Raw genomic sequence first — 57,671 nt, forward strand, 5'->3', positions numbered from 1 at the left:
GCCTGCACCGCCGGTGGACCCGCTGACTACCTGCTTCTGTGTCATGCCTCTGCGTTGCGGCGGGAGTAGCCCGCTGGGCGTGAACGATCAACGCGAGGAGATCCGTAGGCAGACCACGACCGTGGACGTCCCGACCGGCGACGGAACGCGGAGGTACATCGTCGGGCCGACGGGGATGGTGAGTCCCCAGCCGTGAGTCTCTTTGGGACCCGTTCGCGCTGCATCGCGCCGTCAGCATGGCACTGGCAGACCCTGCTGGAAGACCCCGAGGAAGAGCCTGAGTACCGCGCCTATACACAGCTCTACGCCGAGACAATCCCCTGGCGACCGCACGCGATTGACGTTCTGTGGCGAGCTGTAGCCGACGACGAGTTGGCAAACGTGATCCTCGCGACGTCTGATCTTCGTTGGCTGTATCACCCCTACGACGGTGGAGCTGACGTCATTCTGTCGACGCGAGAGCAACGGGACGCGCTGAAGGCACAGCACCGGGATTGGCTTTCGCAGCAGCCGTCCGGACTTTAGATGCCGTCAGTCCGTCACCCTTGACCGGCGGTCAAGATGCGCTACCGGCCCGACGCACTTGACCGACGTGGTCCCCAGGAAGCCAGAAAGGCCGGCCCGACGTCTCGGACCAGCCATCTGACCTGCGATAACACCTTGTCGGGACGGCCGGATTCGAACCGACGACCCCTTGTTACCGAACGTAGCCACCGCAACCTTGTCATCGGTTGTCAGATATGAGCGATGAACTGCACAGATGTAATCAGGCAGCGATCGTCGATTCTCACTGATTGTCAACTATGAGCGGGGGTTTTCGGGGGGTAAACGGGGGCCGGCGGGGCATCACCAGGCCCACCGCGTCCCGGCCCCCCATCAGCAGCGCACCCGTCACAGTCTGGGGCGTACACCCGGTCGCCGTGGTCACGGCCGCCGGGAACGGCGCACCCCCACCCATCGCGACACGCTGAACGCAGGCATGGGGTTCGTGCCGGTGGGGCGACGGCATCCGGGCATCCATGGTCGCCATCAGAGATGATCTGCAACTGGCACCCAGGCAACGAGCGGCAACCGGGCTGACGATGTCGTTGGATTCGGTTCGTGTGTCAGGAACGACGGCGCAGTGAGCGCAGCGCGGGAACCGCGTCGGTGGCGGCGAGCGCCCAGAGCACGAGCAGCGGCTGGAAGAGCAGGCGGACCGCCCGTGCCGCGTCGGTGTCCAGGCCGAATCCGTCACGCCCTTCCGTGAACTGAGCGATGTTGCCCGGGAAGACCACGACGAAGAAGGCGGCTACGACCGCTCCGGTGAGGCCGCGTACGGGCTGTCTCCAAGCGACGAGCAGGGCCAGCCCCAGACAGATCTCGACCACTCCGGAGGCGACGACGACGAGGTCGGCATCAAGCGGGAGCCAGGAGGGCACCTGCGCCAGGAACTCCTCGCGCGCGACGGTCAGGTGGGCGGTGCCGGCAACGAGCAGCATCACGCCCAACACGACCTGGCCGACCGCGCCCGTCAACCGTCGGGCAGACGTGGATGTCATGGTGTCTCTCCCGTGGCGTGAACGAGGGACGGACGGCCGGCCCGCTGCGGGGGCGACTCCCACCACCCTACGGACAGAAGAGGGCGGTCCGGCTCCCAGGCCCGGTACCGCCTCGTCTGTCGACTGAGCTGTGGGAAGTCTCCGTCGAGGTGACCGACCCTGCCGCCGGCCCATGGTCAGTTCCAGCGACGGACGGTACGGCCGGTGGGCTCCCCCACCGCTGCCCGTCCAGCTGTTCGGGAGTCGCCAGTCGTGGGTGAGTAGGCTGCCCGCCGCTGGGGTGGGGCTGAGACCACCGTTGGCGCAGGCCATCGTGATGGATCACGCCGAAGCGCAGGCCGCAGCCGTCCCGACGCTCCCCGGAAGCCACTCGTGATGAACAACGCCCCGTGTGACGACCCAGTCATGTGCGAGGAGATCCTCGCCAACGCCTGTTGTGCAAGATGGCGAGGCCATCGGCCGGTCCCGTGGCGGGTTGAGCACGAAGATTCACCTCGCCAGCCAGGGCAGGCTTGCGCACTCGGTGCGCATCAGCTCACGCCCGGAGCGGAACTGCCGCTCCGGCTCCGGCGCTACCCGCAGGATCGCCGGCTCACGATCGGCCAGCTCCAGCCGGTGAGTGTTGTTGTAGAGCCCGCCGCCCAGCTCGACCGTGGAGACCGGCTCAGCGGTTGGCCCGAAGACGCGGTGGCAGATGGCGCGCACGTCCTCGGCGCCGATGGACCGCTGGAATGCGCCGGTGGGTCGCGGCAGGGGGCGAAAATCCATGACTACATCTCCCCCGGATCTGGCGCCGTCGCGGATGCCGGCGGCCGGTGACCTCCTGACTCCCGCACCGTACCGCCCGCCTACGTCCCGCCCGGTCCAGCGCCGTGGACCGCCTGCCAGGCTTACGGAGCGCCGGCGATCAGCCTGCCGATGCGGGTTTCGACCTGATCGAGGCTGACGACTCCGTCCCGGAGGTTGTAGTAGCCCTGCTCGACCACTTCCGGGTCCACCCCGGCGGCGCGTGCCTCGGCGCGAAGCGATTTCAGGTCGATTTCCTCGCGCAAGGCCTGGGCGACCGCGGCCCTGTCTCGCTTCTGGAGCTGGATGGCGGCCTCCTGCTGGCCACGCCGCACGAGGAGCACCCCGGCGGCGATGCCCCCGACGGTGGTGGCGCCGGCTGCGGCGTAGTAGAGGATCGGGATGTGCATGACTGGCCTTTCAGGCGGCGGCCCGCTGACGGGCGGCACGGGCAACGGCGCTCCCACGGCGCGGACCGCACCGTATCGCGCTGGCGCGAGTGTGCGTGAGCCGAACCGCTGGCGCGAGCCAACCGGCCGGGCCGCACGCGGCTCGATCGGCGGATCGAGCCGCGTGCCTGTCGGTGCCTTCCGGTCCGGGCCGCCCCACCTGCAGTCGGCCGTGGCCGACGGCCGGAGGGTGGCCTCGCCGACACCACCAGCCTGGCCACCAGGCCGGCGAGTGCGGTCACGGATGAGCAGCTGATCGCGATGCTGGTCGATCGGGCTCGCGGTGACGGGCTGAAGCTGACCGGTGAGGGTGGACTGTTGCAGCAGCTGACCAAGCGGGTCCTGGAGTCGGCGCTGGACGGTGAGATCACCGATCACGTCGGCTATGACAAGCATGACCCGGCGGGTCGGGGTAGCGGGAACACCCGTAACGGCAGCCGGACCAAGACGGTGCTCACCGATGTGGGGCCGGTCGAGGTTCGGGTGCCACGTGACGCCGCCGGGACGTTCGAGCCGCAGATCGTGCGTAAGCGGCAGCGCAGGGTTGACGGGCGTCGACGACATGGTCCTGTCGTTGTCGGCCAAGGGCCTGACCCACGGCGAGATCGCCGCGCACCTGGCCGAGGTGTACGGGGCTGAGGTGTCGAAGCAGACCCAGGTCAGTGTCGGTGGCCCGCTTGGGCCATCGGTGGGCGGACGGCCGCCCCCACATGATCGCGCCGTCCCTGGCTGGCCGATTTTCCTCGCTTCCGCACCGTCTCGCTCTTCGTGACCGGGGCCGTAAGCACCTATTGTGCGGCGGTCGTCATCTGAGCAAGGTGCTGTGGCATCTGGCGGTGACCGTCAGGGTTCGGACGTGCGGTGGCGTTGAACGGCGGCTGGTTGTGTAGCCACAGCAGGCCAGCGAGGTTGGTCGGCATCGTCCACTGGGTAGGCCGTGCCGGGTTGACCGTCTTGGTGCCGATGTATGTGTCTCCGACGTTGAAATGGAAGCCAATCGTGGAGGCACCGGCGAGTAGGTCGTCGAGATCTGCCAGGTCGACGCTTGTGAAGCGGTGCGATCCGACGGCGATGACCAGGGGCACGTTGTGATGGTTGGCGAGGTCTGCGTACTTGCTGACCTTCTCGTCGACGGCTTTGACTAGCCGGCTGGCGTCGACCGGTCCGGCGACACCGCTTGGTGCGGCGAACTGGGCGCGGATCCCGTTCGCTGACTGTAGGGGTCGTCCGAACCTGTCGGCGAGCACGGCAAGGGTGTAGCCGTGTGCGTGGATCTTCGAGGTGCCGGGTCCGTCCAGCAGTCGGGCGCGTACTTCGCGGGCGATCTTCTTGGCGGTTCCTGCGTCGGGTGGCTTCGGCGCGAGATGCCGGGTGCCCTGGAGTACGAGCACGACGCCTACAGGGATCTCCGCTATGCGCCTTTCGAGCGCTTTCCACGCGCGGATACGCCCGAAGGTTTCCTTGGCAGGCTGGTCGGTGTGGACCTCGATGAGGAAGGCCAGCTCTCCGCTGGGGGCGTGCGCGGTCCAGTCGGGGGTCAGGCCGCCGTGGTCGTGTTCGTACACGGCGGTGTAGCCGGCTGATCGGATCGCGGCGCCGGCCGCCAGCTCGAAGGTGACGGGCCAGAAGTGCTCGTCCAGCCAGAGGCGCCGGGCGAGCGCGTCGGCCTGCGGGATGGGCAGCAACGCCAGTTGCGCGCCGTACCAGCGCCGCCAGTGCTCGAAGCCGGGGTCGACCGCGATGTCGTAGGTCAGCTGCCGCTGCTCCGGTGTGCGCGCGCCGTGCCTCGCCCGATGTGCTGTCACGAAGTCTGGGCCGAACCGGCCGTGGCCTTCCACACCTCCATCCTCCCTGACGCGGCAACCGGATTCCCGGCCGTAGCACGGGGTGTGGCGGTCGAAACTGACTGGTCGAGCATCTGGCCGCCGTCGGATACTCATTGCTCATGTGGTCGCAGCGGCGACCGGATAGCACGGAATAGCAGGGGAGCGATCAGGTTGTCGGTGCTCGACGTTCAGGACGGTAACGGCGCTCGCTCCTTGTCGCCGCGCCAGGCGCGGATCGTGGCACGGCTTTCGCGTCTCGTAGGGTCCGGTGCGGCAGACTTCTTTCGTGACGCGTGCGAGATGTTGGTGGAGTCGCCCTCCCACCGTAGCGCCACGCACCTGATCAGCCACGCCCTGCGGGAGGTTGACAGTTCCCTGCGCTACATCCTTGAACCCCGAACGGTGCCGAACACCCCCAGTCCGGACAAGCGCGGCAAAAAGCGGAAACAGCAAGAGGAGAAACGGGGACATCTGCAAAGCATCACCGCCGTGTGCGCGGCGCTGGACCTGCCGACCGACCATCCCGTTGCGGTGTTCTGGCTTCAACAGGCCGAGCGCGACTCAGCGACGAACCTCGCGGGTCGTGCCCACCGACACGCCCTGGAACGTGCCCGTCCGCTCGACCGCGAGTTCCGGAACTACTTCGCCCGCTTCGAGGACCTGTTCGAACTCGTGCTGGGTCGGTTCGAGGAACAATACGTCCGTGTCTTCGACCGGCTCGACGCGCTGCTCGGCAGCGAGCCAACCATTGAGCTGGCCAAGGAGCTGCGGCAGCGGCTTCCATCGAATCCAGTCACCCGCCAGCGGTTCTTCAGCCGGGCTGCCGCAGCCTGGATCGGCCCGCTGACCGAGGAGGGATTCTTCAAGTTCCCGCCTGAGCCGCGACTCGATCCCACGGACGGCAGCGTGGAAGTCCCGGCCTGGCCGGAGTCGGACTACCTGGCGCGGGTAGCGGCCGACGTGCCCGGCGACGTAGTACGAGCAGTCCTGGAGATGGCACCGACCGAGAACAGCCGTGTCGTGTGGGACTTGACCCGTCTGGCCCTGGCCATCCCGCCGGGCGAGGCCGCGACGCTGGCGCCGAAACTCGTAGCGGCGATTCCCGGACCGTACGGTGTCATCGCCGCAGACCAGATCGGTGAGCTGGCCGTGCGCCTGGTCGAAGGCGGTCACCCAGCCGCAGGAATGGACCTGCTCCGCGCGGTACTCGGCGGATTTTCGGACATGGGCGCGACCAGTGGACGCAGCTACGACCACGTTCAGGTACTGCGAGAGTCCGTGCCGCCGGTGGCCCGTATCGTCGGCCGGCCGGTGCTGGCGCTGCTGGTCGACGAGCTCAACAGGGCTGTCACAAGCCCTGCGAAGGGGCGTTCCCGGATCTGGCGCCCGGCGATCGAACCGCTGCGCGAACGTCGCAGTGACACAAACGTTTCCAACGCCCTCGTCGATGTCCTCATCGAGATCGGCACCGCGTTGCACGACGATGGCATCCTCTCGGTGCGGGACACCGCGCGTGAGCTTGCGGTCGACGGGCCAGACGTGCTGCGCCGAATCCGGCTGCACCTGCTATGCCTTCGTGGTTACGACGCCCCTGACCTGGTCGCGGAGTGTCTGCTGGACCCGGCGCTGGCCGTCGACCACGCCGTCGAGCGGGAGTACCTTCTGCTCGCGGCCGCCGGACAAGCCTGGCTGGAGCCGCCCAAAGTCCGCAGCCTGCTCGACTTCTTCGACGGAAAACCCGACACGACGGTGTGGGAGCAGCGCATCCGCCGCGAAGGCGTAGGCGCCGTCGAGGCCGAGGACCTTCTACGTCAACGAATCGACCAGTGGCGCCGCGACCGGTTCGCCGCTCTTGAGCCGCTGCTGGACGGCGACCGCCGCGCCCGCTACGAGGCGCTGGTCGCAGAGTACGGTCCCGCCCCGGACCGGTCAGTACCTCCACCTGCAGCGTTCACAGTGTGGGGTGGTGAGGGTGTCGTCGGGGCCGCCGAACTGCAGCAGCTAACGGCCGACGCGCTGGCCCAACTGCTGCACGAGTGGCAGCCACCGCAAGACCGGCGGGAGCTCGACCGGTCGGCGATCAGGCCTGCGCTCGCGGCTGCGGTGGCGCGTGAGGCCACCCGGTGGTCGACGGACGCCGCCGCCTTCATCGGGCTACCACCGGAGTACGTTACGTCGATCCTAGATGGGTTCTGGGGAGCAGCCAGGGCCAAGGAACGCCTCGACTGGAAGCCACTGACCACCCTGCTGGCCTGGATCGACGGCGAAGCCACCAGCGAGCTCGCCGCCGATGTGGTACAGCGTCGTGAGCGGCAGTGGCGCGCAGCCCGCTATAGCGTGATGCGCCTGTTTACCGTCGACCCGACAGCCGACCCAGAACGAATCCCCTCGGACGTCGAACCTGCCATCTGGTCCATCATCAGCGCCGCCTGCGCCGACCCCGACCCTCAGCGACAGGACACACCGAACGAGCAGGACGACGGTGAGTTGTCGTCGGCCTCACTCGACGCCGTCCGCCCAGAGGCGCTGCGTGCAGCGATCCTCTGGGGCCGGCGCGCCCAGCAGCGGCCCGGATACACCGGCGTGTCTGACGTGACGCATGTCCTCGACGCGCACGTCACTCCAGCCGCCGACCCAGCATTGGCGGTCCGCGCGATGTTCGGCCAGCATCTGCAAGCGCTGCTGAGACTGGATCCCGACTGGACCTCCCGCCGCCTCTGCGACATCCTGCCGATCGAGCCCGAACACACCCGCGCGTGGCGCGCCGCCTGGAACGGGCACCTTGAGAACCGGGTGCTGACCGACACCGCGTGGGGGCTGCTTCGACCGCACTACCTGCGCGCGGTAGACATTCTCACACCCACCCCGAACAACGAATGGGAACAAGCACGAGCCAACCTGCTGGCGTTTCACCTGGGCAACCGGTTCTGGTTCGGCCATCTCGACCTCGACGACCCGGACCATCTCCTGCAGCGGTTCTACGAGCAGGCACCCGCCGAGGCAGCCAGCATCATCGTCGAATCGGCCGGTCGCAGCTTCAACCGCGACGAGCCCACCGACCCAGAGCGCCGCGAGCGACTCATGCGGCTGTGGGAGTACCGCATCGACGCGGTCCGACGCGATGCCGACCCAGACGAGCTGTCAGCCTTCGACGACTGGTTCGTCAACGGTCGATTCGACGACGCGTGGTCACTGAACCAGTTGTACGAAGTCCTCAGCCTCGCCCCGGATATGGAGCTCAGCGTGCACGTCCTGCGTCGGCTGCGCACCCTCGCGCTCACGCATCCGCACGCGTGTCTCCATGTTCTCGACCGGGTGCCCGGACGTCCCGGACACTATTGGAAAACCTCTCGGCACAGGGCGCTCATCCACGAGATCATCGCGACGACGTGCACGGCGGATGACGCCGCCGCGAGCGCAGCAAGCCGGCTGGTCAGCGCCTTCGCGGTCGACGGTTTCGACTTCCGCTCGGCGCTCGACGGCGACGCCAGTTCCAGCGCCGAGACCGATCGCTGCACTGACTGAGGGACTTGCCCAGGGCTGCGGATGGGCGCATCGGCGAGACGAGTGGCCAGCCGGCCCTTCACGCTCGGCCACTGCGTAACGATGACGAAAGTCGACAACACGGTTACCAAACGTCACGCTGCCGAGCTTGCCATCGCTGGCCATATTTTGTCGTTGACCTGCACAAACGCTGCCCTGCTTCTATCGCTGTTTGTCACTCGTAGTCCGATCCTCCACAAAAGCTCCGGCAGGAAGTGGTCGATCGTTGAATGGCACCAGCACGGGCCGTGGTGGCAGCCGGAACCCCGTGTCGGCTCCGCCTGAAAAACTGGCTCTGGCACACATTCGTGAGTCGTACTCGCTGAGGGTTCGGGTTGGGTGCCCAGGTGGAGATCATTGTGGCGTTGCTTCCGCATCTGGTTGGCCTGCGGCTGGAAGCGGTGGTGGTTCGCGGCGTCGGGGTCAGGATCGACGCGGCGACGAAGACGGTGCGGGCCGCGTGCGTAGCCTGCGTCGCGCGGTCGACCACTGTGCATGGTCGGTATGTGCGGCGGTTGGCCGATGTCAGGTTGGGTGGCCATGAGGTGCTGGTCGCGTTGACGGTCCGCAGGTTCACCTGCCTCAGCGTCGGGTGTCGGCGGCGGACGTTCGTCGAGCAGGTTCCCGGGCTGACCCGCCGGTATGCCCGACTTACGGTCCTGGCGGCGGGTGACCTGGAAGCCGGTCGCGGTGGCGTTGGGCGGTCGACCGGGAGCCCGGTTGGCGCATCGGTTAGCGGTGTCGGTGTCCCGGATGACGTTGATCCGGATGATCCGCAGGATGCCCGACCCGCCGCCAATGACGCCGACGGTGCTGGGCGTCGACGACTTCGCCCGCCGCCGAGGGCACCGATACGCGACCGTTCTGCTCGACATGCACACCCGCCGGCCGATCGATGTCCTGCCCGACCGCACCGCCGACACCCTCGCCGCATGGCTGCGCGAGCACCCCGGCGTCCAGATCATCTGCCGCGACCGCGGTGGCAGCTACGCCGACGGCGCCCGCAAAGGCGCACCCGATGCGGTTTAGGTCGCCGACCGGTGGCACCTGCTGAAGAACCTCAGCGACACCATCGAGAAGGTCGTCCGTGGGCACCGTCGGTGCCTACGCGAGCACACCGATCCGAGACCGGCCCCGGCGACGCGATCCACAGCCGAGCCGGGATCCACCGGACGGCGGGCGGAGAACACCCGCCAACGCCACGTGACCGTGCACGCCCTACGAGCTGAGGGGTTGTCGATCAGCGCGACCGCCCGCCGGCTCGACATGAACGTCAAAACCGCCCGCAAATACGCCCATGCCGCGACCGCCGAAGCGTTGATCGGTCCGAACGCCAGCAGCCGCCCCAGCGTCCCCGCACCGTTCCACCCCTACCTGCGGCAACGCCTCACCGACGGTGTCCACGAGACAGCCGACCTGCACGCCGAAATCCTGGCCCGGGGCTATCAGGGAAGCCTGCGCGTGCTGCGGGATTGGCTTGCCACGAACCGCACCCGACCCACCCCGGCAACCACAGTCCGTGTGCCGTCGGCCCGGCGGATCACCGCCTGGATCATGCGACCCGGCCACAAGCTCACCGACGACGACCGCACCGACCTCGCCGACGCCCGCAGCCGGTGCCCGCACCTCGACACCGTTGCCGATCTGGCCCGAGGGTTCGCCGCACTGGTCCGCCCCAGGGCACCGGACAACACCTCGACGCCTGGATCGACCGCGCCCGCCACGCCGGATACTCCGAAATTCGCGGCTTCGCCGCCGGCCTGGCCAGCGACCGCGACGCCGTCGTCACCGGCCTCGCCCAGCCCTGGAGCTCAGGCCCGGTCGATGAGCACGTCAACCGCATCAAGACGATCAAGCGACAGATGTATGGCCGCGCGAACCTCGACCTCCTACGCAAACGTGTCCTGACCAACCCGTGAGCCGCCACCAAGATCAATCACAGGAAGTCACGGCGTCGACCCGCCTACGCGCCATCCCGTCTCGCCCACGCGCGGCTCCTGCCTTGTCGGAGCAGCCGGTCACCTCCCCGTACACGCCGGATTCCTACGCGACGGCGGCCGGCTCGACCTGCCCGACGACCTGGCGGAACTCGCCGTGAGGGCGCTCGATGGATCATGGCCGCGGGCTCCGAATGGCGCGACCTGTGGCAGGACGCCACCGACATCGGAACCGGAGGGGACGCGGACCGGCAGGCAGGGCAGCAGGAACAAGCGGACAAACAAGCTGTTCACCACTCGGGACAGGAGGTCGTGTCATGGCGGTGGCAACAGGAAGACGATGTCTTGGGTCTCGTCGTTCCCGAGGACCGGGCGCGATCGGCGGTCAACGAGGCCTGGTCAATCGATCGCAGCGTGGTTCCGTCAGATAGTGACGGTAGTGTGCCCGGCGTGCTACAACCTGCTACTGACGTCGGTTTCGCTCAGCGCGTGAAAGCGCTGGCGTGTACGGCACCGCTTCATGATCTCGACAGTCGCAAGTCACAGGTCCAGTCGGCGGACTTCAACGTCTACCAGATGAGTGAGCTGGCGCTGAACGCCATCGACTTGGTCACCCTGTCGATGGACTTTGATACTGGGGCTCCGCCGGAGAGGATTGTCGCCGACCTGGCCGTGTTCGCGGCCCGGCACGCCCCGGACCGTGACGACGCCGAGCACCTGCGGGTGGCGCGGTGGGTGTTGGAAAACCTGCTCAACGTCGGGTCGACCGACCGTGGCTTCCGGGCGGTGTATGGAATCACCGCAGGTGACGGTAGCTACAACCGGTTCGAGTTCGACTTCAAGCTCCTCGAAGAGGTTCCGGCGGCTGACGGCAGCATCTTCCTGCGGGCGACGAACGAGGCGGTCAACGTCTTGGTCGGTGCGCTCGAGCTGGACATCGAGTCGGCGCAGATCGCGGCCGATCTCCGCCTGGAGACCCTGATCCGCCGAGGCCGGCTCTCCGACGCGCAGGCAGCAGCACAATCGGCCCGGTACCGCACGATCCAGTACGGCGAGAAACTGCGTCAGCGTTTGGAAGCCACCGAGCGGGATGTGCGCACGGTGGACTGGCTGACCGAGATGCCGGCGTTCATCGCCGAGGCAGTGGAACACATCGCGGCCCGGTTCAAGGCGGAGAACGCCATCCTGGTCAACATCATCGAAGTCCGGGACACCGCCGACATCGCGTCCCGCAAGCTGCAGGCGGCCGGGCTGGTGGAAGTCGTCCGGGATTGCCTGCGCCGCCACGAGCAGCTGCAAAGCGCGCTGCAGGCCGCTGGCCGCCGATTCCGGGCCCAGCAGGACCGGCAGACGTTCGCCCCAGACAGCCCCGCCGCGGCACTGAACCTGCATGCACAGCTACTCGTCCCGGCACTTGGTCTGCCAGTCGAGCAGGCCGATCAGGTACTGACCGCGTACTTCGCCCGGGGAACCGGCGTGAACGTTCCTTCGGCGGTGCGGCTCATTGACCTGTTCACCGCGCTGGTGACCCCGCCACCGGAACGAGAGCTGCTCGGCGGGATCATCGACGAGCCGCAAATTGACGAGACCGAGGAGGAGCCCGCCTTCCCCGCCGAGTGCTACGACCTGCTCGACAGCCTTCTGGACCTCGACGTTGACGCGCCGCGCCGACTGTCGGGGCTGCTGGAGGAGGCCCGGTCGCTGCACCCGGACCTACCAAGCCTGGTCATCGTGCGGATCGTCGCGCTGGCCGCGCAGGAGATCAACCCGGCGTTGCGGCACAAACTGCCGTCCGTGTTCATCGCCGTCGACGACGGCACCGTGCTTGACGACCCGGAGTTCGCCGGTGCGGATCTGATCGTGGCCCGCGCCGCTATCGAACCGGCCGACGCGCCTGGCGCCGCGTTCGCTACCAGTTCCCGGGAAGGATCTGCTGCATGACCACACCATCGCAGGTGACCGCGGACGCGGCCCGGCTCGTCGCGTTCGGTCTGCGGCCGAAGCTGGTCCCGGCCCGTGATGACGAATACCGCGAGCTTGTGGAACGTGCCCGCACCGACGATGTGTTCGCCGCCGTCGTGCAGGCCGTCGCGACCGGCATGGACCTGATCGTGATGGAGATCAGCGACCGGGCGGGGATCGTGGTCGCGTCGGCCGAAGACAGCGTCTTCGCGGTGAAGATGACCGACTACGCCCGCCGGACCGGCAGCGAAGGCAAGGCCGCGGAACGGGTTCTGCACGCGCTAGCTCACCTGGGCGCGGCAACGCTGGCGTTCCCCCGGCCGGCGGACCTGTCCAACGAAACGTATCTGGGCCGAATCACCGTCGAAGGCGTCGAGGCGTTCGTGCGTGAGGCGGCCTCGCGGCTTGCGGAAGCCGCGACGCAGGACGACGCCGCAGACACCGCCGCCGGCGAACCGGGGTTGGAAGCTGCATGGCGGGTCTACACCCGCCGAGCGCGGACCGGAAGCACCGGCGACGGACGCAAACTCGCATCAAGCACGACCGGCATCATCAACAAGGCGCTGATGTTCCTCGCCGACCAGGGCCTGCTGGTCCGCACCGGCGACGAACGCGGCGGCACGTTCCGGACCACACCGCGCTACCGGACTCAGGTCCGTGAGGCCGGTGTGGTGATGTTCGACGAGCTACTGCGCCTTGGGATCACGCAGATCACCGACGGCTCCGCCACGATCGCGGTCGGCTGGACGCCCCAGTCGCTGACCGAACTGTAGAAAAACCAGGAGAAGAATGTACGAGCTCAACCGCATTCGACTGTTCGGGGTCGGGCCGCGAGGTGCCCGGTACACCGACGTCACCCTGGACTTGTCCGGTGTCGGTGCGACCGTCGGCGGGCAGGGGGCACTGTTCGGGGCGCCGACGCGTCGGCCCAGCCCCTACAGTCTGCTGCTGCTGGAGAACGGCGGCGGTAAGAGTGTGCTTCTCAAGCTGCTGTTCTCGGTCGTGCTGCCGGGCCGGCGTAACACGGTCGGCGGACCCGGGTCGGTGATCGAAAAGTTCGTCGTCGGTGACGACGCCGCGCACGTGGTCCTGGAGTGGATGAACGTGCGCACCGGCGACCGGGTGATCACCGGTAAGACGTTGCAGCGGCGCCGGAGCGGCTCTGCTGCGGAGAAGCTCTCCGAGCAGTGGTGGTCGCTGCGCCCGCACGCGGACGTGGAGATCGACAGTCTGCCATTCACCACTGATGGCCGGCGGCTGCGCGTCGACGGATTCAAAGAGGCGCTGCAGGAGATCGACCGGACCGCTCCGGTGACGCAGTTGACCTGGGTCGGCGCCGAGATCAGCGGCTGGGAAGGTCATCTGCGCTCGATCGGGATCGAGCCGGACCTGTTCCGCATCCAGCGCCGGATGAACGCTGACGAAGGTGACGCGGCGACCGCGTTCAAGTTCAAGTCCAGCCGTGACTTCATCGATTGGCTCCTCAAGGTCGTCCTCGACCCGGCGGACGCGGTCAGCGTTGCCGACAACTTCGAGTCGTACGCCCGGACCGTCGGTGACCGCACCGCGATGCTGCTGGAACGTGACTTCGTCGACGGAGCTGTCGCGTCACTGCGGCCGCTCGCCGACGCGCAGGACCGACACCGGACCGCCTGCACCGCTCGGCAGGCCGCTGAGGATGAAGGTTTGATGCTGCTGCGCCAGATCCGGGCGCGGGAAACCGCTGAGGCGGCCGCGACCAGCCGGCTGCGTGAACTCGCCGCCGGGGCGGCCGAGATCGCCGCCGGTCGGGAGAAGGACCGCGACCGGGCCCGTGACATCGTCAACGAGACCCGACGGCAGACCCTCGCGCTCGAGCATGCCGCCGCGCAGCAGGAACAACGCGATGCGATCGCCGGCCGTGACGGCGCCGATGCGAACCTGCGGGCCTGGGAGCTCGCCGGGCTGATCGAACGCCGTAACACCGCGGTACAGAGCGCCGCCCGATTCACCGAACAGATCGTCACCGCCGAACGTGAGGCCCGTCCCGCCCTGCAAGGCCGTGACGCCGCAGCTGGTGCGCTGCTGAGCAAGCTCGCCGCTGAGGTCTCCGCCGGCCGTGAAGAGCAGGGCCACTTCAACGACACGGAACGTGAACTTCGTACCCGCGCCGCCGAGATCGACGATGACCGGTCACAGACGATGCGCGACGCCGAACGGTGGCGTTCGGAGCAGGCGCAGATCAACGACCGGATCACCGAAAGCCGGCACCTGATCGACGCCGCTGTCGCTGATGGCCTGCTCGCCGTCGGCGAGAATGTCAAGACTGCCGCCGCCGATGCGCAGCAGGCCGCCACAACCGCGGCGGCTCAGCTGCGGACCGCCGAGCATGACGCCAAAGACGCCCAGGCCGCAGTCCGGGAAACCAGCCGCCTGCTGCAAGAAGCTGGCACCGCCCTCAACACGGCCCGCACCGCTCACGGTGACGCCGCCCTGGCGGTGCAGACGATCCTGGACCGGGCGGCACCGCTGATCAGTGACGACCTCGTCCTCACGGCCCTGTCGGCCGACGAGGTCGACGTCGACATGCTCGACGGCGCCGCCGACACGGTAATCGACCGCCTCCACGGCGACGCGAAGATCAAAGAGCAGATCCTCGACGACCTGCGCGCGGAGCAGCGCGACGACCAGCGGCTACTCGAAGCGCTCGGCGACGGCGGATTCCTGCCGCCCCGCGACGCGGTCGAGACGACCCTGACGGTGCTGCACCACGCCGGGATCGGCGCGCACGCCGGATGGCGGTACCTGGCCGAGAACGTACCCGCCGACGAACGCGACGCGGTCATCGCCGATCACCCGCACCTCGCCGATGGTGTCATCATCGTCGACCCCGCCGCACTGGACATGGCCCGGCAGGTGCTGCAGGACGCCCGGCTGCTGCCGGCTGCTGCGGTAGCGGTCGGTACCGGCCTGCTGATGCTAACCACCAGCGGGTCGGAACCCGCCGCCGCCGGGCAGTTCGTCATCGCACCGAACCCGGCGCTGTTCGATCCGGAAGCCGCCGAGTTGCGGCGCGAGCAGCTGCGCACCGCGATGATCACCCGCGGCAGCGAGATCAGCGCCAGCGGCGACGACCTTGCGCACCTGCGTGACGTGCACATCGACCTGGTCCGGTGGCGACGAGACTACCCGCCGGGCCGGCTCGCCGAGCTCCGCGAGTCGCTCGGCCAGCGCGAAACCGAACTCGGCGACGCTGTCGAAGCCGAACGTGAAGCGCGCACGGCCGCCGACGCCGCCGAAGCGGCCCACGACCGGATCACCGGGCAGGTCGACAAGCTGCGCCCCGCCGAGCGGGCGGCCGCGGACCGGTCTGGTGCCCTGGCCCGGTTGGAGCAGACGACCGCGGCTGCCGAACAGCTGCGGGCCAAGCTGCCGGAACTGGCGCAGCAGATCAGCGATGCGGACCGGACCGTGCGGGAAATGACCGCCGACCGGGAGCAGAAGCTACGGGAGGCCACCGAGGCGGCCCGTACCGCGCAGGACGCGGCCGCGCGTGTCGAGCGGCACCGCGCCGACATGCGCGACGTGGTCACCTCCACCGGAGAGCATGCCGCCGCCGTCCCGCAAACCTCAGTGTCCGACCTGCGTTCGGCGTACCTGGCCGCCGCCGCAGCGTACGCCGCCGTCGAAGTCGGCCAGGACATGCGCGCAGCAGCCACCACCGCCGACCGCGAAGCCGCCCGACTGCGGGAGGAAGTCGGCCGCCACGAGCCGGCCGACGTCGACCGCGCCCAGCAGCTGCTGGCGACACCGGAAGGTGCCGACGAAGCGGGCCGGCAGACCGCGATTGCCCGAACCCGCCGGGAACGTGAGCGGTTCGCCGACGCCGTCAGCGCCGCCGACACGAAGGTCGGCGGGCTTGCCAGTGACCTGAAAGCTGCCACCCCGGCCGGTGGTGCAGCCTGGATTCAGCTGCCCGAGTTCCGGCGGCCGACCAATGTCGAGCACGGCCGGCGACTCACCACGACGGCTACCGCCGAGCACCGCGACGCCCAGCACGAGTACGAGACTGCTGTCAGCGACGTCGAGGACCTGAACCGCAAGGTCGAGGTGGCGAAGGAAGCCGCCCGGGCGTTTCGGGAGATCCACGGCCCGCTCGCGGTTCTGCTGGCCGACCCGCCCGCCGACCCGGACGACCCGATCGAGGCGTATGACGGCGACTCCGACGGAGCTCGGGCGGCGACCAGCCGGGTCCAACAGATGCTGAGCGCCGCGGTGATCGAGGAGAGCAGCACCGGCCGTGAAGTGAACCGCCTCGTCGATCACACTGTCCGGCACGCGAATCAGGCGAAGTTCGAGAAAATGAGCAACGTGTCGCGCCGGGCGATCGTCGGCCTCGACCGTGACCAGCTCGCCGCTCGTGCGGCAGAGTTCACCACGCAGCTCGAGCAGCGCTTGGCGACGCTAACCACCGACCTCGACTCCGCCGGCCGGCATCGCAAGATGATCGTCGACCGACTGTCCGCCCTCGTCGTCGGCGCGCTCAAGACGCTGCGCACCGCGTCGCGACTGTCGAAACTACCCGCCGGCCTCGGCGAGTGGGAGGGCAAGGAGTTCCTCCGAATCCGGTTCAGTGAACCCGACCCGGCGCTGCTGCACGCCCACGTCGGTGAAGTCGTCGACGACATGTCGGCGGCAGCGACCGCCCGGGCCAGCAGCGGAACCGCACCAAAACGTGACGGAATGGTGCTGCTACTACGCAGCATCGAAGCAGCGGTCCCGAAGGGTTTCACCGTCGACCTGCTCAAACCCGACGCGGTCCTGCGTGACGAACGGGTACCGATCGAGAACATGAACGAGGTGTTCTCCGGTGGGCAGGAGCTCACCGCCGCCATCGTGCTGTACTGCACTATGGCGGCGCTGCGGGCCAACGAACGCGGCCAGATGCGCACCAAACACTCCGGCGTATTGTTCCTCGACAACCCAATCGGCAAGGCCAGCGCCGAGTACCTGCTCGAACTGCAGCAGGGCGTCGCTGCGGCCCTTGGCGTTCAGCTCGTGTACACCACCGGCCTATCCGACGACCGGGCCCTGGCCGCCTTCCCGCTGTGGGTCAGGATGCGTAACGATGCGGACTTGCGTGCCGGCCTGAAACACATCCGCGTGGCCGAAGTCGTCCGGCGTCAGCTACCGGACCCGTTCACCGACGCCGACGCCGCCCCGGGTGAGATCGCTCCGGGCACGATCACCGCCACCCGCATTTACCGCAGGCCGGCATGGCCGGGACCGTAACTGGCGGCCCGCTGACCCCGCGCGCTACCCGGCTCGCTGCCGAGTTGGAGGCGTGGGGCCGGCGGACCGTCACCCTGGACGAGCTGTGGACGCTGTATGCCCGCGCCGACCCGGCATCGGCAACCCGGGCGTCACGGCGCACGGACCTGGCAGCAGCAGTCGCTGCTCTGACCGCAGCGGGGGTGCTCACACCGTCGAAGGCGACCGACCGGAACGCAGCCCCGCCGTTACCGGTCCGGTTGACGTTGCCGCCCCCGGCCGCCTCGGTTTCCGCGTCGCAACTGGCACGGCGGGTGCCGTGGCGCCCGGAGTTGGCATGGGCGGCCAGCGCCAGACTGACGGTCGGGCAGGTCGGCCTGCTGCAGGCCGTGAACGGCTGGCTGCGTGACAGAGGACGAGGCACCGATATCGTTCCCACTCGGGAGCGTTCGCTGGAACTGTTCGGTTACGAGAAGACCCTGGACGCGGTTCTGGGCACGACGCTTTTTGGTGCCGGCCGGCTCAGCCTCGACCTGCTGCGAACGTTCCGCGCGCACCCGCCGCTACCGGTGCGGACCATCAGCGATGGACACGTCCTGCTGGTCGTCGAGAACGCGGACACGTTCGACACGCTGCGCCGCGTCCTCAGCAGTACCGCAGGGCACGCGGTCGGCCAAATCGCATGGGGTGCCGGCGGCGCGTTCGAAGCCTCCGTGCTCGGCATCGCCGAGTTGACGGCGGTCCGCGATATCGCCTACTTCGGTGACCTGGACGCTGACGGCCTGCGTATCCCCGCGTCGGCGGCCCGGACCGCTGCCGAGGAGCGCCTGCCTGCGGTACGGCCAGCACACGGGTTGTATCGCCTCTTGCTGTCTCATGGGGTACCGCAGAGCGGGCAGCCGGCGGTGGGTGCCAAGGCGGTTAGCCCCTTGGTCGCATGGCTCGGCACGGCGGCCGCTGCGCCTGCCGAGGCGTTGCTGACCGCCGGCATGCGAATCCCGCAGGAGGCACTCACCGGCACCGTCCTCGACACCGACCGGACCTGGCTGCGGGATCTAGCCTGATCCGCACTCATTGCTCTGGACTCCGGCTGCCACCGGGGCCGCCGAGGTGTGCTGCGGTCAGCTGCGATGTAGTCGGTGAGTCGGCTCGCTTAAAGCAACCTCCACGAGAGACGCAGCTTCTGCTTCGGTCGGTCCGTCGCGCCCCTCGGCCGGCGGCTCGACCTCAGGCCAGTTGATGTGCACAGCCTGCCAGCAAGCGGTTGACCGCAGCGCGGGCCGGCATGTCCTCCATGGACAGCAGGCAGGGGAGCTTAGTGATCTGCCGGTGCATCGCATCGTCGGCCTGGTCGCGGAAGGCTACGAGACGCTTGACGTACCGGCTATCGGTTCGGCCCCACTGGTGGTTGTTAGCGACCTGGGTGAACGTCGCTTGTCCGAACAGCGGTGGCACGTGGTCCAGAAGGGCGCGTAACAGTGCATGTGCCGCGTACGCATTGCCGGCACGGTAGTTGTCATCGAGCTCTCGCAGGAGTTCGAGGAGCTTCGTCGTGTCCCATCGCGTTCCTTGCGCTTCCTTGACGAGGCCGAAGACCCGCTCATCGATGTAGCTGCCCGGCTCGTTCGGGGTGACGTTGGGCTTCTCGGAGGGGAGCTCAACGGCCAGGGGCGAGAGAGGCTCGAGCCAGCCTGCCGTCGCCTTGGCGAAGCCCTCGACGCTCTTCACCCGTGCGAAGTGCCTGACGTCCCGACCGACCTTGACGCTCCAATCGTCGCCGTCGGGTGCTCGCCAGCTACCCTCTCCACCCCATCGCTCCCAGTAGAGCATCTCGGAGAGCCGACGAAGTCGGCCGGTGTCACGAAGAGGCACGCGGAGAGCTTTGGAAACCATGCTCCGGTTGACGGTCACCGTCGTCTCACCAGGCTCAGGGTCGTGCGTGTCCTCGTAGCGCGCCAACCAGCGGAGAGTACGGAGGAACAGTTCGACGTCGTCCTGACCTCCGTCACAGCGTTCGATGCCGGCTAGCGTCAACCGCATCACGTCGCGGCCTCTGGGTGCGACGCCCCGGGGCGCGTTAGTCATGAGCAAGGTCGGGGGAATGTCGCCGACCACCTGGGCTACATCAATCTTCATGGCTCGCCACAGCTGGCGGTCTACCCGGTCGAACTCCGGCCAGACGCCGTTGCTACGAAAGTGGTCATACAGTGCTTGGAGAACCGCATGCTGCGGCTCTCTTGCCGGCGTGAGCGCGGAAGCCACTCCTTGCTTCCTTCCTGTAATCGATTCAGAGAGCTGTCGACGGCGTGGGGCGACAGTGCGCTCCGCTTGCCGACTGTCGCCCAAGACCGCCACCCGGCCAGGCACTGGGTGCCAGGAGGGAGCCGCACGAGTCATCGACGTCTGCCGGCGGGATGGACAGACGGACGACCGATACCGCAACTCAGTGGCCTCCGCGGCCGCTTCCGCCGCTCTTCGCGCGCAACTGTCGAAGCGACTGCTTCGTTGTGTCATGAACCCAGTACGCCCAGCCGTCGATCGATGTACCCGTCAGCTTGCCCAACGCCGGCGAGGGCTCCTTATATCTACCGAGGTCCGTCCTGATCCAACCGTCCGCCTCAATGATCGCGGCGAAGCGCCGTCCCTTCCGCACCTGGACGTGGCTCAGGGTGTCCCCCGCCTGCACGAGTCCCTTCTCGATGAGGGCCGTGAGGGCTCCTGGGATAGACGGAGCGGCTGCGTTGGGCATCCCCAATGCCTCTGCTGTCGACTGGCCTTTCTCCAAGAGCAGTCGCCGGAGGACGTCGTTCGGCTGCTCAAAGCCCTTGACGTTCCGTTCTAGCTCGGCGTACACCTCATCATCAATCTCGATCCGTCGCACAAACTCTCCAGTTCTCTCAATCTCCAGCGTTGGAGATTCTGCCAGATCTAGAGAGGAACGGCAAACGCTATCTGGGCTGCATCGGGGCAGGGCCACCTGCTGGAGGGCATCCTGCAGGACCTGGCTGCCGCACCGGCACGGCGAACGCGTCAGTTGCACTCGTGGCACCTCTTGGTGATCGAGACACTACTCAAAGTGTCAGCCTTACGACAGCGCCGACCCCTTTTTGTCGGATCGACAAGAAGCTATGGTCGAGCGGTGCCCGATGACACCTGGGAACCACCCCTGATCCTGCTCGCTGTCGATCTCGTGATCCTCACCCTGCGCGGTGGTCGTCTAAACCTGCTTCTCGTGCGGCGCGGTGTTGAGCCGTTCGTCGGGCGGGCAGCGCTGCCTGGTGGGTTCCTCGCCGATGAGCGCGAGGACATTCTCAGCGCCGCCCGCCGGGAGCTGCGGGAGGAGGCGGGGCTCACCGACATCCCGCACCTGGAGCAGCTCGGTACATACGGCGACCCCGACCGTGACCCCCGTGGACGCGTCGTCTCCGTCGCCCACCTCGCCGTCGTGCCGCGCCTTCCCGAGCCCGTCTCTGGGACCGACGCCGCGGCCGCTGAGTGGACGCCAGTCGACGACGTACTGGCCGCGCGGGTACCGCTCGCCTTCGACCACTTGCGCATCGTCGTCGACGGGGTGGAGCGTGCTCGCTCCAAACTGGAGCACACGGACTTGGCGACGGCTTTCTGCCCGGAGGTCTTCACCCTCACAGAGCTGCAGCAGGTCTATGAGGCCGTCTGGGGCACCCCGCTCGATCCCCGCAACTTCTACCGCAAGGTCCAAGGCACGAAGGGCTTCGTAGTCCCCGCCGGTCCGCCCCGCGCCACGGGCACCGGCCGCCCGGCCCGCGTCTACCGCGCTGGTCCGCGCCGGAACCTCTACCCGCCCATGATCCGCACGGTTCCGACCGTCGCAGCCGGAGGAGACGAGAGATGACCAGACCCGTGGTCGTGCTCACCGCACTGGACCTCGAGTACAACGCAGTCCGCGAACGTCTCACGAAAGTCGAACCGCACATGCATCCGATGGGCACGCGCTTCGAGCGTGGCACCGTGACCGGAGGCTCCTGTGAGATCATTCTCGGCCTTGTCGGCAAGGGCAACCACCCCTCCGCCGTCATCGCCGAGCGCGCCATGACCGAGTTCGACCCGGAAGCGGTCATCTTCGCCGGCGTGGCCGGGGCGCTCTGGCCCTCCGTCGGCCTCGGCGATGTCGTCGTGGCCACCCACGTGTACGCCTATCACGGCGGCACCAGCGAGAGCGACGCTTTCCGCACCCGGCCTCGCGTGTGGGAGATCCCCCATGCCTGTGATCAGCTCGCCCGGCATCTTGAGCGGGAGCGAGGCTGGGCGCGGGGCCTCGCCGGAGGAGTGCCCAAGGTGCGGTTCGGCCCAATCGCCGCCGGAGAGGTCGTCCTCGACTCGGCGTCCTCGCCCGAGGCCGCGCGCATCCGTGATCACTACAACGACGCGTTGGCGGTGGAGATGGAGTCGGCCGGGGTCGCCCAGGCCGCCCACCTGAACCGCTCCCTGCCGGCCGTCGTCGTCCGCGGCATCAGCGACCGCGCCGACGGGACCAAGGTCCACACCGACGGCGAGAACTGGCAGCCGCGTGCCGCCGCCAACGCTGCGGCCTTCGCCCTCGCGCTCGCCCAGGAACTCGGGGCGCAGCATGGCTCCTCCCCTCGCCGTCCCCGGAAAGAAGCAGGTGATGCGTCGATGTCCGGCTCTGTCAGAAACGTCGCCAAGGGCAACGCTCACGTTGGATTTCAAGCACACACCGTTCACCACGCGACCGTCTACGGCGCGCCGGGCGGTGCGGGCGGGGAGACATTCCACGACCAGCTCGCGGACTTGCGCGCCTCGCTTCGTAAGTGCCATGAGGCGGGTGACGTGGACGCGGTCACCTACCGCGCGGCGGAGCAGGAGATGGACGCAGCCGCCGCCGACGTACCTCCGGCCGACGACGAGGCACGGAGCCGCGCGACCACGGCCCTGCGAAAGCTGCGCGGCCTGCTGCTGGACTGGACGGACCTCGCCACCCGGGTCGCGGGGCTCATGGCGGCTCTGCGGGACCTGCCATGAGCGCCGGACCGCAGGAGAGGACGTTCACCAACGTCGCGGACGGCAATGCCCGGGTGGGTTTCCAGGCCCAGGAGGTCCACATTGAGGGCGGATACCACGTCAGCGACGACGACCCGCCGGAGCGGCAGTTCGAGGTCGGCCTCCGCTACCTGGAGATCAGCGCCCCACCCGAGGCGAGAGAGCTGATCATGAAAGCCATCACCCGGGGCTATAGGAACTCCCGCGCCTACTTCTATCTGGCGCTTGCACTGTTGAGCGGCCGTACCCTGCAGAGCTTGCCGGACCAGGAACTCGCGCAGCTGGCACACGTCCGCCGCTGGGCGGCGCAGCGCTCCGAAGATCCCTGGGCCCGGGGCATCAACGCCGTCGGCTCGCTGCTGGACTCGCTGCCGCAGACTACGGCGGAAACTCCAGACCCAGCCGCGATCGGTGTAGTGGTCAAGGAGTTCGAATCGCTTAACCCGCCACTGCAGGAAAGCATCCTCAACCACCTCGAGGTTTTCCTGGCCGGCCCGCACCAGGACTGGACCTGGCAGAAGACGTTCGCGGCCGCCCGGCGGGACAGGACGGCCAACGACCGGGTGGAACGGGTCTGGAAGTTCTTCCAGCCCAAGCCGATCCCTCCCAGGCCGGTTCCGCCGCGCCCGATCCGCACCGACGCGGCGGACTATCTACGCGCCCTCGGCGGCTCGGCACTGCTCCTCATCACGGGTTTCGCGGTGGTCCAGTACGCCTGGGCCCACTCATGGCTTCGCTCAGCCGGCTACCTGATGGTGGTTCTTGCAGCCGTCGTCGTCGCGGTCCGGGCCGGATTCACGATCAGGCTGGCTCGGCATCGACGCCAGGCAGCCCGCCAGCGCCTCACCTTCACACCCCGGCGTGCTCCCACACAGTCCGACCGGTTCGCCTCAGCGATGGACTCCTTGTTCGACCGCTACTTCGGGCGGTACCTGCCGCCGGACATAGCCCGGGAGATGTGGCTGGCTGAGACGGCCGGCATCCGGCAGACCCTCCGTAACGAGCTGGTCGAGCTGTACCGGGAGCAACCGGTCGACGCCAAGCGTGTCGCCTGGCTAGTGAGATTCCTCGCCAGCGACGTCAAGCGGCAGTGGCTCAGCGGTGAGCTGACCGCAGATCCCGAGGACTCCCGAGTGCCATCCTCGACGCGGACCGCCTTCGGCACCGCAGTGTTCGCCCTGGTGGTTACCGGGCCGCTGCTGCTGTGGCAGGCCCTCGTCGAGGCGCCGTTCACGACGGTGATCGCGACGGCCGGAATCGTGGCCGGGGCCCGGCTCGCCATCCAGGGCTGGCTCGCGATCCTCCTCGAGGGCCACCGCTACCGGGACGACATAGACCGGGTCCGGCGCGACTACGAGGACCGGCGCGCGGCGTACGACAGGTGGGTGCGCAAGTTGGAATCGAAGCCGACCGACGCTGAGATGGCGCACTGGCTCGACTGCGACCGCAAGATCCTGGTCGAGGACACGCTGCGGCACTACCGCGTGGCCGCGCAGGACGTGATAGCGCACGCCTTCATCGAGGCGCCCGTGCCCGGGTGCAAGCGGGCCCGGGTCAGCAAGGGACCCTGGCGCTACTCGCGATACAAACTTCTCCTCTTCCTGCTCACCAAGGACGGGGTCCGCCAGGTCACGGTCACCCTCGACTTCGAAACCATGGAATTCGGCGATCGGCAGCGTCTCACCTACCAGTACAACTCGGTCGTGGCGGCGCACGTCGTGGATGCCCGCAACGGCGAGAAAAAGCTCTCCCTTACCCTGACGAACAATCCCCGGGACGAGCTGACGATCACCGGTGAGTGGCCAGGCATGCCGGAACTCGGCGACGACGACCGCATCGCCTCCAAGGTCTCGCTCGACGCCTCGGGCCTCGAACGCACCCTGCACGTGCTAGAGGGCATCGCTGCCGAAGGCAAGGAATGGATCACCCACGAGAACCGCCGAGAACGCGCCGGCCTCCGGCGGCTCGTCGCCGCGATGGAGGGCTGACAAATGCGATGCTGCTCGGCGCGGGGGTCAGAGTCGGGCAGCACTGCGGTTCGGGATGCTGCGGGGTGGTGCTCGGTGACACGGACGTCATCGATCCAGCCTCGCTCAGGGGTCAGCCGGCTGGTCCTGCGGACCTGCTACGGACGTTAGTGCCGACACCTGCCGAAGGGTTGGTGATGTCGGCTAGCTGTCGGCCCGGCACCTAGCGCTGACCCAGGGTCCGGGCGCGAAGAGGCCGCCACACCACTGCCCCAACCGGATTGCCCTCAGAACAGTAGAAGCGCGTCGAACTCCGGTTCTTCGTCCCTGCTGGCCATGACACCGCGGCTGCCGCTCAGACGGCGGCGGCCCGCAGGACCATCGCCCACCACCTCCTCCCCCCGCCACTCGTGCACGCCGGGGGAGTGCTTCATCCTTGACGGATCGACAAGTAGGACCGTCACAAGCAGGGAGGACATACGGGGTTGTCGCGATGCTGTCGCAGCCGAGCGGGGCAATGGTAGAGGTGGCAGAAGTTCACCTCTACCGAGGAGGACATCATGAGACAGAACCCGAACCGGGGCCGCGTCTACCGCTGCTGCGCCTGTCGTGATAGCACCGGCCGACTACTCGGCCCCCGGTGCCCCAAGCTGTCCAAGGCGCGGCACGGCGGCTGGGCGTTCGCCGTCGACCTGCCGAGCCTGAACAAGCGCAGCACCATGCGCCGTACCGGTTTCGCCACCAAGGCGGCGGCCTCGGCGGCCCACTCCCATGTGCTTGAGTGCGAGCGCGCCGGTGTCAGCCTCGACGACAGCGAGACGATCGCCAGCTACCTCACCTGCTGGCTTGAGACCAAGTCCCCGAGCCTCAAGACGAACACCGTGAACCGCTACACCGCCTACATCCACAACGACCTCATCCCCGCGCTCGGCGCCGTGCCCTTGGAGCGGCTCACTCACGACCACGTCACCCAGTTCATCCAGCGTGAGCTCGCCGCCGGCCGCGGCCCGGTCACCCTGCGCCGCTGCGTGACGACCCTGTCGAGCGCGCTCAACGACGCCCGCCGCAACCACCGGCTGCCCCACAACGCCGCCCGTTTCGCCATGATCCCCCGACCACCGGAACCCGAGCTCACCTGCTGGAGCACCAGCCAGACAAGCGCGTTCCTGCGGCACTGCCACGCCGTTGAGGATCCGCTCGCTGACCTGTTCGAGTTGATGGTCTGCACCGGGATGCGCAAAGGCGAGACTCTGGGCCTGCACTGGGCCGATGTGGACCTCGATGCGCGGGCACTGTTCGTGCGCTGGACGTTGGTCAGCGTCAACAACAGCCGCAGCATGTTGAACGCGCCCAAGACCCACGGCAGCCGGGCCTGGGTCGCCCTGTCCACCCGCGCCGTCGACGCATTGCAGCGGCAACGCCGCCGCCAATGCCGGCAACAGGTGACCGCCCGCCATCACGACAATCTCGACCTCGTGTTCGCCAGACCCGATGGACAACCCCTACGGCCGCAGTACGTGCTCGACCACCTGCGCCGCCTCACCGCCGACGCCGGGCTTCCGGCAATTCGGGTGCACGACCTGCGACACATCGCCGCCACGATCATGATCAACCAAGGGGTGCCGATCGCCGTGGTATCCAAGACGCTGCGCCACAGGAACGTGGCCACCACCGTCGACATCTACGGCCACCTCACCCGCGACGCCGCCGCCAACGGCGTGAGCGCCACCTGCGCGGCCCTCGACGCGGCCGACGCCCGGGCCGCCTGAGCTGCACTGCAAGATCCGTGCGTAGATGCGACAGCAACGCGACAACACAGCCCTGAAACAACCACCGGGGATATGCCTCTGTCGGCATATCCCCTGGTCAGATGCGTCGGGACGGCCGGATTCGAACCGACGACCCCTTGACCCCCAGACGCTTCGGTAAGCGTTCCCGCACGTCACACACGCTATCCGCAAGATCAGACCGTGCAGCCGACGACGTGCCGCGCAGCATCGCGCACGCCGTGTGGTCCCCATCTGGTCCCCGGGACGCTGACACGCTCGACGACCGCAGCAGTTCCGGAAGCTCTTCCCGCCGGACGCCTTCCAGCCGTCAGCTAACGACTCGCCTTCATGACGGGCAGCTGTTCCACAGAATGCCCTCCTGCCTGCCCCCGCGCTGCGAGGACTGGCTTCCGAACCCCCGCGACGGTGCATCGCACCGTTACCCTACTGCTATGCAGCCGGGACCTCCCCCTATCGAAGTTACCGTTCAGAGTGCTAGCCCGTTCTCTTGGGTTACGGTCCTAACCTTATTCATCGCCCTTAGCGCACTATTGGTCAGCCTCATGCAATATCGCGCGAACCTCAGAGAACACATGAGGAATCAACCGAACGTCTCTGCAAAAGTCATGTATGTCAGCAACCTGGTGACCGGAGAATCCCGGGATGGACATAAGGCGGTCTTGGTTAGCCTCTCCAACTCTGGTCGAGCAGCGACGCAGGTGAGATCGATCATAATCGAATCCCGCAGCCCAGACGGCACGCTTCAAGTCATGTTGAACGGGATGCATCACCTGTTAGAGTCGAGGGACCCGCTACCCTTTAAGCTGGAAAGCAACCACTCCGGCTCTTGGATGATTGATGGCCGAAACCTGCGCGGCGATTCCGTGAACGTGATGATCGAATTAGGCGCCGGCGCACCGATTTCCGTAACTGCTAAGCTGAATGATCTCGCACCTTCGAGAGGTGGCCGGAAGGCAAAAAGAAATGTATTTCGTGCAGCGAAAAGCCTATCAACTGTCACCAGTCGCACAATTTCAGCAGTTACTAAGGCATTAAGATCACTTCCACGTGTTGTGCGTGGAAAAGTTAGACGGGACCGGAGTTGAATCATCACGTCGCCGCCACCTAAACGTCGACATCCCACGCCTACAAAAGCGGTGAAAAGAACGTTGCGCACCTCATGTATAATGACCGTCCATGACCGACACTCCCTTTAATATAGCAACTATTGTATTGTCAGTCTTGGCGCTAGTTGTGGCGACTCTCGCGGCTCGATACGGCCGAGCCGCACTCTTTCCAGGCAAGCGCGAACTCCGAATCTACTGGATTCCCCCAACGCCACTAGTTGCAAGCAGCGGAACCAAGCCGGTGTCAATGCTATTTGAGATCGAGAACAGGGTTCTACAGAACCCCTACCTGACTCACATTGAATTGCACGTTGGCGGTCGACATGACATTAAGTCGAGTGACTTCGATCAAAATAAGCCAATTACCCTGAACTTCGACACCACTGCCACCCTAGTTACATCATCTTCGGAGCTGGCAAGCGCCATTTCTTCGGAGGGTGCCCACGTCAACATTAACCCCTCCCTTCTCAGAAGAGGGACACAGCTCAGCTTCGACGTCGTGACTGAAAGCGCTCCCGCTACGATAACTTCCTCAGACCATCTAATTGACACTCAAGTTACCATCACTCGGCAGCCAACCATTGCGCAAGCCCACAAAAAACTCCTTCGGGAGTGGAGAAACCTCACCCTAGGGTCGACCGCTGTTGCACTACTTGCACTCGCGATGAATGCAGTCACCCTCAGAGAGTGGAACAAATCAACTGACCGCTGGCTAGAAATCACTAACAATTGGCATAAACTCGCCGAAATTTGCGGCTTGTAGGACTTGCAGCATTACCCATCGACGCTTGATGCCTAGACACTCGCCTAATGCCGAACACCCCCGACGAAATCTCGTTTACGGGCTGGTAAGCTCATCGGGAATGTCGGCCAGCCCGATAACCTGCCCAGGTCCGATGAACCGTCGCGCGACTAGAAGACCCGCCTCGTGCGCCTCAGCACCAGCGTGACTTGCCGAGGCATCCGCAATAAGCCAAGGCGTGAAGTCGTGTTCGAATGCGTCTACGGCCCCCTTCAGGACACAGCTTTCAGTGGCAATCCCACAGAAGTAGAACTCTTCCCATCCGTGCCGTTTGAATAGCGCCAGACCTTCAGAGGTGAATGGGCTGTAGATTCTCTTGTCAAGAACCACACCCTGATCCGCATACGAACACAACTCAGACACAAAATCAATATCGGGGGATGACTGAAGCCGTTGCCAGTTGAAGAAGCGCTCGAAAGGACTGCCCGGATAGTTCAGGTACCGGGTGAAAAGCGTGTCGCCGCCGGCTACCTGCCAACGGCGCACCAGGTCAACAACAACAGGAACGATGTGCGCTGATTGCTCTCGCACGAAGCCGTTTTGCATGTCGGTCACGACAAGCACAGGGCGACCCGATGTCATTGGATTAACCTCGATCCGTCTCACGGAGAGTTTCGATGGCTTGGTCTAGGGCTGGCATTAGGTCACACGTCCGCAGAATCGCCCGACGCATCGCCTGATGCTGCCCGGGCTCACGCAGGCGGGAAATAGTGAGGCGGGAGCGCACTCCCCGAAGGTAGCGCCATCCATACTCGGACGGTACCCGTGGGTCCCGCCCCTGCTCTACCTGACGGGCGATCGCGTCGCTATATGCCCACATGGATTGGATCGCTAGCTCGCAGGAGATTACCTCAGCCTCCGTCAAGGAACGCTCGGCTGAGATCGGGTGGTAGACGACGCCGGACCATGAGGCGTAACCCACTGAAATGCCCTGCAAGCCGAACGACTCGATGCCTACGTGGTCGTACGCCTCGGATAGCAACGACTGCTCGATCAGTTCGGCGTGCGCCAGGTGTTCGTCATCCATAGGGCGGTCCCGGTGCAGCAACACCTTCGGCGTCGACATGATACGTAGCGCGGTTCCTAGCAGGTCTGCCGGCCACGCTGGCTCAACAACCCAGTGAGCACCAAGGACATACACCGCAGACTCATCTTCGACTGGCGCAATGGGCGCGAGGTACTCGATAGCCCAATTGATGTTGTCGCCATACGAGGCGACCCGCCACGCGGCCAGCGCCGCAATCGTGGACAACTGTACAGGCTCGACAAGGTGGAAGACCACGGAACCGCACGGCCAAACGTAGAGGGTGCAGTCGCCTTCCGGGTGCTCGACGGGTGCTGAGTAGCAGGTGTGCCACTCCCCCACGGCTGGCGCGCAGCCTGCGGCCTCCCGCAGCCGGGCAGCGCCATCAGCGCCGACGAACGCCGTCACGAACTTGTGGGATCGCGCCGAGAAGTGCGGCCGGTCCTGAGCGCCACTGGTCAGCTCACCGAAAAGATCGTGGGGCTTCGCTCCGTACGCCAGGCAGTAGAGCTGCCGGTAGATCGGGTCGGTGACCGCAACGCGCCCGGTCTCGTGGCGGTACATCGCCTTCTCGATGGCCTCGACGGTGGGCGTCTCCCGGATGCCGCGCTGCTGGCCGACGCGGTGCAGCTCTCGCGCCGCTCGCTTGCGCGACTCCCAGCCGGCCGCCTTTCGACGGTTGACCAGCACAAGGTTTGGCTTGAACTGCCGAGGGACCTCAGTGGACATACCCCATGTCCTTACGTGTCCGTGCGTAGGAGATGCCCGAAACGACGCCGGCCAGGCAGTCTCATTGGCAGGCGAGCAAGGTGCCGCCGCAGACGGGAGCCGAGGAGGGGAGGCACCAGATGATCCGACCTAGCCGGTGGTACCTCTGCGTGGCCTCTCGGCCTGCCACTTTCGGATGGTCTCGGGTTGCCAGGCCGGGGACCGGCCGAACATCCGATCGGGTGCGGGTGCCTGCCCCCGCGAGACGTAAGAAGCCCAGGTTGCACGACTGATCGGGGCACCTACCGAAGCGAGGTAGGTGCGTACGTGGTCCGTCGTCCACCAGTCGGCGGGCAGGTCTGCGTCAGTCATCAGTACAAGCCTACGCGGTATGGGTGCTTGCTCGAATACAACTTGACGCTGTAGCGTCACGAATACAACGCCACGTTGTATCGGCCGGATGGCTCGGGGGACGACGGCACACGTTGCCGCACGCCCATGAGACGCCGGATCAGGCCGTTCATTGACAACTCCACAGCGACAGGAATGAGCACGCGTGAAGCCGCCGAGCGGCACTCCCTGCCTTGAACCACCTGGTGGTCGACCCCGGTATGTCCCGGGCGAGCGGGGCGAGCGAAGCGGATAGCGCGTGCTGCACAACCTCGGTTTCCGGGCTGGTGGCGCGGCTGCTACTCGGTCGCGCACCGGCTCGGCTCCGAGGGACCCCCGCTGTTTTGACCTGTACCGGAGGTTCCCCGTGCGAACGAAGCTCACCCCCGTCACCGCCGAGCCGACCGCCGCCGACCTGGCCGCGATCGACGCGGAGTGGCCGCTGATCGCGGCCGAACTGGACGTGCTCGACGCCGAAATCACGATGTTCTACGCCGAGGACCACGGCGGCCCGACCGTCCTGGACTGGCGGCGGCTGCGCCGGGCCGAGGCGCGCGTCACCCGTGCTGCCGCCGAGCTGGCCGCCGACATCGCCGGTCCGCACCGCGCGGCCTGATGTCGCGCATCCGCGCCGCCTACCACGACCCGGACGGGGCGCGGTACGGCATCCCTACCTACTGGTGGCGCGGTGCTCCCGCCGGCTACGCCACCCGCCGCCAACTACGCGCCGCCGGCCTACGGCCCGGTGGTCAGCCGATCGCCGCTCAGGTGCTCTGGCAAGGGGTCGGCGGTACCCGCGCCGCCTACCTGTACCGGGTCGACCTGGCCCGTCCCAAGCGCACCGCGACCCCCGCCCAGCTGCGAGCGGTCCGCGCCGCGCTGACCGCCCGCCGCACCTGCCGCATCTGCCGCCAGGTGCGGCCGTACTACATCCCGCGCTCGCTCGGCGAGTGCCTCGAATGCGCCCACCCCATGGAGGCCGCCGCATGACCCGCACCTACACCCACCCGAGCGTTCTGGACGGCATCGCCGCCGGAGCCGAGTGGGCCGACCCGACCATGGACCCCACCGCCATCGACTGGACCGCCCGCCGTGCCGCCGCCGCGATCCCGTTCCCGCTGGTCGACGGGCGCCCGGTCAACCCGTACGCGCCGACCGGCATCCGCTACGGCCGCAACCAGCTCGGCCACTGGGGCGAGCAGGTCTGCGCCGACGCCCTGGTATCGCTCTACGACACCAACCGGCACCGCTGGATCGTCATGGTGGAGCGCGGCGACGGCCACGGCTGGGCGCTGCCCGGCGGCTACGTCGACCCCGGCGAGACGCCGGCCGACGCCGCCGTGCGGGAACTGGCCGAGGAAACCGGCCTGCCCCTTCCCGATGCCCCCTGGCACCTGTCGGCCCCGCGCTACGTGCCCGACCCCCGCGCCTCGGACGAGGCATGGATGGTCACCGTCCTTGCCCGCACCTGGATCGGCCACCACCGCCGCGGCGACTTCCCGCCGGTCACCGGCGCGGACGACGCCCGCCGGGCGCTGTGGCTGCCCGCCGACGACTACGACGTGCTCGCCGACTACCTGGCCGACGCCTACGACGGTCAGGTGTTCCCCGCCCACCGTGACCTGCTCGCCGACGAATTGGACGAGGTGACCCGGTGACCGCGCGGGAGCCGCAGCGGACCCGCAAGCCGGTGTCCGGCAGCGGCGACGTGTTCAAGTCCGCCGGCCGTGGTGGCTTCACCGGCTCCGCGAAGGCGGGCCGCACATGGGGCGTCAGTGAACACCGCCCCTACTCCACCCCTCGACCCGCTACCCGAAAGGACACCACCCGATGACCGCCCCCACGATCAACGGCACCCGCTACCCGCAGCCGGTAGACGCCCTCCTGCCGGCCGCCCGCGCCCTGGACCTGCCCGACGGTCAGCAGTTCCCGTCGCGTAACCGGCTGATGCGGGAGTTCCACATCGGTGCGCCGAAGGCTGACGACCTGCTCGCCCGGCTCAAGGCCGAGCACGCCCAGCGCACCCGCACCGAGCAGATCCGTACGGCGATGATCGTCCGGGGTGCTCTGCTGCCCCTCGACGCCTCCCGGACCGACCTCGCCGAGGCGGCCCCGGTGCCGCTGGACTACGCCGAGCCGATCGGCCCGCACCCGGCCCCCGCCCCGGTCGCACCCGAGCACACCCCGCCGACCGACCCGGCACCGGCCGCCTGGGCGAAGATCACGCCCGCCGAGCAGGTCGAGCAGGTCACGGTGGTCGGTCACCCGGACACGCCCACCCCGCCCGCATCGTCCGAGCCGGTCCGACCGGCGGTGGTGTGGCCCGTGATCCTGCTGGCGCTGCCCGCGTTCGTGGCGATCTGGTCCGGCTGGGTCGGACTCGGCGGACTCACCGGGTTCGGCGTGGTGCACCCGCTGCCCGGCATCGCGGACGGGTTCAGCATCAACACCGCGATCACCCTGCCGATCGGTGTCGAGACCTACGGCGCGTACGCCCTGTACGTGTGGCTGTCCGGTCGGGTGCCGGATGCGGCGCGACGGTTCGCCAAGTGGTCCGCCCTCGGCTCACTCGCCGTCGGCGCGCTCGGCCAGGTCGCCTATCACCTGCTCGTCGCTGCCGGCATCGAATCGGCCCCGTGGTGGATCACCACCGCCGTCGCGTGCCTCCCCGTCGCGGTGCTCGGCATGGGCGCCGCCCTCGCGCACCTCGTGCGCACCCACGACTAGCTATGCCCGGCGGCACGGCCCCTGGCTCGCAACCTGCGCCGTGCCGCCGGCCCTCACCCCTCAGCCCAAACGACCTCAGGAGAGACCACCCATGTTCGCAGACCCCACCGGCCGCCACGCCGCCGCGTTCGCCGCCGTGTTCGTCGCCCTCTACGTCGCCCACCAGGTCGCCGACCACTGGGTGCAAACCCAGCACCAAGCCGACTGCAAGGGCCAGCCCGGCTGGACCGGCCGCATCGCCTGCGCCACCCACGTCACCACCTACACCCTCACCGCCCTACTGGCCCTCGTCTTCCTGGTGGCCAGTACCGGCCTGCGGCTCGACCCGTCCGCCGTGGCGGTCGGGCTGACCATCTCGGCCGTCTCCCACTACGTCGCCGACCGACGCACCCCGCTCCAGCGCATCGCCGCTGCCCTTGGCTCGGCCCGCTTCTACGCCCTCGGCGCACCCCGACCCGGCCGCGACGACAACCCGTCACTTGGCACCGGCGCCTACGCCCTCGACCAGTCCTGGCACATCGGCTGGCTGTTCATCGCCGCCCTCTTCTGCGCCGCCTAACCCACCCCACACGAAGGAGAAAGCCCTGATGGCAAGCATCTCGATCGGATCCAGCGGCGGGCGCATCACCACCGGCAACTCCCAGTTGTGGTGCCCAGCCTGCGGCAACGAAAGCAACTGGCGCGACATCACCGCCGACAACCAGCGCACTCACGCGACCTGCGGCGACTGCGGCAACCGCATCTCCGTCAAGAGCTGACCGCTCCCGTCGTCACCGGCTCATCACCCAGTGACGCGCGGAAGCCGCCAGACCCCCTGGACGGCCCAACCGAAGGAGCACCCCGCCATGGGCAAGCGCACCAACGTCGCCTCCGGCAGCGACCGCGTCGCCGTGCAGGCCGGTGAGGTCACCGGCCGCCGCGACACCAGCAAGACCCCCAAGGACACCGGCACCAAGCCGGGCCGGACCGAGAACACCGTCACCGGTAACGCCCGCGTCGGCATCCAGGCCGACACCGTGACCGGCCCCATCCGCATCCGCTTCTGACCCGGCCCGGCGGCGCGGCCCCTGGCGACCAACCTGCGCCGCGCCGCCGGCCCTCAACCCCCGACCCTGACGGATCAGTTGGAGGAACACCCATCATGACGTCCCCCCACGATGACGACCGATTCGACTGGCAGGCTGCCGAAGCCGACATCACCGGCCCGGATGCGGAGGTGGTCGACCTGGACGCCGCCCGCGCCGCCCGCACCACCGACCCCGACCACGACGGCGACGGCGACGGCGACGGCGACGGCGACGGCGGGCCGGTGCTGGTCGACTCGCCCGCCGCGCAGAAGTCCCCGCGGTTCACCCTCTCGGGTGTGCGCGCCGGGCAGCGCCGGCCGATCCTGCCCGCGTGGCTGCGGTCGCGCGCCGAGCTGCGCGACGTGATGCGGTGGGCGGTGGGACACCTGCTGCACACCACCGCCTACCACGCCACCCGCCTACCGAAGTATGGCGGCAAGTTGCTGCTGCGCGCCCCGGCCGGCATGGTCCGCCTGGCGTCCGGCGCGACCCGGTGGCTGTTCGACTGGGAAGGCGAGCAACTGCGGCAGTCGACCTCCCAGACCCGCGACGGAGAGCTGTACCTAAAGCTGTCGCGCCAGCGTGACCGGCGGGTGCGGTGGCGCGGCATCGTCGCCACCTTCACCCTCGCCATCACCCTTGCCGGTGGCGTCGCGGTGGCGTTCGCGCCGCCCTGGTCCCGGTGGGCAGTCCTCGCCATGCTGGTCACCCTGTGTGGGATGTTCGGTCAGCCGGCCGACAAGCCGCTGCTCGACACCGCCGTGGTCATCCCCCGCGTCGCCCGCCTCACCTCCGATGTGGTGGTGCGCGCCCTGGCCGTGCTCGGCATCTCCGGCATCACCCAAGCCATCGCCAAGCAGGGCAACCGGGCAATCGCCTTCACCGCACCGATCGTCCGCGACGGCCCCGGCTGGCGAGCCGACATCGACCTACCCCCGGGCGTCACGGCCGGGGACGTGATCGAGCGCCGTGACCGGCTCGCCGCCGGCCTCACCCGCCCCCTCGGCTGCGTGTGGCCGGAGGGACAGCCGGAGGTGCACCCGGGCCGGCTGCTGCTGTGGGTGGGCGACCAGGACATGGCCGCCACCCCGCCGAAGCCGTGGCCGCTGCTCAAGACCACGGGCGGGTTTGACCTGGGGCGGCCGGTGCCGTTCGGCACCGACCCGCGCGGCCGGGTCATCTCCTTCGAACTGCCGTACACGAACGTGCTGATCGGATCGATCCCCGGCTATGGCAAGACGGCCGCCACGCAGGTGCCGATGCTCGCCGCCGCTCTCGACCCGTACGCGGAACTGTGGTGCTTCGACTTCAAGGGCACCGGCGGCCTCGACCCGTTGGAGAAGGTGTCGGCGCGGTATGCGTCGGGGCAGGACGACGACACCGCCGAAGAGGGCCTGTTGGCGTTGCGGGAGCTGCGCAAGGAGTGCCAGCGTCGCGCCGCCGTCATCAAGGGACTCCCGAAGGCGGTGTGCCCGGACAACAAGGTCACCCCGGAGTTGGCCCGCCGCAAGAAGCTGGGTCTTCACTGGCTGGTGGTGGCCCTGGACGAGGTGCAGGAGCTGTTCTCGCACCCGGAGTTCGGCAAGGAAGCCGGCGAGCTGGCCGAGAAAATCATCAAGCTCGGCCGTGCCCTGGGCGTCATCCTCGTCGTGGCCACCCAGCGGCCGGACGCGAAGAGCCTGCCCACCGGCGTCAGCGCGAACGCCGGTACGCGATTCTGCCTGCGCGTGATGGGTCAGATCGAGAACGACATGATCCTCGGCACCTCGGCCTACAAGAACGGCATCCGGGCAACCATGTTCGCCAAGAAGGACAAGGGCGTCGGCTACCTCGTCGGCGCGGCCGACGACGCGCAAATCGTGCGCACCTTCTACGTCGACGGCCCCACCGCCGAGAAGATCACCGACCGGGCACGCGCCCTACGCGAGGCAGCCGGCACCCTGACCGGCCACGCCATCGGACAGGCGACGCCGACCCCGGCGACCCGCCGGGACACCCTGCTCGACGACATCCTCACCGTCGTCCCGGCGACCGAGGGCAAGGTGTGGGCCGAGACGCTCACCGAACGCCTGGCCGACCTCAACGCCGACGCGTACGGCGACCTGACCCGCGATCAGCTCACGGCAGCGCTCAAGCCGTACGGCATCACCACCGGGCAGGTGTGGGGCACCGACCCCGCGACCGGCAAGGGCGCCAACCGGCGTGGCATCGAACGGCAGCACATCGCCGATGCGGTCGCGGAGCGTCACAAGCGGCGCGGCGACAAAGCCGCCTAACCCGGACAGCCGCAGGTTGCTAGGTCTAGCGGCACCCCCCGCTAGACCTAGCACCCCCGCTAGCAACCCACACCAACCCTGGCCAGCGCCCTAGTTCCTAGCGGCGTCGACCTCCCGCACCCCTGAAACGGCCTGTGGAGGCATTTCGTGACCACCATCCTGCCGCTCGCTAGCCTCGCCGCCCTCGGTTACGCATCGTGGTACCTGCTCCTGTGCGCGGCGTCGCCGTGGGGACGCTGCCGCCGCTGCCGTGGTGCGCGTTTTCACCGCACGAGCATCGGCACCCGCCGTGAATGCACCCGCTGCGACGGCACCGGCATCCGCGTCCGTGTGGGCCGCCGGCTGCTCGACTACATCCGCGCCGAGTACCGCGACGGCCACCAATGACCGCCCGCCGCGCCGGCCGCGCCGGTCACACCGACTGGTGCGGACGCGACCACCGCTGCAACCTCGGCGAGCACCGCTCCGACGAAATCGTGGTCGACGTCACCGGCCATGCCCGCGCCGTCCTCGTCAGGGTGCGTACCGCCGCCGGCCGCGAGCACGCCGAGGTGCGCGTTCGCGTGGCCCTCGCCCCTGGTGAGATCGCGGCCCGTCGTCAGTTGGTGGGGCTGCTCGGTGACGTGCGCCAGGCCGTGACCCGCGCCGCCGTCGCGGCCCGGCCTCGACCCGGGCGGGCCGGGCGGTGACCGGCGGGCGGTGCGGTCACTGGATCGGCACCGCCGGCCGCTACTGCCACACCACCCATGGCGTCCGGCCCTACCTGCAAGGCCCTCGCTGCCCCGCCCACACGCCCTCAGCGCTCGCCGGGCGGCCGGAGCCGCCCTCCACGCCCCTGTGTCCGCCATCGACCGAAGGAAGGGACCTCATGCCCGATCCTGGCCTGTTGGCCGCTGCTCTTGCCCACGCCGCGCGCGGATGGCACGTCTTCCCGCTGCGCCCCGACGACAAGCGGCCCGCGTTCCCCGACCACACCGCCGACACCTGCACCCAGCTCGACCCGCGTTGCCGCGTCGCTGGCCGACACCTCGGCTGGGAGCCCCGCGCCACGACCGACCCGCAGCGCATCCGGCGCGCGTGGTCGACGCGCCCCTACGGCGTCGGCATCGCGTGCGGCCCGTCCGGGCTGGCGGTGGTCGACCTCGACGTGCCGAAGACCGCCGACGACACCCCGCCCGCCGAATGGGCCGGGGCGCGTGACGGCCTGGACGTGCTCACCGCCCTAGCCGCCCGCCACGGCGGCAGCATCGACACCACGTACACCGTGACCACCGGTCGGGGCGGAAGCCACCTGTACTACCGCCACCCGACCGGCGGCCCGCAGATGCGCAACACCACCGGCGACCGAGGTGGACTCGGGTGGAAGGTCGACACCCGCGCGCACGGCGGCTACGTCGTCGCCGCCGGCAGCACCGCCGCCGGCCGCCCGTACACGGTGGCGCTCGACTGCGACCCGGCGCCGCTGCCCGCCTGGCTGGCAGGGCTACTCAACCCCGCACCGCGACCGGCGTACCGGCCCGCCCCGGTGGCGCTGCCGGCCGACCGGCGCGGCCCCTACGTGGCGGCGGCTATCCGCCGTCAGGTCGCCCACCTCACCGCCGCCCCGGACGGGCAACGCAATCACGCCCTGTTCGCCAGCGCGGTTGCCCTCGGCCAGCTCGCCGCCGGAGGGGCGCTCACCGACGACGACGTCACCGCCGTCCTCGAACCCGCCGCGCTGTCGATCGGCCTGCGGCCCGCCGAGGTCGCCCGCACGATCGCCTCCGGCCTGCGCGCGGGGGCACGCAACCCGCGAAGTCTCGCCACCGTCGGAAGGGCAGCGGCATGACCACCCGCCTACAGATCGGCTCCGGGCCGGAAACGATCCGCGTGCTCAAGGCCGCGCTCGTCGACGGGCTGTTGCCCGACACGTACGTGTCGGCCGGGTCGCTGGTGCACATGGAAGCCGTCTCCGGTGGGCTGGCCACCGCTGCCGACGAAGACTCGCCGCTGCCGGTGTCGGCGAGCATGGTCAACCCCGCCGGCCTGGCTGGGCTGCTCGCCGAGCACGCCTACGTGTACCGGCTCAAGACCCGCAAGAGCGACACCGGCGACCCGGAGATGTTCGAAGACGAGGTGACCCCGCCCCGCGACATCCTGTCGTCGGTGCTGGCCGGCAAGACGTGGCCGGGCGTGCCGCCGCTGCGCGGGATCATCGGTGCCCCGGTGCTGCGCCGCGACGGCACCCTCTTGCAGCGGCCCGGCTACGACCCGGCGACCGGCCTCTACCTCGCCTCCAAGGTGGCGCTGCCGCCCGTGCCCGACGAACCCACCGCCGAGCAGGTAGACGAGGCACGGACGTTCCTGCTCGGCCGGTTCCTGCGTGACTTTCCCTGGGCGTCCGCTGCTGACCGGGCGAACTATGTTGCGCTGCTGGCCACGCCGATCCTGCGGCACTTCACCCGCAGCCTGACGCCGTTCGCACTGATCGACGCGACCATGCCGTCATCCGGCAAGACGATCCTCACCGCCGGGCCGGGAATGCTCTACGGGCAGCGCGTCATGACCTGGGCCTACTCGGATGAAGAACTCCGCAAGAGCATCACCGCGGTTCTCGCCGAGCAGGTCGGGGTGGTCATCTGGGACAACCTCGCCGAGGGCACCGTCATCGACTCCGCCGTGCTCGCCCAGCTCGTCACCAGCGGTGTGTGGTCGGACCGGCAGCTAGGGGCGTCGCGCAACGTCGCCACCGTCAACGACCGGCTGTGGATGGCCACCGGCAACAACCTGCAAGTCGGCGGAGACATGGCCTCCCGCACGGTCCGGGTACACCTCGACCCGAACATGCCCCGCCCCGAACTGCGCGACCAACGCGGCTTCGGCATCCCCCACCTCGACCAATGGATCACCGACCCCGCCAACCAACTCACCGTCCTGTGGCACCTCCTGGTCCTCGTCCTCGACTGGACGCGACGGGGAGCGCCACGGGTCACGGGGTTGTCGATGCGGCAGTTCACCCCGTGGGCGCAAGCCCTCGGCGGGTTCCTCGCCCACCACGGCATCGACGGGTTCCTCACCAACGCCGCCGACGTGCGGGAGATCGATGAAGACGAAACGCGCTGGCGCGCGTTCCTCACCTGCTGGCACGACCGCCACGGCGGCCGTGCCATGACCGCCGCCGAGCTACGTCAGGACGCCGAGCCGATGCACCTCGGCAGCGACGCCCATGACCCGTGGGACGGGCAGTTCATCACCACGCACAACGGCCGCCTACCCAACCCCCTGCAACTCGGCCGGCTCCTCACCGGGCAAGCCGGACGCTGGCGCGGCGATCACGTCATCCGGGCCGGCAAGAACGACCGGGGCGACCGGTCCGTGTTCTGGGTCGAACGCCACCAGGGGTGAAACCCGCTGAACCATCTCCGCATCTCCGCAACGCCGCAGCAACGGCGCTCTACCAGGGGAAACACTCTGAGGAGATCAGAACCTAGAGGATCATCGATCTCCGCATCTCCGCAACCTACTGCGGAGATGACGGCCTCTTGCGGAGATGCCCTGTCAACGGCACTCCGCATCTCCGCAAGCATTCGCCCAGCTCACAGCCATGTTTGCGGAGATGCGGAGATGCGGAGATGGTTCAGCCCTCCCGCGCCGCAACCCACCAACCACCCGCCGCCCGCCGACGTAGGGCGGCCCGCTGAGAGCCACACAGACACTCTGGCGCATCCCTTCACCCCCGCCCGCCGCAGATCTTGGCTTCATGGCGCTCCCAGGGGGCCGCCCAGCGCGTCCCTACGGCGCGGCCTTCCCAACCCTCCTTCGACAGCACCTCTCGCCCGAAAGGCGCTCACCGTGCGACTCGTGACGCAGAATTTCCCGCCAGAAACGCCCGCCGCACCGGAGGTAGAGAACGTCATCCGGCTCTCGCCGAAGCCGTTCATGTCCACCGAGGAGCTTGCCGGGCTGCTCGACGTCGACCCCTCGACCATCCGGCGGTGGCGTACCGTCCCGCCCTTGCAGGGCCCGCCGTTCATTCAGATCTCCGACCGCGTGGTGAAGTACGCGACGGCCGACGTAGAGCGGTGGCTCTCCGCTCGCCGGGTCTACCCGAAGGCGGCATGATGGCCTCTCCCCAGCAGGCACCGATTGGCGTACACCTCGCCTCCGATGTGGAGTTCCGTCCAGGCCGAGATCGCCCCTACCGGGCGCGCGTCCGATGGGTCGACCCGACGACGAAGCGCCGGCTGTCAAAGTCCACGACGGTCGCCACCTCCGAGGAAGCCCAAGCGTGGATCGATGGGATGGCCAGTGCGGCGCAAGGTGGCGTCGACCCGGTCGCCGCGACAAAGCGACTGGCCGAGTACGGCGACAGCGTGATGACGCTGGCGCTACGTGGCCTGGAGCGGAAGACGCTGGATCCATACCTCGCGGGCTGGCGGAAGCGGGTGGTGCCCGCCCTCGGTCACATCCCCGTACGAATGATCACGAACGGTGCCGTTGACCGGGCCGTGCACGGCTGGATTGCCGACGAGTGCAGCCGTTCCACGGTCAAGAACAGTCTTGCCGTGCTGGTCCGCGTTATGGAGCAGGCCGTACGAGACGGCATCATCCCGCGCAATCCCGCACAGGTGACCGGATGGCAGCGCGAATACCGGCGGGCAGAAGACGAGTTGGACGACCCACGCACGCTCGCCCTGCCCAACTGGGAATCGCTGATCACGCTCGCCGCCGCGCTGGTGGAACGGTCCGCGAACGCCTTTCCCGGATGGGGAGACGTGGTCATCTTTGCCGCCTGCACAGCGGCCAGAATCGGCGAGGTTTCCGGCGTCCGCGCCGAGGACATCGACCGGAAGTCTTGGATGTGGACGGTACGCCGACAGACCACGCCCAGCCCCGGCGGCCTGGTTGACAAGGGCACCAAGGGAAAGCGCGCACGCGTGGTTCCGCTGATCGAGGAAGTGCGACCGATCGTCGCTCGCCGCCTGGACTCGGTCGCCGAGCCGCACTCTCGACTGTTCACCGGGCCGCGTGGTGGACGGATCAGCACTGCCGTACTGCGGGACGCGACGCACTGGGACGAGGTGGTAACGAAGCTGGGCTATGAACATTTGCGCCGGCACGACCTGCGGCACACCGGGCTGACCTGGATGGCCGATGCGGGGGTTCCGGTGCACGTGCTGCGGAAGATCGCCGGGCATGGGTCGCTCAGCACGACACAGCGGTACCTGCACCCTGACCGGCAGTCGATCACCGATGCGGGAACGGCGCTCAGCGCACACTTGAAGGCTCGCCGGTCCCCAAATGGTCCCCAGCTACGCGCCGTCTAGATCAGCAATCCCCTACTAGGGGAGAATGAATTAGAACCCGTTGACCAGGAAAAATGCCCTGGTCAACGGGTTCCTTAGCAAGTGTCGGGACGGCCGGATTCGAACCGACGACCCCTTGACCCCCAGTCAAGTGCGCTACCAAGCTGCGCCACGTCCCGATGCTCCCGCGCGGATCTCCCCGCGACAGCCGGTACAGCTTAGCGCAGGATCTTCGCACCGTCCGCACTGCCCCCTCCCGTGCCGGAACGCGTCATCCCGCGCACGCCCTCTAAAGCATCCTAGGAGGATGGGAAGTGGGGGGTAGCGAAAAGCCGGGTGGGAGGGCGCTCCCACCCGGCTTTACATCGAGCGGGTCAGCCGTGCGCCTTGCCCCGGCCGCCGGGGCCGAGCTTCTTGCGAGGACGTACGGAGATCTCGATCGGGCTGCCCTCGAAGCCGAACTCCTCGCGCAGCTTGCGCTCGACGAACCGCTGGTAGCCCGCGTCCAGCGGGGCGGTGGTGAACAGCACGAAGCGCGGCGGCGCCACGCCCGCCTGGGTGGCGAAGAGGATCTTCGGCGCCCGTCCGCCCCGCACCGGGTGCGGGGTGGCCTGCACCAGCGCGGTCAGCCACGCGTTGAGCTGCGCGGTCGGTACGCGGGTCTCCCAGCTCGCCAGGGCCTTGCGCAGCGCCGGGGCGAGCTTGTCGACCGCCCGGCCGGTCTGCGCCGACAGGTTGAGCCGGATCGCCCATGGGATGCGGCGCAGCTCGCGCTCGATCTCCTTGTCCAGGTAGTACCGGCGGTCGGCGTCGACCAGGTCCCACTTGTTGAAGGCGATCACCAGCGCCCGGCCGGACTCGGTGACCATGGACAGGATCCGCTGGTCCTGCTCGCTGATCGGCTCGCTGGAGTCCAGCAGCACCACGGCGACCTCGGCGGCCTCGATCGCCCCGGCGGTCCGCAGGCTGGCGTAGTACTCGGTGCCGCTGGCCTTGCCGACCCGCTTGCGCAGGCCCGCCGTGTCGACCAGCTGCCAGGTCTCCCCGCCGATCTCGACCAGGCTGTCGACCGGGTCGACGGTGGTGCCGGCGACGGAGTCGACGACCGCCCGCTCCTCGCCCGAGAAGCGGTTGAGCAGGCTGGACTTGCCGACGTTCGGCCGGCCGACTAGGGCCACCCGACGCGGGCCGCGCGGGCGGTTCTCGACGATCTTCGGCGCCTCCGGCAGCGCGTCCATGATGGCGTCGAGCAGTTCGCCCGAACCGCGCCCGTGCAGCGCCGACACCGGGTACGGCTCACCGAGGCCCAGCGACCACAGCGAGGTCGCCTCCATCTCGATGGCGGTGTTGTCGGCCTTGTTCGCGACCAGGATCACCGGCTTGGCGCTGCGGCGCAGCATGCGTACGGCGGCCTCGTCCACGTCGGTCGAGCCGACCATCGCGTCGACCACGAACAGCACCACGTCGGCGGTGGCGACCGCCGTCTCGGCCTGCGCCGCGATCGCGGCCGCCCGGTCCTTGGCGTCGGGCTCCCAGCCGCCGGTGTCCACCACGGTGAACTGCCGGCCGGCCCACTGCGCGTCGTACGGCACGCGGTCCCGGGTGACCCCGGGGACGTCCTCGACGACCGCCTGGCGGCGGCCGATGAGGCGGTTGACCAGGGTCGACTTGCCCACGTTGGGGCGGCCGACCACGGCCACGACCGGCTGCGGGCCGGTGGGCTCCTCGGTGTCGGCGTCCGGCTCCCGCAGCTCGATCCACCCGTCGGTGTCGGTCATGCCACTCCCCGATCGGTCAGCAGGTCACGCAGCCGCCCGACGACCTGGTCGATGCCCAGCTCGGTGGTGTCCAGCACCACGGCGTCGGCGGCCTGGGTCAGCGGGTCGGCCTTGCGGGTCGAGTCGAGCCGGTCCCGCCGGGCCAGGTCAGCGGCGGTCGCCGCCACGTCGGTGGCGTCCTCGGCGCTACGCCGGGCGGCCCGGGCCGCCTCGGAGGCGGTCAGGTAGACCTTCAGGTCGGCGTCCGGCGCCACCACGGAGCCGATGTCGCGGCCCTCGACCACGATCCGGCCGGCGTTGGCGATCATCTCGCGCTGCCGGTTGACCAGCAGCGCGCGCACCGCCGGCACGGCGGCCACCGCGGAGACCGCCCCGGTCACCTCCGGGCCGCGGATCTGTGCGTCGACGTTCACGCCGTCGGCGGTCACGCCGTACCCCTGGGGGTCGGTGCCGATGCGCAGGTCCACCTCGCCGGCGACCTTGGCCACCGACTCGGCGTCGGTCAGGTCGACCCCGGAGCGCAGCACCGCCCAGGTGATGGCGCGGTACATGGCGCCGGTGTCGAGATAGCGGGCACCGATGCCGACGGCGAGCCGCCGCGAGACGGTGGACTTACCCGAACCGGACGGCCCGTCCACAGCGACCACGCATCGCCCGGCCCGTTCGTTTTCCTCCACCGTCGTCCTCCTCAGCCCGTACCTCACGAAACACCGGATGTGTCGCGAGCGGTTGTCCAAACGTTCTCAATGATGCCCGGCGTCGCGGTCGCCCGGTGGGCGCCGCCGGCACCGGGCCGCCAGGGAGCCTACCGGCAGCCGTACCCCGAACCCGGGGGTCAGTCACCCACGGCCTTGAACAGGGCGGCGACCTCCGCGTTGGTCAGCCGCCGCGTCCGCCCCGCGCGCAGGTCGCCCAGCCGGATCGGCCCGATCGCGGTACGCACCAGCCGGCTCACCGGGTGGCCCACCTCGCCGAGCAGCCGGCGGACGATGTGCTTGCGCCCCTCGTGCAGGCTCAGCTCGACCTGGGCGCTGCGTCCCAGCGTGTCCACCACCCGGAAGGAGTCGACCTTCGCCGGCCCGTCCTCCAGCTCCACGCCGGCCATCAGCCGCTTGCCGAGGTTGCGCGGGATCGGTCCGGAAACCTCGCACAGGTACGTCTTCTGCACCCCGTACGACGGGTGCATCAGCTTGTGCGCGAGGGTGCCGTCGTTGGTGAGCAGCAGCAGGCCCTCGCTGTCGGCGTCGAGGCGCCCCACGTGGTAGACCCGCTGCTCCACCCGGTTGCCGAGGAAGTCGGCGAGCGCGGTGCGCCCCTTCTCGTCGGCCATGGTCGAGACGACCCCGCGGGGCTTGTTCATGGCCAGGTAGACCAGTCGGGTGTCGGCGACGAGGCGCTCGCCGTCGACGTGGATCACGGCGGTGGCGGGGTCGACCTTGTCGCCGAGCTGGGCGACCCGGCCGTCGACGGTGACCCGGCGGCGGAAGATCAGGTCCTCGCAGGCGCGCCGGGAGCCGACGCCGGCGGCGGCCAGCACCTTCTGCAGGCGCTCGGCCCCCTCGAAGGCGGGCGCGTCGGGGCGGGGCGTGCGGTCATCGCGTGGCATCGGCAAGCTCTTCTACGTCGTCGGGAAGGAACGGGGCCAGCGGCGGGAGGTCGTCGACGCTGTTCAGCCCGAGCTTCTCCAGGAACATCGTGGTGGTCCGGTAGAGGAACGCCCCGCTGTCCGGTTCGGTGCCGCACTCCTCGACCAACCCGCGGGAGACCAGGGTACGGATCACCCCGTCGCAGTTGACACCCCGGATGGCAGAGATCCGCGAGCGGGTGACGGGCTGCTTGTACGCGATCACGGCCAGTGTCTCCAGCGCGGCCTGGGTCAGCCGCACGGACTGCCCGTCCAGTACGAACCGTTCCACGTAGGTGGCGTATTCCGGCCGGGTGTAGAGACGCCAGCCACCCGCGGCCCGGCGCAGCTCGAAGCCGTGCCCGGCGGCCGTGTAGCCGGCGGCGATCTCGTCCAGCGTCGGCCCGATCCGCTCGGCGGGCTGCTCCAGCACCTGGGCGAGGATCAGCTCGCTGACCGGCTCGTCCACCACCAGCAGGATCGCCTCCAGGGCCCCGCGCAGCTCCGCGTCGTCGAGTTCCGGAGGCGGCTCGGGCGCCGCCGCCCCCCTCCGCCGCCCCGCAGCACCCTTCGCCGATGAGCCCCGACCGCCCTTACCCTCCCCGCCGCCAGTCTCCACAGGCGGCACGTCCGCCGCCGCGGACTCCGCCGCGCGCTCAGGATCTCCGGAGATCTTGGTAGGTTCAGGCCCCTCTGGGGGCGCGGAGCTACCAAGATCTCCGGTTTCGGGAGCTGGGGAGGGGGCCGTGGGGCGCTGCCAGGGCGGCACCCAGGCGGCGGCCTGGTCGGCCAGGGAGTCCCGACGCTCGTCGCTGCTCATCCCGCTCGCTCCTCCGTCGTCGCCGTCCCGTTCCCGTCCGCCGCCACACCCGGCGCCGTCCCGCTGCCCTCCGCCGCCACATCTGCCACCGCAGCTGAGTCGGTCTCGTCCGGCACCGGCCGCCGCTCGGCCGACGCCGCCGGCAGCGGGCCGGAGCCCGCCGACTCGGGCACCGTCGGGACCGGCTCGGCCGGGGTGCCCGCGTACTCGTCGACGTGCAGGTCGGGGCCACCCTCGGCGGGGCCGGTCCAGCGTACGGTCAGCTCCTCCAGCGCCTGCTCCTGGACGAACGCGACCAGGCCCTCCCGGTAGAGCTCCAGCAGGGCCAGGAACCGGGCCACCATCTCCAGGGTGGCCTCGCAGTCGGCGCAGAGCAGCGAGAAGGTGGCCGTGCCGGCCCGGCGCAGCCGCTCGGTGAGGATCCCCGCGTGCTCCCGGACACTGACCCGCACCATGTGCACGTGGGCGACGGACACCTCCGGCACCGGCTTCGGCGTCATCGCCCTGACCGCCAGCTTCAGCAGCCGCTGCGGGCCGATGCCGAGGACCAGGTCGGGCAGCGCCTCGGCGTAGCGGGGCTCCAGGGTCACCGCGCGGGGGTAGCGCCGGCCGCCGACCTCCTCCAGCGCGGCGATGTGCGCCGCCGCCTCCTTGTACGCCTTGTACTGCAACAGCCGGGCGAAGAGCAGGTCCCGGGCCTCCAGCAGCGCGAGGTCCTCCTCGTCCTCGACCTCGGCGGCGGGCAGCAGCCGGGCCGCCTTCAGGTCGAGCAGCGTGGCGGCGATGAGCAGGAACTCGCTGGCCTCGTCCAGGTCCCACTGGTCGCCCATCGCGCGGATGTAGGCGATGAACTCGTCGGTGACCCGGTGCAGGGCCACCTCGGTCACGTCGAGCTTGTGCTTGCCGATCAGCTGGAGCAGCAGGTCGAACGGGCCGGTGAAGTTCGCCAGCCGGACGGTGAACCCGCCGCTCTCCGTCGCCGTCCCGGGCGCGCCGGCCGGGTCCGTCGGCACCTCGGCGAGGGCCTCGGCGGCCCGTACCGGGGGCTGCTCCGGCGTCGTCGGAGGGTCGAGGGGCGGCGCGGTCACCGGAAGACCGTAGTCCACGCCCCGGGCGACCCGGCGCGAAGGTGCATCCCGGCCTACCGTTCGGCCTGGGCGGCGATCACCTCGCGGGCCAGCTGGCGGTAGTTGCGGGCACCGGACGAGGCCGGGTCGAGCGTGGTGATCGGGGCACCGGCGACGGTGGACTCGGGGAACTTGACGGTCTTGGTGATCACCGTCTGGTAGACCTTGTCGCCGAACGCCTCCACCACCCGCTGGAGCACCTGGCGGCAGTGGGTGGTGCGGCTGTCGTACATGGTCGCGAGGATGCCCTCGAGTTCCAGGTCGAAGTTGAGCCGCTCGCGCACCTTGTCGATGGTGTCCAGCAGCAGCGCCACGCCGCGCAGGCTGAAGAACTCGCACTCCAGCGGGATGAGCACGCCGTGCGCCACGGTCAGCGCGTTGATCGCCAGCAGGCCCAGCGAGGGCTGGCAGTCGATCAGGATGTAGTCGTACTCCTTGCGGATCGTGCGGAGCACCCGGGCCAGGGCCATCTCCCGGGCGACCTCGTTGACGAGCTGGATCTCGGCCGCGGAGAGGTCGATGTTGGCCGGCAGCAGGTGCAGCCCCGCCACGTCGGTCTTGATCAGGACGTCCTCGGCGGTGACGTCGTCCTGCATGAGCAGGTTGTAGACCGACAGGTCGAGGTTGTGCGGGTTGACCCCCAGCCCGACCGAGAGGGCGCCCTGCGGGTCGAAGTCGACGAGCAGCACCTTGCGGCCGTACTCGGCCAGCGCGGCGCCCAGGTTGATGGTCGTGGTGGTCTTGCCCACGCCACCCTTCTGGTTGGCCATCGCGATGATCCGGGCCGGGCCGTGCCGGTCGGTCGGCATCGGCTCGGGAATCGGCTTGCGCATCGTGTACGCCGCCGGATCCGCCGGACCCAGATCCGCCCCGAGCGTGGCCTGCTGCTCGCGGAGCTCCGACGTCCAGGTCTCGGCACGGTCACCGTTGCCAGCCATGTGCTCGTTGCCCCCTCCCGACGACCACCCGGCGTCGGAGCCGTCCGACGTCCTTCGCGGCGCCGCTGCGCACCCCGGTCTGCATCACCATCGCCCCAGGAGGTCCGCGCCGATGCCGACTGTACGCCACCGCCCGGCGGGCCGGTCGCACCCGCTCGGCGTGTCGCCGCCCCGCCGACCAGGCCAGCCACCGGCGACGTCCTCCGCGCACCGCCCCGTACACCGTCGCGCCACCCCTGCCGGCCGGCGGCGGCCATCCCTGGTGGGCCGCCCGGCGGTCGGTCCCGCGCCCGGGCCGGGGCCGGGCGGGGTCAACCCCGCGCCCGGGGGTGGGCGGTGGCGTACACCTCGCGCAGCCGCTCGACGGTGACCAGGGTGTAGACCTGGGTGGTGGTGACCGAGGCGTGACCGAGCAGTTCCTGCACCACCCGCACGTCCGCGCCACCGTCGAGCAGGTGGGTGGCGTAGGAGTGGCGCAGGGTGTGCGGGGAGACCGCCTCCGGGCCGTCCACCGGCAGCCCGGCCCGCTCGGCGGAGCGGCGCAGGATGGTCCAGGCGCCCTGCCGGGTCAGCGCGCCGCCGCGGGCGTTGAGGAAGACCGCCGGGGTGCCCCGGCCCGCGGCGGCCAGAGCGGGCCGGGCCCGCACCAGCCAGGCCCGCACCGCCTCGACCGCGTACCCGCCGATCGGGACGAGCCGGGTGCGGCCGCCCTTGCCGCGCAGCAGCACGGTGCCCTCGTCGACGTCCAGGTCGTCCACGGCGGCGCCGACCGCCTCGGAGATCCGCGCCCCGGTGCCGTACAGGAACTCCAGCAGCGCCCGGTCGCGCAGCGCGACCGGCGCACCGTCGCCGGCGGCGGTCACCGGGCCGGCGGTCTCCAGCAGCCGCACCACGGCGTCGACCGGCAGCGCGCGGGGCAACCGGCGCGGCGGCGTGGGCGGGCGGACGTCCCGGCTCGGGTCGGCGCCGGCCAGCCCCTCGCGCAGCGCGAAACGGTGCAGGCCGCGCACCGCGCTGGCCGCCCGCGCGGCGGAGGAGACCGCGAGCGGCGGATGCTCCTCGTCGCCGGCGCGCAGCCGGGCCAGGTGCGCCTCGACCTGCCCCGGGCCGACGGCGGCCAGGTCCGGCACGCCGGCCGCCGCCAGGGTGCCCAGGTAGCGCTCCAGGTCGCGCCGGTACGACGAGAGGGTGTTCGCCGACAGTCCCCGCTCGACGGTGAGGTGGTCGAGGTAGCCGCGCACGGCACGGCGCAGGGCCGGCGCTGGCTCCCCGCCCGCGCCGGCCCCGTCCGCTGTGCCGGTCAGTCCGCCACCCCTCAGGCCAGCGCGTCGGCCAGCGCGAGGCTCGGCATGCCGTGCGCCTCGGCGACGGGGCCGTAGGTGACCTGGCCGTCGTGGGTGTTCAGGCCCAGCGCCAGCGCCGGGTCGCGGCGCAGCGCCTCACGCCAGCCGTGGTTGGCCAGCTCCAGGGCGTACGGCAGGGTGACGTTGGTCAGCGCGTAGGTGCTGGTGTGCGGCACCGCGCCCGGCATGTTCGCCACGCAGTAGAAGATCGAGTCGTGCACCTGGTAGGTCGGCTCGGCGTGCGTGGTGGGACGCGAGTCCTCGAAGCAGCCGCCCTGGTCGATGGAGATGTCGACCAGCACGCTGCCCGGCTTCATCCGGGAGACCAGCTCGTTGGAGATCAGGGTCGGGGCCTTCGCCCCGGGCACCAGCACCGCGCCGATGACCAGGTCCGCGTCCAGCACGGCCCGCTCGATCTCGTACGCGTTGGAGGCCACCGTCTGGAGGTGGCCCCGGTAGATGGCGTCGGCCTGGCGCAGGCGGGCCACGTTCTTGTCCAGCAGCAGCACCTCGGCCTGGAGGCCCAGCGCGATCGCGGCGGCGTTCATGCCGGAGACGCCGGCGCCGATGACCACGGTCTTCGCGGCGTAGACGCCGGAGACGCCACCCATCAGGATGCCGCGCCCGCCGCCCTGCCGCTGGAGGTGGTAGGCGCCCACCTGCGGGGCGAGCCGGCCGGCCACCTCGGACATCGGGGCGAGCAGCGGCAGCGACCGGTCGGGCAGCTCGACGGTCTCGTACGCGATGCCGGTGACCTTGCGGTCGACGAGCGCGTCGGTGCACGCCTTCGAGGCGGCCAGGTGCAGGTAGGTGAAGAGCACCTGCCCCTCGCGCATCCGGTGGTACTCCTCGGCGATGGGCTCCTTGACCTTGAGCACCAGCTCGGCGGTCTCCCACACCTCGTCGGCGGTGGCCAGGATCTTGGCCCCGGCGGCGGCGAACTCGTCGTCGCCGATGCTGGATCCGACGCCGGCGCCGGACTCGACGAAGACCTGGTGGCCGCTGCGGACGAACTCGTTCACGCCCGCCGGCGTGATCGCCACGCGGTACTCGTGGTTCTTGACCTCGCGGGGGATTCCGACCTTCACGATGCAGACACCTCTCTTCGGGGCTGCGCTCCCCCGACTGCGCGGTGCCACGGCGGCCCCTTTGCCGCCGCGGTCCACCGGTCCCGCCGGCGGCAGTCTAGGCGCGTCGGCACCGCCGCCGAGGCAGCACAGTGACATCCGGTGCCGGCACACGCTGACGATGTGTCAGGCGTGAACGGGGCCGGCGGTGCGACCCGCACCTCAGCCGTCAGGACAGTGTTCATCCATTATCGTCCCACTCTTCGGGTGCCGCTGCGGACAGGAGACCAGTGGATCACTAGGGTGTCGCCTCATGACCACACCTCCTTACCAGCCCGGCTACCCCAACCAGCCCGGGTACCCGTCGGGTGTCTCCGACAAGAGCAAGGTCGTCGCGGGCGTCCTGCAGATCGTGCTCGGCACCTTCGGCATCGGCCGCTTCTACATGGGCGACACCAAGACCGGCGTCATCCAGCTCATCGTGTCCCTCGTGACGTGCGGCATCGGCGGCATCTGGGGCTTCGTCGACGGCATCCTGATCCTGATCAACGGTGGCGTCGACGGGCAGGGCCGGCCGCTGCGCGACTGACCGACCCGGAACGACGAAAGGGGCCGTGCGGCGTACCGCACGGCCCCTTCACGTTCTCCGCCCCCGGCTCAGCCCGGTAGGGGCGCGTCGGCCCGGCGCAGCGCCGACCAGCCGGTGTCGCGGGCCCGGGCGGCGGCGAGCAGCCCGGCCACGCAGGAGGCGTTGGTGATCTCGCCCGCGAGGACCATGCCGACGGCCTCGTCCAGGTCGACGCGGACGACCTGGAGGTCGGCCTCCTCGTCGTGGCGCTCGTGCCGCTGCGGCGCCGGCACGTCGGCCAGGTCCCGGGCCAGGAAGACCCGGACCAACTCGTTGGTGAAGCCCGGCGAGCTGTGCAGGTCCACCAGGACGTCGATCCGCCCGGCGGTCAGGTCCACCTCCTCGGCCAGCTCCCGGACCGCGGCGGCGGCCAGGTCCTCGCCGGAGACGTCGGTCAGCCCGGCCGGCAGCTCCCACAGATGCCGCCCGACCGGGTGCCGGTACTGGCGGATCAGCACCACCTGACCGGCCGCGTCGAGCGCCACCACGGCGACCGCGCCGACGTGCCGGACGAAGTCGCGCACGCCCGTCCCGCCGCCGGGCATCGCCACCTCCTCGCTGACCACGTCGAAGATCCGGCCCCGGTAGCGCTCGGTGCGCGAGCGCACCTCGTAGCGGTGCCCGACGGCGCTCGTGTCGCCGTCGGAGCCGACGGTGCGCCCGCTCACGAGGCCGACGTCGCCTTCGCGGCGGCGCCCCCGTTGCGGGCGGCGTTGGTCGCCGCCGCGTCCGGGTTCGTCGCGCTGTCGGCCGCGTCGAGGTCGACCGGGAGCTGGTCGGCCTCCGAATACGCCACCGCCGCCTTGACGAAGGAGGCGAACAGCGGGTGCGGGCGGGTCGGCCGGCTCTTCAGCTCCGGGTGCGCCTGGGTGGCGACGAAGAACGGGTGCAGGCCCCGGTCCAGCTCGATGAACTCGACCAGCCGCCCGTCGGGCGAGGTGCCGGAGACGTGCAGGCCCGCCTTGGTCAGCGCGTCGCGGTAGGCGTTGTTCACCTCGTAGCGGTGCCGGTGCCGCTCGCTGACCTCGGTGCTGCCGTACGCCTCGGCGACGAGCGAGCCCTCGGCGAGCGCCGCCGGGTACGCGCCCAGCCGCATGGTGCCGCCCAGGTCGCCCCTGCCGGCGACGATGTCCTCCTGGTCGGCCATCGTGGCGATGACCGGGTGCGCCGCCTCCTCGTCGAACTCCAGCGAGTTGGCGCCCTCCAGGCCCGCCAGGTGCCGGGCCACCTCGATGGTCATGCACTGCAGACCGAGGCAGAGGCCGAGCAGCGGGATGCCGTTCTCCCGGGCGTAGCGGGCGGTGCCGATCTTGCCCTCGATGCCGCGTACCCCGAAGCCGCCCGGGATGACGATGCCGTCCACGCCGGCCAGGGCGGCCGCGGCGCCGGACGGGGTGACGCACTCGTCGCTGGGCACCCAGCGCAGCTGCACCCGGGCCCGGTGGCCGAAGCCGGCGGCCCGGATCGCCTCGCTGACCGACAGGTACGCGTCGGGCAGGTCGACGTACTTGCCGACCACGGCGACGGTGACGGTGTGCCGGGGCTGGTGCACCCGGTCCAGCAGGTCGTCCCAGCTGGCCCAGTCGACGTCGCGGAAGGAGAGGCCGAGCCGGCGCACCACGTACGCGTCGAGACCCTCGCGGTGCAGCACCTTGGGGATGTCGTAGATGCTCGGCGCGTCCGGGGCGGCGGTGACGGCCTCGCGGTCGACGTCGCAGTAGAGCGACAGCTTCTGCTTGACCTTGTCGGGGATCTCCCGGTCGCAGCGCAGCACCAGCGCGTCGGGCTGGATGCCGATGCTGCGCAGCTGGGCCACCGAGTGCTGGGTCGGCTTCGTCTTCAGCTCGCCCGACGGCGCCAGGTAGGGCACCAGGGAGACGTGCAGGTAGAAGCAGTTGTCCCGGCCCAGGTCGTGGCGGACCTGGCGGATCGCCTCCAGGAACGGCAGCGACTCGATGTCGCCGACGGTGCCGCCGACCTCGGTGATCACCACGTCCGGCACCTGGCCGTCGTCGTCGGGGTCGGCCATCGCCAGGATCCGCGACTTGATCTCGTTGGTGATGTGCGGGATGACCTGGACGGTGTCGCCCAGGTACTCGCCGCGCCGCTCCTTGGCGATCACCTCGGAGTAGATCTGGCCGGTGGTGACGTTCGCCTTGCCGGACAGCGCCCGGTCCAGGAACCGCTCGTAGTGCCCGACGTCGAGGTCGGTCTCGGCGCCGTCCTCGGTGACGAAGACCTCGCCGTGCTGGAACGGGTTCATCGTCCCCGGGTCGACGTTGAGGTAGGGGTCGAGCTTCTGCATCACCACGCGCAGGCCGCGCGCGGTGAGCAGGTTGCCGAGGCTGGAGGCGGTGAGGCCCTTACCCAGCGAGGAGGCGACTCCCCCGGTGACGAAAATGTGCCTGGTCGTCCGTGCTGATGGGGCCAAGGCCTGCTCCCGTGTCGTCCGTCGCGGTCGTGCAGACCGCCGTGCCGATCAGCCAAGTGATCACGCGATCCACGGGATTCCACGGTAACACCTCTCCCGGCCCGCCCGCCGGGCGCACCCGCAGCGGGCCGTGGCACGTCCCCATCCGGGTCAGGAGGCGGTGACCTCGGTCGATGACCGTCCGGCCGGCGCGCGTTTCCCGGCGGCGGCGCCGGCCGTCGGCTCCTGCGCCCCGGTGTCCGGGCCCGGCGACCGCGGGGCCGGGGGCGTCGGCGCCGCGGCCGGTTCCGCGCCCCGATCCGGGGTACGGGCGGTGCCCGCCCCCGCGCCGGTCGGGGTCGGGCGGTCCGGGCCGTCGCCGTCCGGTCCCCCGCCGGTGTCGCCGCCCGTCCCGCCGGGCCCCTCGTCGCGCTGCCGGCCCGCGTCGGGCAGCGTGCGGTCGGTGGAGTGGTCGAGCACCCGCAGCGCGGCCAGCGCCGCCATCGGCACCACCACGGCCGCGGCCGCGCCGGCGACGTCCAGGGCGTCGCCGCCCAGCACCCCGCCGGTCACCGCGGCGACGGCGGTGCCGGCCATCGCCGCCCGTATCGCCGGGTAAATGCCGAACAGCCGCATCAGCCCGCCCCACGGCTGGAGCAGGGCGAACCAGACCAGCAGGGCGCCTGCCAGGGCCAGCACGGTCAGCGGGCTGTTGACCAGCGTCTCGAAGTTCGCCGTGCTGGAACGGTGCACGGTGAGCCCGCCGGTGCCGTCGCCCACGGCGGCCAGGAAACGGCCGAGGCTGCCCCGCTCGGCGGCGGGCCGGCGCAGGTCGAGCACCGCGAAGCCGATGGTCAACGCCAGCCCCGCCATGGTGGCCCAGGCCAGCCGGCTGATGGTCAGCCACCCGCCGGCGCTGATCGCGGCGGCGACGCTCAGCCCGGCGGTCAGCGCGATCGCGCCGATCGGATCGGCCCCCAGGTACGGGCTGCCGACGACCAGTACGGCGGCCCCGCCGACGGCCACCATCACGGGCGGCCGCCACGACCGGCGGACCCGCTGGGCCAGCCACCCCGCGCTGAGCAGGGCGCCGGCCAGGAACACGCCGAGCCCGACGGTGCCCAGCCCGGCGTACCGGCCGCCCTCCAGGGCCGAGTAGCCGACCACCCCGTTGAGCTGGAGGCGGGCGCCGGTGAGCACGTCCATGCCGACGGTCAGCGTGGTCAGGCCGGCCACCGCACCGAGCGGGCCGAGGGTCGCCGCGTGCCCCGGCGCGAGCCGGACCACGGCGGTCGCGGCGACCAGCAGCAGCACGGTCACCCCGGCGAAGTACACGCCCGCGTGGTCCCCGCGCCACCAGGGCACGGCGTCGGCGAGCAGGGCGGCCGGCACGGCGAGGGCCGCCGCGATCAGCAGCAGCTCCACGACCGCCACCACGCGTGGCGACACCGGCTCCGGGCCGTACGGGCCGGCGTGCCGGCGGGCCCGGCGCAGCAGCGGCAGCACCGCCACGGCCAGCAGCACCTGGGCGCCGGCGAGCAGGGTGAAGAACCAGTCCGCCACCCGACGCTGGGCGGCGGCCTCCCGGTCGGCGTCGGCGGGCGCGGCGATCGCGGCGGCGAGGTCCGCCGGTCGCCCGCCGACCGACTCTGCCGGCCGGCCGAGGAAGAGCCGCTCCGGCATCGGCCGGCCCAGCGCGGTGAGCGCGGTCGGCGCGAGGTCGACCAGTTGCAGGTAGCCCTCGCGGCCGGTGCTGGCGGAGGTGAGCCACCCGCGTTCCCAGCCCGGCCCGTCGGCGACGGCCACGTGCAGCCGGGACGGCGCCTCGGTGTCGGACACCCCGGCGACGAGCACCAGCGAGCGGGGCGGCCGGGCGGCCAGCACCCGGGCCAGGCGGGCGTCGGCCGCGCGCGCTGCCGTGGCCCGGGCCACCGGGTCCTCGCCGGCCACCGTGCCCAGGTCGACGATGCTCAGCACGCAGGAGCCGAGCAGGCCCGCCGGGTCGGCGGGCAGCGCCGGCACGTACCGGTCGACGCGGCCGAACGGCCGGGCCGCCGCGACGGCCGCGCCGGGCCCGACCGCCACCGAGCAGCGCACCGACTCCGACAACGCGCCGGGCACCGTGCCCCAGGGCAGTCGCTCCTGGTTGTGCAGGACGACGCTCTCCTGGTCGGGCAGGTTCGCGCCGATGCCGTCGGGTTGCTCGATCGCCACCTGCGCCGGCGGGCAGCCGCCCGACTGGCGGCTGCCGTTCCAGGCGGCGTAGCTGCCCGCGCCGAGCGTCAGCCAGCCGTCCACGGGGCAGGTCGGCCGGTGCGCTGAGCGGACCGACAGGGAGCCGATCGAGCCGTCCTGGGCCATCCGCCACAGCGTCGGCGTGGTCTGCGGGTCGACGTCCTCCCAGCGCAGTCCCGCCACCCCGGCGAGCACGACGAAGTCGGCGGTGCGCCCCGGTGCCTCCCGGTCGGGGCGGACGGTCAGCGCGGTGATGCCCAGCGCCACGACCACGAGGGTCAGCAGGATCGGGGCGATTCTGCGCCGCATCAGCGGCGTCCCGTCGACGGGGCGTCGGCGCCCGGGGCCGCCGGTCCGGCGCCGTCCGGGGCCAGTTCGGCGTAGAGCGCCGCCAGTTGGGCGAGGGTGTCGGCCTCGGTGGGCCAGGTGGCGGCCCGCTCGGCGCCGCGCCGCCCCAGCCCGGCCCGCGCGGCCTCGTCGTCGAGCAGGTCGCGCACGGCCGCGTCGACGGCGTCCACGTCCCCGGGCGGCACCAGCACCGCGGCGTCGCCGACCAGCTCCGGCAGGCCGCCGACGCCGGTCGCCACCAGCGGTACGCCGGCCCGCATCGCCTCCTGCGCGAAGAGCTGACGGGCCTCCCAGTCGCTGGTCACCACCGCCAGGTCGGCCCCGGCGAGCAGGTCGCCCACGTCGGTGCGGTGCCCGAGCAGGGTCACCGGGGCCCGGGCGGCGGAGATCCGGGCGGCCAGCGGCAGGTAGGCGGGGCCGCTGCCGGCGATCACCACCACCGGCGCCGGTGTGCGCGTACGCCATCTCGCGGCGGCGTCGATGAGCACGTCGTAGCGCTTCTGGGGGTGCAGCCGCCCGACGGACAGGATCAGCGGCTGTTCCGCCGCGACGCCGAACTCTGCGCGGACGGCGGCCCGGCGGCGGCGCGGTGCGGGCAGTGCCGGCGCGGCGACGGGGGCGAGCCGGGCGTCCGTCGCGCCCAGCGCGGCGGCCCGCTCGACCAGGTCCGTGGAGGCGCCGAGCGCCACCCGGGCGCCCCGGGCCACGACCCGCTCGACGAGACGGGACACGCCGCCGCGCAGGCCACCGGCGAGCACCGCGTTGTGCCAGGTCACCACGAGCGGGGCGGCCGGGCGGGCGAGTACGGCGACGAGCCCGGCCCGCAGCCCGTGGGCGTGCAGCACGTCGACCTCCTCGGCGGCGAGCGCCCGGCGCAGCGCGCCGACCGCCCGGACGTCGGCCGGGGTCGGGCTGGCCGGGATCTCCACCGGCAGGAAGCGGGCACCGACGCCCGTGAAGTCGAACTGCTCCTGCGTCGCGGCGGGCCCGCAGACCAGCACGCGGGCGCCCCCGGCGGTCAGGCCCCCGGCCAGCGAGCGGACGTGCTGCCCGACACCGCCGGTGCTGGAGGCGAGCAGCAGGGCCACGGTGCCGTGCCAGCCGGGAACCGGTGCCGTCACCACGACCACCCCCGCCCGTCGGTCGCCGTCGGCCGGTCACCCGTCCTGCACCCGCTCACCGGGACACCGTCTCCTTCCCGTCACCCCGTTCCGGGGGGATGTCGCCCTCGCCCGTTCCCTCGGCGGGGGCCGCCGGCCCGCGCCGGCCCGCCCTGCCCAGTCGCCGGAGCACCCCGGCGAGCAGCGGCGTCACGTCCCGCCGGTCGGCCAGCCAGACGACGGCGAGGAACACGACACCGACCAGGACTCCGGACAGCATGCCCTGCACGAGTGCGCCCGGTGTCGTCGGGGTGCCGCCGCCGGCCGCGTCGAGCCAGCGCGCCAGGGCCGTCCCGGCGAGCGCGGCCAGGGTGCCGGCGAGCAGTCCGGCGGCGCCGGCACGGGCGGCGCCGGCGAGCGCGGGAGGCCCGGCAGCGCGGCGTACCGCGACGAGGAGCAGCCCGCCGAGAAGCACCATCCCGACCGAGTTGGCCAGGGCGACCGCGAGCACCCGGTCCCGCAGCGGCAGCACCGCGCCCAGCAGCAGGGCGGTGGCGGGTACCGCCAGGAAGCCGGCGGCGATGGCGACGGTCGCAGCCCGGGTCTCCCCCCGGGCGTAGAGGGCCCGGCTCAGCAGCGCGTAGAGCCCGTAGCCGAGCAGGCCCGGCGCGAACCCGGCGATCGCCGCGGCGGCCGAGGCCGCCGGGCCCGGCGCGAAGAAGAGGTGGCCGACGGGGCCGGCCGTCCCGACCAGCGCGGCGGCGCCCAGGCAGCTGAACA

The 57,671-nt window shown here is 70.0% G+C and carries 49 protein-coding genes, 1 tRNA gene and 3 pseudogenes (1 of these 53 only partly in view); 31 read left to right on the forward strand and 22 right to left on the reverse strand.

Annotated features, from left to right (window positions below; all coding sequences use genetic code 11):
* Positions 1-192 precede the first annotated feature (192 nt).
* Complete coding sequence (locus tag ACTMS2_RS20000; protein ID WP_441176769.1) at positions 193-525, forward strand: DUF3885 domain-containing protein; 333 nt, start codon at positions 193-195, stop codon at positions 523-525.
* Positions 526-1,106: 581 nt separating this feature from the next.
* Here the strand turns inward: ACTMS2_RS20000 and ACTMS2_RS20005 are convergent.
* Positions 1,107-1,541 (reverse strand): DoxX family protein, encoded by a 435-nt coding sequence (locus ACTMS2_RS20005; protein ID WP_441176771.1) that lies wholly within the window; start codon positions 1,539-1,541, stop codon positions 1,107-1,109.
* A gap of 418 nt (positions 1,542-1,959) precedes the next feature.
* Here ACTMS2_RS20005 and ACTMS2_RS20010 point away from each other — a divergent pair.
* Positions 1,960-2,052, forward strand: a pseudogene (locus tag ACTMS2_RS20010) (IS5/IS1182 family transposase); the annotation flags it as partial.
* Here the strand turns inward: ACTMS2_RS20010 and ACTMS2_RS20015 are convergent.
* The gene (locus tag ACTMS2_RS20015) at positions 2,031-2,309 is read right to left on the reverse strand and encodes a hypothetical protein (protein ID WP_441176826.1); all 279 of its coding nucleotides are present in this window, start codon (positions 2,307-2,309) and stop codon (positions 2,031-2,033) included. The pseudogene ACTMS2_RS20010 and the gene ACTMS2_RS20015 sit on opposite strands and share 22 nt — an antisense overlap.
* A 122-nt stretch (positions 2,310-2,431) precedes the next feature.
* Positions 2,432-2,737: a hypothetical protein gene (locus ACTMS2_RS20020; protein WP_441176772.1), complete on the reverse strand. Its 306-nt coding sequence runs from the start codon at positions 2,735-2,737 to the stop codon at positions 2,432-2,434.
* A gap of 300 nt (positions 2,738-3,037) precedes the next feature.
* On the opposite strand from ACTMS2_RS20020, the pseudogene ACTMS2_RS20025 reads away from it, so the two are divergent.
* Positions 3,038-3,431: pseudogene (locus tag ACTMS2_RS20025) on the forward strand (transposase); the annotation flags it as partial.
* 133 nt (positions 3,432-3,564) lie between these two features.
* On the opposite strand, the gene ACTMS2_RS20030 reads toward ACTMS2_RS20025, so the two are convergent.
* Positions 3,565-4,614 carry a hypothetical protein gene (locus ACTMS2_RS20030; protein WP_441176774.1) on the reverse strand — a complete coding sequence of 350 codons (1,050 nt, stop codon included), beginning with the start codon at positions 4,612-4,614 and terminating at the stop codon, positions 3,565-3,567.
* 165 nt (positions 4,615-4,779) lie between these two features.
* Between ACTMS2_RS20030 and ACTMS2_RS20035 the strand changes: the two genes are divergently transcribed.
* The 8 genes and pseudogenes from ACTMS2_RS20035 (at position 4,780) to ACTMS2_RS20070 (ending at position 18,358) form a co-directional block, all read left to right on the forward strand.
* Positions 4,780-8,127 carry a hypothetical protein gene (locus ACTMS2_RS20035; RefSeq protein ID WP_441176776.1) on the forward strand — a complete coding sequence of 1,116 codons (3,348 nt, stop codon included), beginning with the start codon at positions 4,780-4,782 and terminating at the stop codon, positions 8,125-8,127.
* Between the two features lie 467 nt (positions 8,128-8,594).
* A pseudogene (locus tag ACTMS2_RS20040) lies at positions 8,595-8,714 on the forward strand (hypothetical protein); the annotation flags it as partial.
* Between the two features lie 184 nt (positions 8,715-8,898).
* Positions 8,899-9,174 carry a transposase gene (locus ACTMS2_RS20045; RefSeq protein WP_441176777.1) on the forward strand — a complete coding sequence of 92 codons (276 nt, stop codon included), beginning with the start codon at positions 8,899-8,901 and terminating at the stop codon, positions 9,172-9,174.
* A gap of 587 nt (positions 9,175-9,761) precedes the next feature.
* Entirely contained in the window at positions 9,762-10,064 is a 303-nt protein-coding gene (locus ACTMS2_RS20050) for a transposase (protein ID WP_441176778.1), read from the forward strand.
* Between the two features lie 195 nt (positions 10,065-10,259).
* The gene (locus tag ACTMS2_RS20055; protein WP_441176779.1) at positions 10,260-12,023 is read left to right on the forward strand and encodes a hypothetical protein; all 1,764 of its coding nucleotides are present in this window, start codon (positions 10,260-10,262) and stop codon (positions 12,021-12,023) included.
* Positions 12,020-12,817, forward strand: coding sequence for a hypothetical protein (locus ACTMS2_RS20060; RefSeq protein WP_441176780.1), 798 nt, complete (start codon positions 12,020-12,022; stop codon positions 12,815-12,817). The genes ACTMS2_RS20055 and ACTMS2_RS20060 overlap by 4 nt, the downstream gene beginning before the upstream one ends.
* Positions 12,818-12,833: 16 nt before the next feature.
* Positions 12,834-17,315 (forward strand): hypothetical protein, encoded by a 4,482-nt coding sequence (locus ACTMS2_RS20065; protein ID WP_441176781.1) that lies wholly within the window; start codon positions 12,834-12,836, stop codon positions 17,313-17,315.
* Positions 17,300-18,358, forward strand: a complete 1,059-nt coding sequence (locus ACTMS2_RS20070) for a Wadjet anti-phage system protein JetD domain-containing protein (protein ID WP_441176782.1) — start codon at positions 17,300-17,302, stop codon at positions 18,356-18,358. The genes ACTMS2_RS20065 and ACTMS2_RS20070 overlap by 16 nt, the downstream gene beginning before the upstream one ends.
* 163 nt (positions 18,359-18,521) lie before the next feature.
* On the opposite strand, the gene ACTMS2_RS20075 is transcribed toward ACTMS2_RS20070, so the two are convergent.
* Both ACTMS2_RS20075 and ACTMS2_RS20080 read right to left on the reverse strand, forming a co-directional pair.
* Positions 18,522-19,556 (reverse strand): hypothetical protein, encoded by a 1,035-nt coding sequence (locus tag ACTMS2_RS20075; RefSeq protein ID WP_441176783.1) that lies wholly within the window; start codon positions 19,554-19,556, stop codon positions 18,522-18,524.
* A gap of 181 nt (positions 19,557-19,737) precedes the next feature.
* Positions 19,738-20,175, reverse strand: a complete 438-nt coding sequence (locus ACTMS2_RS20080) for a hypothetical protein (protein ID WP_441176784.1) — start codon at positions 20,173-20,175, stop codon at positions 19,738-19,740.
* Between the two features lie 258 nt (positions 20,176-20,433).
* Between ACTMS2_RS20080 and ACTMS2_RS20085 the strand changes: the two genes are divergently transcribed.
* The 5 genes from ACTMS2_RS20085 to ACTMS2_RS20105 all read left to right on the forward strand — a co-directional run bounded on the left by ACTMS2_RS20085 (position 20,434) and on the right by ACTMS2_RS20105 (position 27,957).
* Positions 20,434-21,165, forward strand: a complete 732-nt coding sequence (locus ACTMS2_RS20085; RefSeq protein WP_101409329.1) for an NUDIX hydrolase — start codon at positions 20,434-20,436, stop codon at positions 21,163-21,165.
* A complete protein-coding gene (locus ACTMS2_RS20090; protein ID WP_441176785.1) occupies positions 21,162-22,313 on the forward strand; it encodes a 5'-methylthioadenosine/S-adenosylhomocysteine nucleosidase family protein in 1,152 nt (383 codons plus the stop codon). Before ACTMS2_RS20085 ends, ACTMS2_RS20090 begins: the two co-directional genes overlap by 4 nt.
* Positions 22,310-24,319: a hypothetical protein gene (locus tag ACTMS2_RS20095; protein WP_441176786.1), complete on the forward strand. Its 2,010-nt coding sequence runs from the start codon at positions 22,310-22,312 to the stop codon at positions 24,317-24,319. The genes ACTMS2_RS20090 and ACTMS2_RS20095 overlap by 4 nt, the downstream gene beginning before the upstream one ends.
* A gap of 539 nt (positions 24,320-24,858) precedes the next feature.
* The gene (locus tag ACTMS2_RS20100) at positions 24,859-26,067 is read left to right on the forward strand and encodes a site-specific integrase (RefSeq protein ID WP_441176787.1); all 1,209 of its coding nucleotides are present in this window, start codon (positions 24,859-24,861) and stop codon (positions 26,065-26,067) included.
* Positions 26,068-27,264: 1,197 nt separating this feature from the next.
* Positions 27,265-27,957: a hypothetical protein gene (locus ACTMS2_RS20105; protein ID WP_441176788.1), complete on the forward strand. Its 693-nt coding sequence runs from the start codon at positions 27,265-27,267 to the stop codon at positions 27,955-27,957.
* 75 nt (positions 27,958-28,032) lie between these two features.
* Here ACTMS2_RS20105 and ACTMS2_RS20110 read toward each other — a convergent pair whose 3' ends face one another.
* Together ACTMS2_RS20110 and ACTMS2_RS20115 are read right to left on the reverse strand one after the other, a co-directional pair.
* The gene (locus ACTMS2_RS20110; RefSeq protein WP_441176823.1) at positions 28,033-28,578 is read right to left on the reverse strand and encodes a cysteine hydrolase; all 546 of its coding nucleotides are present in this window, start codon (positions 28,576-28,578) and stop codon (positions 28,033-28,035) included.
* Between the two features lie 4 nt (positions 28,579-28,582).
* Positions 28,583-29,749, reverse strand: coding sequence for a hypothetical protein (locus ACTMS2_RS20115; RefSeq protein ID WP_441176790.1), 1,167 nt, complete (start codon positions 29,747-29,749; stop codon positions 28,583-28,585).
* 736 nt (positions 29,750-30,485) lie between these two features.
* Between ACTMS2_RS20115 and ACTMS2_RS20120 the strand changes: the two genes are divergently transcribed.
* The 14 genes from ACTMS2_RS20120 (at position 30,486) to ACTMS2_RS20185 (ending at position 41,494) form a co-directional block, all read left to right on the forward strand.
* The gene (locus ACTMS2_RS20120) at positions 30,486-30,734 is read left to right on the forward strand and encodes a DUF6284 family protein (RefSeq protein WP_441176791.1); all 249 of its coding nucleotides are present in this window, start codon (positions 30,486-30,488) and stop codon (positions 30,732-30,734) included.
* Positions 30,734-31,108: an RRQRL motif-containing zinc-binding protein gene (locus ACTMS2_RS20125; RefSeq protein ID WP_441176792.1), complete on the forward strand. Its 375-nt coding sequence runs from the start codon at positions 30,734-30,736 to the stop codon at positions 31,106-31,108. The genes ACTMS2_RS20120 and ACTMS2_RS20125 overlap by 1 nt, the downstream gene beginning before the upstream one ends.
* A complete protein-coding gene (locus tag ACTMS2_RS20130; RefSeq protein WP_441176793.1) occupies positions 31,105-31,776 on the forward strand; it encodes an NUDIX domain-containing protein in 672 nt (223 codons plus the stop codon). The genes ACTMS2_RS20125 and ACTMS2_RS20130 overlap by 4 nt, the downstream gene beginning before the upstream one ends.
* Before the next feature lie 172 nt (positions 31,777-31,948).
* Positions 31,949-32,845 carry an ABC transporter permease gene (locus ACTMS2_RS20135; RefSeq protein WP_441176794.1) on the forward strand — a complete coding sequence of 299 codons (897 nt, stop codon included), beginning with the start codon at positions 31,949-31,951 and terminating at the stop codon, positions 32,843-32,845.
* A 91-nt stretch (positions 32,846-32,936) separates the two neighbouring features.
* A complete protein-coding gene (locus ACTMS2_RS20140; RefSeq protein ID WP_441176796.1) occupies positions 32,937-33,404 on the forward strand; it encodes a DUF3307 domain-containing protein in 468 nt (155 codons plus the stop codon).
* Positions 33,405-33,432: 28 nt separating this feature from the next.
* On the forward strand, positions 33,433-33,603 hold the full coding sequence (locus ACTMS2_RS20145; protein ID WP_441176797.1) for a hypothetical protein: 171 nt from the start codon (positions 33,433-33,435) through the stop codon (positions 33,601-33,603).
* Between the two features lie 87 nt (positions 33,604-33,690).
* Entirely contained in the window at positions 33,691-33,891 is a 201-nt protein-coding gene (locus ACTMS2_RS20150; RefSeq protein WP_441176798.1) for a hypothetical protein, read from the forward strand.
* A gap of 95 nt (positions 33,892-33,986) precedes the next feature.
* Positions 33,987-36,188, forward strand: coding sequence for a cell division protein FtsK (locus ACTMS2_RS20155; protein ID WP_441176799.1), 2,202 nt, complete (start codon positions 33,987-33,989; stop codon positions 36,186-36,188).
* Positions 36,189-36,335: 147 nt separating this feature from the next.
* Complete coding sequence (locus ACTMS2_RS20160) at positions 36,336-36,575, forward strand: hypothetical protein (RefSeq protein ID WP_441176800.1); 240 nt, start codon at positions 36,336-36,338, stop codon at positions 36,573-36,575.
* Positions 36,572-36,877, forward strand: coding sequence for a hypothetical protein (locus ACTMS2_RS20165; RefSeq protein ID WP_441176801.1), 306 nt, complete (start codon positions 36,572-36,574; stop codon positions 36,875-36,877). Before ACTMS2_RS20160 ends, ACTMS2_RS20165 begins: the two co-directional genes overlap by 4 nt.
* Before the next feature lie 179 nt (positions 36,878-37,056).
* On the forward strand, positions 37,057-38,016 hold the full coding sequence (locus tag ACTMS2_RS20170) for a bifunctional DNA primase/polymerase (protein ID WP_441176802.1): 960 nt from the start codon (positions 37,057-37,059) through the stop codon (positions 38,014-38,016).
* Positions 38,013-39,572 carry a hypothetical protein gene (locus tag ACTMS2_RS20175; RefSeq protein WP_441176803.1) on the forward strand — a complete coding sequence of 520 codons (1,560 nt, stop codon included), beginning with the start codon at positions 38,013-38,015 and terminating at the stop codon, positions 39,570-39,572. Before ACTMS2_RS20170 ends, ACTMS2_RS20175 begins: the two co-directional genes overlap by 4 nt.
* A gap of 534 nt (positions 39,573-40,106) precedes the next feature.
* On the forward strand, positions 40,107-40,289 hold the full coding sequence (locus ACTMS2_RS20180; RefSeq protein ID WP_029124437.1) for a helix-turn-helix transcriptional regulator: 183 nt from the start codon (positions 40,107-40,109) through the stop codon (positions 40,287-40,289).
* Positions 40,289-41,494: a tyrosine-type recombinase/integrase gene (locus ACTMS2_RS20185; RefSeq protein WP_441176804.1), complete on the forward strand. Its 1,206-nt coding sequence runs from the start codon at positions 40,289-40,291 to the stop codon at positions 41,492-41,494. Before ACTMS2_RS20180 ends, ACTMS2_RS20185 begins: the two co-directional genes overlap by 1 nt.
* A gap of 84 nt (positions 41,495-41,578) precedes the next feature.
* Here the strand turns inward: ACTMS2_RS20185 and ACTMS2_RS20190 are convergent.
* From ACTMS2_RS20190 to ald, 9 genes are all read right to left on the reverse strand, one after another.
* Positions 41,579-41,652, reverse strand: a tRNA-Pro gene (locus ACTMS2_RS20190).
* Between the two features lie 195 nt (positions 41,653-41,847).
* Positions 41,848-43,251 carry a ribosome biogenesis GTPase Der gene (gene der / locus ACTMS2_RS20195; protein WP_441176805.1) on the reverse strand — a complete coding sequence of 468 codons (1,404 nt, stop codon included), beginning with the start codon at positions 43,249-43,251 and terminating at the stop codon, positions 41,848-41,850.
* Positions 43,248-43,928: a (d)CMP kinase gene (gene cmk / locus ACTMS2_RS20200; RefSeq protein ID WP_441176806.1), complete on the reverse strand. Its 681-nt coding sequence runs from the start codon at positions 43,926-43,928 to the stop codon at positions 43,248-43,250. The genes der and cmk overlap by 4 nt, the downstream gene beginning before the upstream one ends.
* A gap of 158 nt (positions 43,929-44,086) precedes the next feature.
* Entirely contained in the window at positions 44,087-44,857 is a 771-nt protein-coding gene (locus ACTMS2_RS20205; protein WP_357724848.1) for a pseudouridine synthase, read from the reverse strand.
* A complete protein-coding gene (gene scpB, locus ACTMS2_RS20210; protein ID WP_441176807.1) occupies positions 44,844-45,695 on the reverse strand; it encodes an SMC-Scp complex subunit ScpB in 852 nt (283 codons plus the stop codon). The genes ACTMS2_RS20205 and scpB overlap by 14 nt, the downstream gene beginning before the upstream one ends.
* On the reverse strand, positions 45,692-46,783 hold the full coding sequence (locus ACTMS2_RS20215) for a segregation and condensation protein A (protein ID WP_441176808.1): 1,092 nt from the start codon (positions 46,781-46,783) through the stop codon (positions 45,692-45,694). Before ACTMS2_RS20215 ends, scpB begins: the two co-directional genes overlap by 4 nt.
* 53 nt (positions 46,784-46,836) lie before the next feature.
* Positions 46,837-47,760 carry a ParA family protein gene (locus ACTMS2_RS20220; protein ID WP_089000898.1) on the reverse strand — a complete coding sequence of 308 codons (924 nt, stop codon included), beginning with the start codon at positions 47,758-47,760 and terminating at the stop codon, positions 46,837-46,839.
* 311 nt (positions 47,761-48,071) lie between these two features.
* Complete coding sequence (locus tag ACTMS2_RS20225) at positions 48,072-49,064, reverse strand: site-specific tyrosine recombinase XerD (RefSeq protein WP_441176824.1); 993 nt, start codon at positions 49,062-49,064, stop codon at positions 48,072-48,074.
* 11 nt (positions 49,065-49,075) lie between these two features.
* Positions 49,076-50,191, reverse strand: coding sequence for an alanine dehydrogenase (ald, locus tag ACTMS2_RS20230; RefSeq protein ID WP_101409295.1), 1,116 nt, complete (start codon positions 50,189-50,191; stop codon positions 49,076-49,078).
* Positions 50,192-50,417: 226 nt separating this feature from the next.
* Between ald and ACTMS2_RS20235 the strand changes: the two genes are divergently transcribed.
* Entirely contained in the window at positions 50,418-50,759 is a 342-nt protein-coding gene (locus ACTMS2_RS20235) for a TM2 domain-containing protein (RefSeq protein WP_331716523.1), read from the forward strand.
* Between the two features lie 68 nt (positions 50,760-50,827).
* Here ACTMS2_RS20235 and ACTMS2_RS20240 read toward each other — a convergent pair whose 3' ends face one another.
* The 5 genes from ACTMS2_RS20240 to murJ all read right to left on the reverse strand — a co-directional run.
* A complete protein-coding gene (locus tag ACTMS2_RS20240) occupies positions 50,828-51,466 on the reverse strand; it encodes an NUDIX domain-containing protein (protein WP_441176809.1) in 639 nt (212 codons plus the stop codon).
* The gene (locus ACTMS2_RS20245; protein WP_441176810.1) at positions 51,463-53,229 is read right to left on the reverse strand and encodes a CTP synthase; all 1,767 of its coding nucleotides are present in this window, start codon (positions 53,227-53,229) and stop codon (positions 51,463-51,465) included. Before ACTMS2_RS20245 ends, ACTMS2_RS20240 begins: the two co-directional genes overlap by 4 nt.
* Before the next feature lie 150 nt (positions 53,230-53,379).
* The gene (locus ACTMS2_RS20250) at positions 53,380-55,752 is read right to left on the reverse strand and encodes a hypothetical protein (protein ID WP_441176811.1); all 2,373 of its coding nucleotides are present in this window, start codon (positions 55,750-55,752) and stop codon (positions 53,380-53,382) included.
* Entirely contained in the window at positions 55,752-56,912 is a 1,161-nt protein-coding gene (locus tag ACTMS2_RS20255; RefSeq protein ID WP_441176812.1) for a glycosyltransferase family 4 protein, read from the reverse strand. Before ACTMS2_RS20255 ends, ACTMS2_RS20250 begins: the two co-directional genes overlap by 1 nt.
* A gap of 55 nt (positions 56,913-56,967) precedes the next feature.
* On the reverse strand, positions 56,968-57,671 hold the 3' portion of the coding sequence (murJ, locus tag ACTMS2_RS20260; protein ID WP_441176813.1) for a murein biosynthesis integral membrane protein MurJ. The gene runs 1,000 nt beyond the window's last position; 704 of the gene's 1,704 nt are visible here — the last part of the coding sequence; the start codon falls outside the window, past its right edge; its stop codon occupies positions 56,968-56,970.

Origin of the sequence: Micromonospora sp. SD12 (genome assembly GCF_052068495.1) — a bacterium.
In the GTDB taxonomy this organism is placed as follows: domain Bacteria; phylum Actinomycetota; class Actinomycetes; order Mycobacteriales; family Micromonosporaceae; genus Micromonospora; species Micromonospora echinofusca.

Excerpts from the sequence above, each read along its gene's own strand:
- ACTMS2_RS20005 (WP_441176771.1), bottom strand. The coding sequence starts at position 1,541 with ATGACATCCACGTCTGCCCGACGGTTGACGGGCGCGGTCGGCCAGGTC.
- ACTMS2_RS20015 (WP_441176826.1), bottom strand. The coding sequence starts at position 2,309 with ATGGATTTTCGCCCCCTGCCGCGACCCACCGGCGCATTCCAGCGGTCC.
- ACTMS2_RS20020 (WP_441176772.1), bottom strand. The coding sequence starts at position 2,737 with ATGCACATCCCGATCCTCTACTACGCCGCAGCCGGCGCCACCACCGTC.
- ACTMS2_RS20045 (WP_441176777.1), top strand. The coding sequence starts at position 8,899 with ATGACGTTGATCCGGATGATCCGCAGGATGCCCGACCCGCCGCCAATG.
- ACTMS2_RS20055 (WP_441176779.1), top strand. The coding sequence starts at position 10,260 with ATGGCCGCGGGCTCCGAATGGCGCGACCTGTGGCAGGACGCCACCGAC.
- ACTMS2_RS20060 (WP_441176780.1), top strand. The coding sequence starts at position 12,020 with ATGACCACACCATCGCAGGTGACCGCGGACGCGGCCCGGCTCGTCGCG.
- ACTMS2_RS20065 (WP_441176781.1), top strand. The coding sequence starts at position 12,834 with ATGTACGAGCTCAACCGCATTCGACTGTTCGGGGTCGGGCCGCGAGGT.
- ACTMS2_RS20070 (WP_441176782.1), top strand. The coding sequence starts at position 17,300 with ATGGCCGGGACCGTAACTGGCGGCCCGCTGACCCCGCGCGCTACCCGG.
- ACTMS2_RS20090 (WP_441176785.1), top strand. The coding sequence starts at position 21,162 with ATGACCAGACCCGTGGTCGTGCTCACCGCACTGGACCTCGAGTACAAC.
- ACTMS2_RS20095 (WP_441176786.1), top strand. The coding sequence starts at position 22,310 with ATGAGCGCCGGACCGCAGGAGAGGACGTTCACCAACGTCGCGGACGGC.
- ACTMS2_RS20100 (WP_441176787.1), top strand. The coding sequence starts at position 24,859 with ATGAGACAGAACCCGAACCGGGGCCGCGTCTACCGCTGCTGCGCCTGT.
- ACTMS2_RS20105 (WP_441176788.1), top strand. The coding sequence starts at position 27,265 with ATGACCGACACTCCCTTTAATATAGCAACTATTGTATTGTCAGTCTTG.
- ACTMS2_RS20110 (WP_441176823.1), bottom strand. The coding sequence starts at position 28,578 with ATGACATCGGGTCGCCCTGTGCTTGTCGTGACCGACATGCAAAACGGC.
- ACTMS2_RS20115 (WP_441176790.1), bottom strand. The coding sequence starts at position 29,749 with ATGTCCACTGAGGTCCCTCGGCAGTTCAAGCCAAACCTTGTGCTGGTC.
- ACTMS2_RS20125 (WP_441176792.1), top strand. The coding sequence starts at position 30,734 with ATGTCGCGCATCCGCGCCGCCTACCACGACCCGGACGGGGCGCGGTAC.
- ACTMS2_RS20130 (WP_441176793.1), top strand. The coding sequence starts at position 31,105 with ATGACCCGCACCTACACCCACCCGAGCGTTCTGGACGGCATCGCCGCC.
- ACTMS2_RS20135 (WP_441176794.1), top strand. The coding sequence starts at position 31,949 with ATGACCGCCCCCACGATCAACGGCACCCGCTACCCGCAGCCGGTAGAC.
- ACTMS2_RS20140 (WP_441176796.1), top strand. The coding sequence starts at position 32,937 with ATGTTCGCAGACCCCACCGGCCGCCACGCCGCCGCGTTCGCCGCCGTG.
- ACTMS2_RS20145 (WP_441176797.1), top strand. The coding sequence starts at position 33,433 with ATGGCAAGCATCTCGATCGGATCCAGCGGCGGGCGCATCACCACCGGC.
- ACTMS2_RS20150 (WP_441176798.1), top strand. The coding sequence starts at position 33,691 with ATGGGCAAGCGCACCAACGTCGCCTCCGGCAGCGACCGCGTCGCCGTG.
- ACTMS2_RS20155 (WP_441176799.1), top strand. The coding sequence starts at position 33,987 with ATGACGTCCCCCCACGATGACGACCGATTCGACTGGCAGGCTGCCGAA.
- ACTMS2_RS20165 (WP_441176801.1), top strand. The coding sequence starts at position 36,572 with ATGACCGCCCGCCGCGCCGGCCGCGCCGGTCACACCGACTGGTGCGGA.
- ACTMS2_RS20170 (WP_441176802.1), top strand. The coding sequence starts at position 37,057 with ATGCCCGATCCTGGCCTGTTGGCCGCTGCTCTTGCCCACGCCGCGCGC.
- ACTMS2_RS20175 (WP_441176803.1), top strand. The coding sequence starts at position 38,013 with ATGACCACCCGCCTACAGATCGGCTCCGGGCCGGAAACGATCCGCGTG.
- ACTMS2_RS20180 (WP_029124437.1), top strand. The coding sequence starts at position 40,107 with ATGTCCACCGAGGAGCTTGCCGGGCTGCTCGACGTCGACCCCTCGACC.
- ACTMS2_RS20185 (WP_441176804.1), top strand. The coding sequence starts at position 40,289 with ATGGCCTCTCCCCAGCAGGCACCGATTGGCGTACACCTCGCCTCCGAT.
- der (WP_441176805.1), bottom strand. The coding sequence starts at position 43,251 with ATGACCGACACCGACGGGTGGATCGAGCTGCGGGAGCCGGACGCCGAC.
- ACTMS2_RS20205 (WP_357724848.1), bottom strand. The coding sequence starts at position 44,857 with ATGCCACGCGATGACCGCACGCCCCGCCCCGACGCGCCCGCCTTCGAG.
- scpB (WP_441176807.1), bottom strand. The coding sequence starts at position 45,695 with ATGAGCAGCGACGAGCGTCGGGACTCCCTGGCCGACCAGGCCGCCGCC.
- ACTMS2_RS20220 (WP_089000898.1), bottom strand. The coding sequence starts at position 47,760 with ATGGCTGGCAACGGTGACCGTGCCGAGACCTGGACGTCGGAGCTCCGC.
- ACTMS2_RS20250 (WP_441176811.1), bottom strand. The coding sequence starts at position 55,752 with ATGCGGCGCAGAATCGCCCCGATCCTGCTGACCCTCGTGGTCGTGGCG.